We start from the raw sequence: 56,732 nt of genomic DNA, 5'->3' as shown, positions 1-56,732 counted from the left end.
GGCTGTTCTCGATGACGATGCATGGCGTCTCAAGTTCATCAATGCCGCAGCCAAGCTTGCCCTCTGCCTCAATCTCGCTCATCTACGTCAGCTCTCCTTCGGAATCGTTTTGCTTGGATTCATCCAAGTAGCTGTACAATGTATATTTCGATATGCCCAAGTAACTGCATACTTTCTCGCCCGACTTCTTAATGAGAAACGCGCCCTTCTGATCCAACAGTTGAATAAATCTGATCTTGTCCTCCTTGCTCATTACCGCTGCCGGTCTTCCGATCGTTTCTTGGGTCTCCTGAATGAGCGTATCGAGCAGATCGCCGACGTTGCTGACGAACGATTCGCGAACGGGCGCTAGACCGCTGGCGGTAAGCGACTGCAGCGTCTTCTCGGCAATCATGAGATCGGTAATGTCGAAGTTGATGCACAGAGCGCCTATAATCGTTCCTTCATTATTTTTAATATACATCGAGGTGGAGCGGAGCAATCGTCCGTCCTTCGTCTGCGTGACATAGTTGTGGCGGTTATCGCCGGCTGCGGTGCCGCGCATAATCTCAAGTCCAAGATTCGTGCCGGGATCGCCGACCTTGCGGCTCGTAACATGACCGTTCTCGATAACGACAATCGTGCTGTCGACCGGCTTCGACCAATCATGGACAACGACCTCGCAATTGTCTCCGAATTGGGCAGTTATGCCTTGTGCCAATTCCGTTAGAAATAGTAGCTCCTGCGATATGGATTCCATTCGATTCCTGCCTTTCATGCCTTCCTTCGATCATATGGTACTACCGTCGCATTCAGAAATCAAACAAAAAGTTAGAATGGCTAAAAAAAAGTAAGGTCGGATTTCCCCTGAGGATGAACAAACGTAATAATTACGATATAATAGATGACGTAAAAGACAGAATTACCGATTACACAACGGAAACGGGAGTATGCCTATATGGAACAGCATGAACGTCTTATTCCAGTACATTTGCTGTCTGGATTTCTTGGCAGCGGCAAGACCACGCTGCTAACTAGAATGCTTGATTATTATAAAGAGCAGGGCTTGAAGCCTGCCGTTATTATGAATGAGCTTGGCGATACGAATCTCGACGGCCAACTGCTAGGCGAGGAGGTGCCGATGGCGGAGATGCTGAGCGGCTGTATCTGTTGCTCAATCCGCGGTGATCTTGGCGTGGAGATCAGCATGCTCATTGACGAGCATCGGCCTGACGTTATATTCATCGAATCGACGGGAGCGGCGAATCCGATGGAGACGCTTGACGGCGTAACGGAAGCAGCGCTTTACAAGCCGATCGATCTGCGATCGGTCATAACGGTCGTAGACGGACCGGAGCTGCTTGCGCGCTCGCGCAGCGGCAAGGGGCGCACGTTCAAGCTGATGCAGGAGCAGATCCGGTGCGCTACCGTTCTGCTGCTCAACAAGGCGGACAAGCTTGATCCGGAGCAGCTAGTCGAAGCCCAGCAGCTGCTGGGTGACTTGAATCCGCATGTGCCTGCAACGGCGACCGTTCGCTGCGCAATCGACGATTGGAGCTGGCTGGAGCGGGCGATGAGCACGTCCGGAGCAGAAACAATCCGTCCATCCAAGCCGAGTAACGAAGCCAACGAACGCGGACATCTCCACGAACATAACGATGAACACCGCCACGAACATGCCCATCACCATTCGCATGATCATGTCATGGTCGTGACCCATTATTGGCAAAGTCCGATCAGCAGCGAGGCATTCGAAGAACTTCTTCAACAGCTGCCGGACAATATTTACCGGGCAAAAGGTATCGTCACGTTCACAGACGCGCCAAGCCGCTTTTTGTTCCAATACGCATATCGGGAATCGGATTTCATGCGAATCGAGCCGCAGGGCAAGGTGAATGATGTTGCCGTATTCATTGGCGAGCACTTCGAGAAGGACTGGCTGCTGCGCCAGCTGAAGAAGCTGGAGGAACAGGGGCGAGATCAGCAATCGGAGAATTAGCTACGAGCAGATACCCAGCTGATTTTGTCGAATAATGCCATTTTCATGTCTATAGGACGTCGTGCATGGGCAAAATAATCCAATAGAGGACGGCATCCTCTTGAGCATCACGATTCTATAGGATGAAGGAGTGGCATACATGTCAGCAAAATGGTTCATACCGGCGCTAGCTTTATCTGCTCTATTGTTCGCAGCCCCTGTCTGTGTCTGGGCAGCAGAAATTCCGGAGGCTAACATCTCTGAGCAGCAAGCGCAAACGCCGGGAGACGCGAAGCAGGAGCATCATCATGGGCATATGACGCGCAAAGATTTCGAGGCACATCGCCTTGAGCGCCTGAAAGAGATGGCGCAATACTTCGGCATTGACACATCGGGCAAGACGGCGCAGCAGCTTAAGCAGGAGCTTGAGGTTGCGAAGACGTCCAATAAGGACAAATGGGAAGCCTATAAGGCTGAGCATAAAGCGAGAAGACTGGAGCATCTTCGGGATATTGCCGCCAAGCACGGAATTAAGACTTACGGCAAGAGCGAAGAGCAGCTGCGCGAAGAATTGTACAAGCTCCACGGCGGCAGAGGCAGAGGCCATGGCGAGCAGCCTTCCGGCGGCTGGCATATTCATGAGCAAGATGGGGAGCAAGTGCAAGAGCAGGAACAGAAGCAGCAGGTCGAAGAAGCCAAGTAGCAGCCATAATTGCTGAGGCGAGAGGAAATAAGTTCTGTTGCTGGCTAATAATGAAGAACCGTTAGGCAAGCGATTTGCTTGCTTAACGGTTCTTTTTGCGTGTATAGATGCAGAAACATGTGACACGCTAGCGGTGGCGCTTTTTGTCGATTATTTTACATGTAAACTTATACAAATAGCATTGTAATGACTATATTTTGTCAAGTATACTAGACCCATATCATATTTTGACATATTACGTCGATTTATGCTTGTCCAACATGGAGGGGCTGATAGAGTAATGAGGAAGTTTCGCTTAAGCATCGCCCAGAAGCTTGTCATATCCTTAGGGATGCTTATACTCCTATCATTCGGCATATTGGTTTCGGTCCATCTTGGCAAGCTTTACGATACGAATCTTAAAGAGAGCGAGCTGCTCGCACAGACCGAGTCTATGGCTTACTCCCATCAGTTCACGAAGGAAATCGATGAGACGATTGCGATGCTCCAAACATTAAGAACAATGATGACGCAGATGCGACAGGATCAAACGCAAAATCGTGAAAGTGTTGTCCAAGTGCTGCAGAAGGTGCTGGAGGAGCATACGAATGTGCTTGGCGTATATACATTATGGGAAACCGATGCATTCGATGGTCAGGACGGGCTGCATCGAAACCGGCTAAGCTATGACGACGAGACCGGAAGGTTCATCCCTTATGCCGTTCGCATGGGAGATGAAATTGCAGTACTTCCTGTTCATAACTACGAGGACGAGGTCGAAGGCGCATTTTATCAAATTCCGAAACAAACGAAACGGTTTTCAATTATTGAGCCTTTTATGTATGAAGTAGAAGGCAGGCAGCTTCCAATGACTTCACTGGTGTTGCCGATTTTGGACGATCAAGGCGAATTTCTAGGAATGGTTGGCGCCGATTATTCGCTTGAGGAAGTTCAGGCGCAGATCGAGAAGATCCATCCGCTTGGCGGCTATGTGAGTATTATTACATCAGACAATCGATATCTTGCTAACGGACGCAATTCCGAACTTGTGATGAAGCCTTACATAACATGGCCAGGCGAAGACGGGAACGAGCTGCTGAGAAGCGATAAGCCGGAGCTGTATTATACAGATGATTCTGAACAGACAGGGAAAGTATTCAGATTGTTTTATCCCATTCCGATCAAGGATCAGCTGTGGCATTTCGAAACGATTATTCCAAAAAATAATATGCTGGCCGATTTCAAAAAAAGCTTAGCCGATTCCATTCTTATTTCCATTGTTGCTCTTTTCCTGGTGTCTGTGATTATTATTTTTTTGGTCCGTATCATTATATTGGAAAACATCCGCAAGGTCATTCATGTAACGAGCGCTGTTGCGGCGGGCATTATGGACCATAAGCTTGACATCCAATCGAATGACGAGTTCGAATATATGGCGCACCAGTTCAACAAAATGATTGATCACCGCATTGAGGCGGAGCAGTTGATCGAATACCAGGCGACACATGATCTGCTGACCAGCCTGCCGAATCGCAACGCCTATCATCGTTATATTGAAAATCTAATATTATCCGGCATACCTCGCCAAGGACATTTTGTTCTGCTGTTTATCGATTTGGACCGTTTCAAGGTCATTAACGATACACTCGATTATGGAAGCGGCGATAAGCTGTTGAAGCAGATTGCCGATCGGATCGTCCAAGCGGTAGGGACGCAAGGCAAAGTGTTTCGCTTCGGCGGCGACGAGTTCATTGCTCTGCTGGAGGATGTCAGTCATCTGCATCGGACGCTAATGCTGGCTGACGACGTACTGTCGGCAATTGCCGAGCAAATCGTCATTAATGAGCGGATGTTCTACATTACGGCGAGCATTGGGATGAGTATTAAGAGCGAGCTGGGAATAGAGATTGGCGATCAGCTTGTGAAAGAAGCGGATATTGCCATGTACGTGGCGAAGAAGGAACGAAACACTTCGAAAATGTACTCGCCGTCCATGAACGATGTGCCGAAGAAAGAGCTTATGCTCGAGAACAGCCTGTATAAGGCACTCGAGAAAGGAGAGTTCACCCTCTTCTATCAGCCGAAAATTGAGATGACGACGGGCCGGATTTACGGCGCAGAGGCGCTCATCAGGTGGAAGCACCCGGAATTCGGCATGGTGTCGCCGCTGGACTTTATCCCGATTGCGGAGAAAACAGGCTTCATCATTCCGCTTGGGGAATGGGTTCTGCATACAGCTTGCCAGCAAATCCGCGAATGGGAGCGGATGGGGATGACGGACATGTCCGTCAGCGTAAATATGTCGATGCTGCAATTCCAGCAAAAGCATATCGTCCATACGATCGAACGCATTATTTCCAATGCCGGCATCAGGCCGGGGCAGATTGAGTTGGAAATAACCGAATCGATCTTCATGGACAATGCGGAGCATACGCTCAAAGTGCTGCATGAGCTCCAGAACCTTGGAGTGAAGCTGTCGCTGGACGATTTTGGCACCGGTTATTCGTCGCTAAGCTATCTTCAAAATATACCATTGCATACGCTGAAACTCGACAAATCGTTCATTAGCGACATCGTATCGGACTTCAAGAAGCAGATGATATTCAAGTCATTGATCGTCATTGCCCATAACTTGAACCTGAAGGTTGTAACCGAAGGCGTCGAGACGCAAGAGGAACTCAGCATTATTCGCGAGCATAATTGCGATGCCGTACAAGGCTACATTTACAGCCCTCCTGTGCCAGCGGCGCGTTTTGTAGAAATTTATTTGCAGCATAACCAATAGCGAGCAGGAGATACCGTCTACTAGAAGGCGGTATTTCTTTTAGAAATATAAGAAAGCCATAAAATGGAATACTTATACTTTGCTTATATTTCTCCGGAATGAAACGCGCCTCGCCGCCAAAGGATGGCGTTAGCCGTTTCACCTTGTCCAAAGTAAAGCTATGATAATTAAATTATAAAAAACATACAAAGGTGGAAGGCCGGAATGACTTTGTTCGAACAGCAGCTTTTTGCAAATCCTTATCCCGGAAGAACGCTAGCAATTGGCATGACACCTTCGGAAGAGTATTACGCGCAAATCTATTGGATCATGGGAAGAAGCGACAATAGCCGCAACCGTGTGTTTGAGCTTCATGGACAGAATGTGAGGAACGCGGCTTATGATCCGGCGAAGCTCGAGGACCCCTCGTTGATCATCTATTACCCGATTCGGGTTTGCGGCGAGCAGCATATCGTATCGAATGGTGATCAGACGGACACGTTATATGACGGATTTACGCAAGGGATATCTTTTGAGGATGCGTTAAAAGAGAGACAGTACGAGCCCGACCCGCCGCATTACACGCCTCGCATTTCAGGTGTAATCGACACTCATGAGCGCCGTTACAGCTTATCGATCTTAAAGTCGAATAACAATGATCCGTCCGTCTGTATCCGCAATTTCTATCACTATAGTTCCTTTACGCCTGGAATAGGGCATTGCATACATACCTATAGAGCGGAGGAGCAAGGCGTATTGCGGCCTTTCCTTGGCGAACCTATGGAGGTGCCGATTTTTGATTCAATCGAAGAAACGGCTGAATTTTATTGGCGCAACCTTAACGAAGACAACAAAATTTCGTTGCTAGTCAAGTTTATTAGCGTGCAGGATCATTCCGTACAGTATGTCGTACTGAACAAAAATCGATAAGAGGCGGAGGCCGCTAAAGGTGACGAAGAAAAAGCTGCTCTCGGCGATCGCGGGCTTGCTCGTAACGACGGGTATTGTCGTTGGCGTGTTTCTGGTATTTCGGTTCGTGTTGCAGTCTGCACCGCTTGAGACCGTGATGTCGGAACAATACGGCAACCGTATGATCGACTTTGAATTGGCGGATATGAATGGCAATACAACACGAGTATCCGCATCGTCAGGAAAGCCGAAACTGATTAACTTCTGGGCTTCATGGTGTCCGGGCTGCCATGACGAGGCAGAGTCACTAAACCGCGTCTATGCGAAGTATAAGGATGAGGTCGAGATCATATCCGTGAACGTCACGACGGAAGATACGGTAGAGGAGGCACAAGCGTTTTTGGATGCGTACGACATTCAAATGCCTGCTTTGCTTGATGAGGATGGCACGGTGTCCGCACAGTACATGATAACGGCTATCCCGACTAATTTTTTCGTCAAGAGGGATGGCACGATCGATAAAATCACATACGAGATTACAGAGGCCGGCGCTGAGGCGTTCATTAAAGAGCTGTTAGACGATAACGAGGACGATGAAAGCTAGACTCTATTATGGAGCAGCTATTCTCTTTCTAATTGCTGCGGGTCTTTGTGTAAGACGTTATTCGGCTGCGTTTCCTCCATTTGTATCGGACCATTTTGGAGACGGGCTGTGGGCGTGCATGATCTATTGCGGCGTTCGATGCTTGTGGGTGAACAAGAGGGTAGGATGGGCGGTCGTCATAAGCGCAGCCATTTGTTTCGGCATCGAGTTCAGCCAGCTCTATCAAGCGGATTGGATCAATGAGATCAGAGATACGACCATTGGCACTTTGGTCCTTGGCCACGGATTTCTGTTTGTTGATTTAGTCAGATATAGCATTGGCATTATGCTGGCGGTGATCATAGATGGAATGATGAAACGCCTAAGTCCGCGGACTTAGGCGTTTAGTTTAAGTTTTTTGGCAAAATAGCTATACGACTTGTCCGTCGTACATAACTCGCGAAGACTTGCTTGAATCCGCTCTTTGGCCTGCTCGATTGATGGATCCGCTAGCGGAAGCTTGTCCTGAAGCTGCTCGAGCCAATAGTCTGACGTTTCGTAGCACATGCTGCTCCAGCCTCCGTCATGATCGCTTTCTTTCGCTCCGGTAATGACAATGTCTCCGAAGTTCTGGAGTTGAACGAGCGCGGACTCGTAATCCTTCTTCTGCTCCTTCGCATCAAGCCTGGCTGCTTTCCGTAATTGCCTTGTATCTATGTTGCCTGCCTCACGGATAAGCTCGTACAGCCTATAGGCATGTGTCGATAATAGCCCGTCCCGATACCTCTCTTCTACCGAAATTCCACCCGATAGTAACAACCGAACGAGCGGAAAGGCATCGACATGAATGAAGGAGGCCTTCGTACCGAAAAACTTCCCGTACGCCGCATAACCATCCTTCACAATGCGTATGCGCCATAGCCAGGGGTCGAGCTCTGTGCCTGTATGCCATTCATTATCGGCTGTTGCAGCGGTAAGTGAAGGATATCCAGCTACGAGATCGGAGAATGGAAATATGCGATAGCGGATAACTTGCTCGACAAACTGATCATAGGTTGTCTTACTCATTTTTTTATCAAAAGCCCCCCCACAATGGATATGCTGAAACCTACTGTTAATTATATCCATTGTGAGTTTGGTTTGCTATAGACGATTAGGCCATCACCCATTGCCGGCAAGATGCGTATGCTGATTGTATTGAGGATTGAGCCTAGGGAGGAATCGGGATGGGATATTTTGTGGAAGTGGAGACGGATGTGAAGATCTATGTGGAGGACGTGAATCCGTCCAGCAGCAAAGTGATCTTCTTCATTCATGGCTGGCCGGCTAGCCATAGGCTGTTCGAGTATCAGTTCAATGTGCTGCCGGCAATGGGCTATCGTTGTATCGGTATCGACCTTCGCGGCTTCGGTCAATCCGACAAGCCGTGGGACGGGTATGGCTACGATCGGCTGGCGGACGATATTCGCTGTGTCGTCGAAGCGCTTGGGCTGCGGAGCTTCGTGATGGTCGCACATTCGGTTGGCGGAGCGATTGCGATCCGTTATATGGCGCGTTACCAAGGGTACGGCGTGAAGAAGCTCGTACTGCTCGCCGCCGCCGCACCTAGCTTCACGCGTCGTCCGAATTTTCCGTATGGGCTGGAGAAGGCTGATGTGAATAAGCTTATCGATGCGACGTATAATAATCGACCGCGTATGCTGCAGGATCTCACTTATATGTTCTTTTACCAGAATGTCGGCGAGCCGCTCGCGGATTGGTTTTTTCAGATGAATCTCCAGGCAGCGGGTTACTCGACAGCAGCGGTGCTGGAGTCGTTAAGGGACGAGGTATTGTTCGGCGATCTGCCTTGGATTAAAGTACCTACTTTGATCCTGCAAGGCATCCATGACGAGATTAGCAAGCCGCCGCTGGCAGAAGCGCTGCATGAGGGGATTGCCAACTCACGCTTAATCTGGCTGTATAACAGCGGTCATGGATTGATGTGGGAGCAGCGGAATGAGGTCAATGACGAGATAAGCAAGTTTATTGATCGATGAAGCAACCTATAGAGATTGCGCCCCGTCTAATATGGAAAATAGAGGGGGATTGCAATGAAGCGATTAATCGGGGGCCGCTATGCTGTTGCCGCCATGTTATTGATCGTGCTTGCCTTGTTTTCGGCAGGCTGCGGAGGAGGACAAGGCGGATATAAGGATAATGTCTTAATTGGCCACTTTTCAAGAGTGGATCACGAACAAGGAAAGGTCATCGTCGACATCTCGGAGTGGGCCCATCGGAATGATAAAGGTCCGGTTCGGAATGATTGGGGAATGGTGTATCACGGCAAGCAGACGAGCAGCACTGTCGTTCGCAACGAATCAGGAGAGAAAGTCGAGCTTGCAACCTTAAAAAGCGGCCAAAAAGTGCGGATCTATCCGCCAGATCCAAGCAATGAAAAGATCGATGAGGTTGTTGTCATGGAGATGACCAATCAAGAGAAGTATAAGCGTATGGGCTTAATTGCTCAAGGCAATAACCAGCTTTATACCGTTCTCGTAAACGGGCAAGCTGCCGGTGATCGATATGATGACAGCAACATGGAGCAAGAACTCCATACCGCCTTACAAGGGGGGCTTTCCTTGATGGAATATGATCCGAAAGCAAATGAACTCGTCGATATAAAGGACGAGTTCGAGCTTAAGTCGTTCCCGGCCTTTCTCGTATTTGATAATGAGAAATTGGTTTACAAGACATATAAGACAGATGAATTGGAGAAATTTCTGCAATCGCAATAAAAGAAGAACGGCTGGCTTAGAGGGGGGGCCCCATTAAGCCAGCCGTTTCTTTCTACCTTAGATCGTCCACTGCGAATGAACGATTGCGCTCACATACCAAGCGCCTTCATATTGCTCGAGCACAAGGATAAGGCTCTCCCAATCCATGCCTTCATACTGGGCATCGAAGCCGCTGAAATGATAATCAACCGTGTAGCTTTCAGGGAATACATCCTTTATATTGACGAGCGTATTGCCTTGGCCGATAATCTCGTCTTCGCCGACGTTCTCTGTCTCGATGAACGGTTTGTCATAGACAAACTTATCGTAATATTGCTCGAAGGTGAGTGCGATCGGTTCGCCGGAGCCGTCATAAGCACCCCAAGTATGAATGGTCGTATCGGTCAGTGCAGGCAGAGCATCTGCCTGAAAGGTGAGCGCGGATGCTTGATCAATATGGGCGTAAGGAGAGAATAGCAGCCCTTTGACCGGATGAACGAGCGAAGCAAGCATCGTTAGATCTTTGTTCTTAAGCACTTGAACAACAGCATCTGCGGCTTCATGGGTTGTTGCATAGGTGGGGTTTGGAGCCTCGGTCTCGCTGACTGCCGGGCTAGTTGGGCTTGTTGTCGGCTCGTTCTCATTGGAATTGATATTGCCGCCATTAGCTGCACACCCTATTAAGAGTGCGGTTAGCGCGAAGGCAAACAACAGTTTCTGTATCATCATAATCACCTCAACTGGTTATTCATGAATGTTATTGTATGATGTCAGACGTAATCGGCATGCGAATGTTGCAGACGGACTTGTCATGAAAGCGCTCATTTGCTAAAATAGGCGTTGTAACGTTTAGTAAATTTATTAACTAAATTAGAAGGTGGAACATGGCAACAATCAAACAGATTGCGACAGAAGCCGGTGTTTCCGCTGCCACCGTATCTCGGGTGCTTAATAACGATATGACTTTATCCGTCAGCGAAGAGACGAGGGCGCGCATCTTTAGCATTGCCGAACAGCTCCAATATAAGCCGTCCCGATTGCGGCGAATGAAGAAAGAGGAGCTGCTGTCGAGGCAGCAAGTAGGTTTGCTTATGTGGTCATCGATTGAGGATGAGCATAACGATCCCTATTTCTCTTCCATACGCAAAGGAATTGAGACGCGATGCGAAGAGCTAGGCCTCTCAATTGTAAAGGTGCTTCGCGGTAATGCTCGCGCTGAATGGCAATCTTTGCACGAGTTGGACGGTCTCATTGTCGTCGGTTCGATTAACGATCAGGATGTCAACTCACTGTATGCGCATCGCGACCGGATCGTGTTTCTGAACCATAGCACGCCTCCTCACGATTGCGATTCGGTCAATCTCCATTTCGAACAAGCGATGAAGGACGTACTTGGCCATTTATTTACTCTTGGCCATACGAGGATCGCTTTAATCGGCGGGGAAGAACGTGTCCATTCGCTAGGGCAGCAAACGCAGCAAGTTCAGGTAATTCTCGATCCCCGCAGCTATCATTTCGAGCTGCTCATGCAGGAGCGAGACTTATATCGTCCTGAATTTGCGATTACTGCAGATTGGTCAACCGGCGGCGGCTATGACGCCATGAATCGGTTGCTGGATCAAGCGGAGCTTCCAACAGCTTGCTTCGTTGCAAGCGATCCGATGGCAGTCGGCGCTTTGCGCGCCCTGCATGAGCGAGGAATATCGGTACCGGAGCAGATGGCGGTCATTGGATTCGATGATATCGAGCTGTCCGCCTATTTGAATCCGCCGCTTACGACCGTTCGCGCCCATACCGAGCAGATGGGCAGAACAGCAGCGCAGTTGCTGCTGGAGCGCATTGAAGGTCGCGAGGCGGCCGTTCATGTAAGGGTCAATACGACATTGATGGTAAGAGAAAGCTGCGGTCACGATTTAACGAAATTACATTAATAGGTTAGGGGATATAACCATGACTATTCATTATGATGAACAGAAAGCATTATTCCATTTGCAATCCAAGGAAACGAGCTATGTCATCCAATTAACGAAGCAAGGGTACCCTGCGCACTTGTACTGGGGCAAGAAGGTCCGCGGCCTGCAACTAGACCGATTGCTTGAGCTTAAAGAACGCGCATCGTTCAGTCCTAGCACGGATTTGAGCCAGCTTTCGTTGTCGCTCGATACGCTGCCGCAGGAATATCCGACTTACGGAAGCTCCGACTTCCGGACACCTGCTATTCAAGTTGCGCTGCCGAACGGTTCAACTGTTACGGAGCTAAGCTACGAATCGCATACGATTCGCAGCGGAAAGCCGGCGCTGGCTGGATTGCCTTCTGTATACACGGAGCAAGACGACGAGGCGCAAACTTTGGAAATAACATTGAAGGACGAGCTGACGGGACTCACTGTCGTTCTTTCCTATACCGTCTTTGAGAACTTCGATGCGATTACACGATCGGCAACCATTACGAACAATGGCAGTTCAACACTGCAGTTGCAACGGGCGCTTAGCATGAGTCTTGACTTTGCGCATGATCGGTTCGAAATGCTTCAATTATCGGGTGCATGGACACGCGAGCGTTATGTGCACAAGCGCAAGCTCGAGCCTGGCATGCAATCTGTAGAGAGCCGCAGAGGCTCAAGCAGCCATGTGCAAAATCCGTTCATCGCGCTGCTAGCTGAAGGCGCCGACGAGGATCATGGCGATGTGTATGGAGCAAGCTTCGTATACAGCGGCAACTTCATTGCCGGCGTTGAAGTCGATCAATTCCATTCGGCTAGGCTGTTCATGGGCATCAATCCATTCGACTTCAACTGGCAGTTGGAAGCGGGTGAGCAGTTCCAGACACCGGAGGTTGTTCTCGTTCACTCCGATCAGGGACTTGGCGGCATGTCGCGCAGCTTCCATGATTTGTATCGCTCTAGGCTGATTCGCGGCCAATTCCGCGATCAGACACGTCCAATTCTCGTCAACAACTGGGAAGCAACGTACTTTAATTTCACCGCAGACAAGATCGAATCGATTGCAAAGGTCGGACAAGAGCTGGGCATCGAATTATTCGTACTCGATGACGGCTGGTTCGGCAAACGTGACAATGACACGACATCGCTGGGCGATTGGTTCGTAGACCGCAACAAGCTTCCTAACGGTCTTGAGGATCTCGTTAGCCGCGTGAAGAAGCTTGATATGCAGTTCGGACTTTGGTTCGAGCCGGAGATGATCTCGCCGGAGAGCGAACTCTATCGCGATCATCCGGACTGGTGTCTGCATATCGATGGGCGCAGACGGACGCAAGCCCGCCAGCAGCTAATTCTTGATCTAAGCCGTGCTGACGTTCGCGAATACATCGTACGCGTCATTTCGGATATTCTCTCCAGCGCGCCGATCACCTACGTGAAGTGGGATATGAACCGCAATATGACCGAGATTGGTTCGGCGCTTCTGCCGGCCGACCGCCAACGCGAGACGGCACACCGTTACATGCTTGGTTTGTACGAAGTGCTTGAGAAGATCACAAGCGCATTCCCGCATATTTTGTTCGAGAGCTGCTCGGGCGGAGGCGGACGTTTCGATCCGGGAATGCTGTATTACATGCCGCAGACATGGACGAGCGACAATACCGATGCGGTATCCCGCTTGAAAATTCAATACGGTACAAGCATAGTGTATCCGGTTAGCGCAATGGGCGCGCATGTGTCGGCTGTACCGAACCATCAGGTTGGCCGGATCACATCGCTTGAGACGCGCGGCAATGTCGCACTGTCGGGCAACTTCGGTTATGAGCTGGATTTGACGAAATTTACGGAACAAGAAAAGGAAACCGTTAAAGACCAAGTAGCGCTGTATAAGGAAGTGCGTCATCTGGTGCAGTTCGGCGACTTCTACCGCTTGCTTAGCCCGTTCGAGGGCAACGAGACGGCATGGATGTTCGTGGCGAAGGATAAGAGCGAGGCATTCGTTGTGTTAGCTGCCGTTCTTCAAGAGCCGTATCCGAAGCTGGACCGCTTCCGTCTGAAGGGCCTTGATCCGAACCGCGATTATGAGCTGGTTGGCGAGGAAGGCGCATACGGCGGCGATGAGCTGATGCATGCCGGCCTTAAGATGCCGCAGTTCCACGGTGATTATGCCAGCCGTGTCTATCGTTTCCGCGCGGTGTAGGCAGCCTGCTGATTACTTGATGGATGTTCGATAGGTTTGGTCAGCCATACAAAATAACCGTTCTTTTGCAAGTGGCGAGGAAACCCGCCATCTGCGCAAGGAACGGTTTTTTTTGTCTTCTTACTTGTCCATGAGGGCATGAAGGCGATCCTTATGCTTCTACACTACGCAAATGTTCGGACAGGCGAGACCAGGTCTGATCCATGCTTTGTATGAGGCCCATTTCCACTGTTCGCTTCAAAGCGCCCGATGAGACGAATTCAACCCGGTTAGTTAGCTTAGTCTTGCCTTGAACGTCTTCGAACGTGACGGTTACGAGCAAGCCGTCGTTAGCTTCGATGACGCCGTTCTCGTCGGATATGTAATCCTCATAGACGAGCTTGTCCGGCATTGCGATTTCGCGATAAATGGCCTTCCCCCATGATTTTGCCTGACCATCCTTGAATTCCAGGCAATATTGCCACGCCCCTCCTGGCCGGAGATCGACATTGCATATCGTTAGATTCCAGTCCCTTGGCCCCCACCAGCGTACGAGCTGGGCCGCATCCGTATACGCTTGAAACACAAGCTCTCTCGGCGCGTTGAAACTCCGTTCGAGCATGAGGATGTTGCCTTTAGCTTTTGATTTTAGTTTCAATGCTTCCTTTTTCTTAAACATGCGGTTCTCCTTTAATAAAACGATTTGCAGCTCTTATCGCAAGTGTAACTTTATTCTATATAGCCTTAATGTCGATTTCAATGCCTTTCATACATAAAAAAAAATAGGAAGGGGCAGAATCATCTGCGTCTTCCTATTTTCGTTATGGAACTAACATTAAAAAGCTCTTTCTTAAGCATGAATGTTAGTATGTAGAGGCTTCTGAAAAAGCAGCAATGAATGCTCCCAAGAATAGGACGAGGAATATGACAGAGATGATGCTCCAAATAAGTGCCCACAACAGATAAGCTTTATAATAGTTTTTCTTGGTTGGGTTGCCTTCTCCGAAAGCCCATACGAACATCATGATAATGTTGACGATAGGAATGATCAGAATAAGCATTTGCAGCAACCAATCCTTTACACTAATGACCGGCGATACTTCCTGATTCGGATTGTACCCTCCGTTGTAAGGATTGACTTGCGGCTGATTGTTGTAATCCAATTGATTCGCTCCCTTAAGTTTAATTAACGTTGTCACACAACGGTCACAGGTTTATTATAACGGGATCGAAGTTTATTACAATCCCTTTTTTGCTAAAATCCCCCTAATTAATCAAAAATACTACTAAACTTGTCCTAAATTTCGATAGATTAATAGTTTAATGGACAATTGTATAACATTTTCGTTTTGAAAAATTTGTCGATTAGTTGGTTGTGAAATAACGATTTTGCTATTGCTCCTGACGTTGCGTCAAGTCTTATACTAGAGACAAGGAGGTGCGGAGATGGAACAAAATATGAAGTCTAATCATAAGTACGGTATAGGCGCTTTTGCCAAGCTGACAGGAGTAACAGAAAGGGCGCTTCGGTATTACGACCGCAAAGGGCTGCTCGCGCCGTCTAGCCGCAACGAGCACGGTCACCGTTTTTATACCGAACATGACCTGCTCCAATTGCAAAAAATACTAACGCTTAAATATTTGGATTTTTCATTAGAGGAGATTCGAAGTTACTTAGAGAAGCCGGAGGTCGATCTACAGCACTCGTTGGCGGCACAATATGAAATGCTGCTGCAGAAGCAGAGACAGCTTGAGCGGGTAATGGAGACGATCTCGCGTATGAAGAAGCTATTGGATGGGGCGGGCAAGGTCGACAGCAACCTGCTGCTCGTTTTCATTCATAGCATTCAGCATGAGGAGTTGCAGCAAGAGTGGCTGTCGCAGCAAATGCCGGCATCCGTCGTCGAAGCTATCTTTATGAAAGGCATGTCCAAGGAAGCCCGTCTGGAGCAGGAGAAGGCGATGATCGCCATATTGCTGCAGTTAAAGGAGTTCTATCAACAAGGCAAGGAGCCGACGGAGCCGGTGGTCATGGAGAAGGGGGCGGAGCTGGTTTCAATGCTGGAAGGGCTGCTGGCTCCAATAATGGGCGAGCTTACGGAGCAAGAACGCGCCCAGCTTGAAGAGTTGGGAGAGAGGGAAGGGATGATGGATCCGTTCTTATTCCCGAACGCTTTTACGCAGGACGAAGAACTTTATTTCGCCAAAGTGTTCGAGCACATTGAGGCGCTTAAGTCGATTACCGGAGGTGAGCGCAGTGAAGGATAAGGGAGTGACGGAATCTGAGACGACACGTGCAACCGGCATGAACGTCGGACAATTTGTCCGACTCATTGCGAAGCATAAGCCGGCAACATGGCTGATTGCAGCCGCTATGCTGCTAGGAATTGGAGAAACGGCTCTATCGCTAACGATTCCGCTGCTTACAATGGATATGGTCGAAGAACTGTCAGCCTCAAGCTTGCGGGCGGTAACGATTGCCGTGCTGGGGACGGTATTTCTGACGCAAACGGCGATGTCCGGCTTCTCGGTCTATACGATGTCATATATTGGCCAATCCATCATAAGCGGCTTGCGGCGGGAGGTTTGGGAAAGGGTATTGAAGCTGCCTGTTCCGTTCTTCGACCGGAATAGCTCGGGAGAGACGATGAGCCGCGTTACGAATGATACAAACGTCATTAAAGACTTTATTATTGGGCATGTTATATCGTTTTTGGGAGGCATTATCTCGGTTATCGGGGGCGTTATTCTGCTGCTGACTATCGATTGGCGTATGACGCTGCTCATGCTTGTAACAGTACCGGCTGCTTTGCTCATTTTATGGCCGCTTGGATCGAAGATGTTCAAGGTTTCCAAGTCGATGCAAGATGAGACGGCGTTGTTCCAAGGCGATCTGGGACGCGTTTTGTCCGATATTCGGCTAGTAAAGGCATCGCTAGCCGAGCCTTTGGAGAAGCGGCAAGGCAGCTTCCGCATCAATAGGCTGCTCCAATTCGGTCTGCAAGAAGCGAAGATCGTAGCGATTGTATCTCCGCTTATGATGTCGGTCATGCTGCTAATTCTTGTAGTGCTGATCGGTTACGGAGGCGTAAGGGTTGCGCAAGGGTCGCTAAGCGGCGGAGAATTGGTAGCTATTATTTTGTACATGTTCCAAATCGTGATGCCCTTTACGCAGATGGCCTCGTTCTTCACGCAGTTTCAGAAAGCGATGGGCGCATCGGAGCGATTGCAAGAGCTGCTGGATGAGCAGCCGGAACAATCGGAAACGGATTCGGAAGGCGTCAACAAGCATGCAGCAGCTGCGACTTCGGCGGCAAATAAGCAGCCAATCGAGTTCGTAGATGTGGGCTTCGGTTATACGTATGACCGCCCCTTGCTTCAATCGCTTACGCTCACAGTGGAGCCCGGAAAGATGACGGCCTTCGTTGGGCCAAGCGGCACGGGAAAAACAACGTTGTTCTCGTTAATCGAGCGGTTCTATGAGCCAAGCTCGGGTTTCATTACGTATGGCGAGCAGCCGATTGCCGACATGCCGCTAGACGAATGGCGCGGACGAATTGCATATGTCTCGCAGGATAGTCCGATGATGGCCGGAACGATTCGGCATAACTTGACCTACGGGCTGGATCTCGAAGCGGAAGACAAGCTGAGGGAGGCGATCGAGCAGGCGAACTTGACCTCGTTCTTAGAATCGCTTCCGGACGGGTTTGATACGGAAGTAGGCGAGCGGGGCATAAAGCTGTCCGGCGGCCAACGCCAGCGCTTAGCCATTGCCAGAGCGATCTTACGCGATCCTGATATCTTGCTGCTTGACGAAGCGACGGCACATTTGGACAGCGAATCGGAGCAACTGGTGCAGGAAGCGCTGCAAGCGCTGATGCAAGGAAGGACGACACTCGTTATCGCTCATCGGCTGTCGACGATACGCGGCGCCGATCGGATTGTTATGCTGGAGAAGGGGGAAGTGACAGGCCAAGGAACGCATACGGAACTCATGGAATCGCATGCGCTATATCATAAGCTTGTGCAGCAGCAAATCGTTGCGGACAGCTAGTCCATCGCAAATAGCCGTCCGCTCCGCGTAAGTCCTGTCGGGCGGTTATTCCGTTACATAAACAGCGTCACCGATAGATAGTGTACCGGTCTGCTCTACATTAGCATAGACGCCAAAGTTCAGACCGAATTTCTCATTCACGGTTCTCAGCAACGAGCTGTCCTTCTCCAGCCGATCAGGATCGATCGTGATCATAGAGCAACGGTCGCATTCGGATTTCACATGAAGTGCTATATCTCCGACACGCAGTTGTTTGCCGATCCATTCGCGTTCATGACCAGCATCATTGTTGACGGCTATCACGATATTCGCTCTAAAGCGTCGGTAGTCCAACGACTTGCCCCAAGCGTCCGCAAGCAAACGCAGCGACCGATCCGTAATAATGAGTATGCCGTCGCTATCTACAGCCAACACGCCATCACGGTCAGGGGCATACTCCAACAGGGTGAGCTTATTTTTCGAATGGGATTCAATCTCAGCTAACAGCTCTTCGTTCCATTCACGAATGCGGCTGTCTGGTCCAGTGATCTGGACCTCAGGGAAAGCATGCGCTGTGCCTTCGCCAACAAGCTTAGCTTTATATTCGAGCATCCCCGCGTAATTGCGGGCGGTGTAATATCGATCCCAGCCTTCCTTCGTCTCATCTATAAAGGCGCGCGCACGGTCGCCATATAGGCCGTGAGTATCGACTTGACTCGAAGACAAGCTCTCGCCTCCGAAAGATTTAACAGGATATCTGTTCAATTGAACGATGGTTCCTACTGGTTGAATCGACATTGTAAGTAAGCACCCTTTCCATACAGTATACTTTGATATAAAAAGGGCAGAGAAGCCGGTTCGTGCAAGCTCCTCTGCCGTATTCAGCATTAGTATAATCGAAAATGCCGCGAATGAAACGCGCTTCACCGCTGCAAGGACGGCGTTAACCGTTCTACCTTGCCGGTATGAATTGTTTCACCCAGTTGCCGAAGCCTGCCGGATTGCGGCTTTGGACAAGGATTACGCCTTCGCCGCGGAATCTGCATACGAGCGCTTCGCCGCTCGTTATGCTGGAGAACCAGCCCTTCGATGCCTTCTCAATGGTGTACTGCATATAGCTCGGCCATGCGACCAAATGCCCGTTATCGACAATGACCTCTTCGCCTGGTGCGAGATTAATCGCGTGTATGGCACCGTACGAGGAGAGGAATACAGTGCCTCTGCCGCTGATCTCGACGATGAAGAAGCCTTCGCCGGAGAACAAGCCTTTCGCTAGATTTTGCATTTTCGTATTAACCTGAATACTGTCCGAGCCGGCCAGGAAGCCGTCCTTCTGCACGTTGAGCGTGTAGCTTCCGTCAAGCTCGATGGATTGAATATCGCCCATTGCGGTAGGGGCGAGCAGCACCTCTCCATTTCCCCTTGCAGCGGTCATTTCTTGGAAGAAAAACTTTTCCCCGCTAAGCATTCTTCCGAAACCTCTCATTAGTCCGCCGTCGACCGTGCCAGTCAGATCGATCGTTGGCGACATCGATACCATTGCGCCGGACTCGGCTTTCACTTTCTCGCCCCGATTAAGTCCTACCCTCAGAAGCGCGAACGCTCCTTGGTACAGCACCTCGTATTTCATATGTATTCCTCCCATCAGTTGAAATGTTATCGTCGTTCACATAGGTTAAGTATAATCCATTTCTACCTTGGAGCGTTAGGTTTAACCGTATACAAGAAGCGTATCGCAATAATCACAATTGCCAGTTTGGTTAGATTGCAACTGCTTCTTCGCTCCGCAGCCCGGGCAATCAATCCATTTAAACGTCGGACTGACGCTTGCGGGAGGCGACACGACCGGATTCGATGGCTCAGGACGATTTGGAAGAGGTGATGCGGCGTTGATGGCATCGTACGCAGCTTGCCGCTGCGCTCGTTTCTTTTTGCCGCTGCGATCAATCAATTTTATTCCTAACACGTTAAGCACAGCTCCTGGAGTAACAAATAGGATTAGAGCAATAGTAATTACAGTTGCAGCATCTTCCCCAGAAGGAAGCCCAATTAAAGCTATCATGAATAAAATGCCGAACAGCAGCACAGGGACTCCAATAATTAGCATAAGTATTCCCCAAAACATAGTCGAAGCCTCCTTATCTTATATCGTGGCCGCTATCGGTAGGAAAGTGTCGAGCCGCAATAATCGCAATTACCGGTTTGGTTCGGCTGCAGCTCTTTCTTTGCTCCGCAGCTTGGACAGTCAATCATTTTCGGAGAACCGGAATTGATGTTGGAACGACTGCTGCCGTTAGCATTCGACGGAGGGGGATACGGAGGAGGAGGCGTGACAATAATCGGATTTTCCCGAGCATGTCGTTCAGCATCTTCTATCGATTGGATGTAGCTCTTATAATTTTTTCTACCAAAAATAATTAGACAAATACCCGGAATGATCATAATAGCAATGTATACGGCAACGCCTGCAAGAATATCATTTAATTCGTTTCCCATAAAAAAGGAGTAATTGACGCTTGCGCCTACCCCTATGAGCAATAAAATAACGCCAATCACTTGCTTCGCTTTTCCCGGTTTCATTTGGTAATCCTCTTCTCGCTTATTTGACTGTCAGCAGTTGTTTGTTCCGCAGCTTAATTTGTTCGCTTATCGTTATGATTTTATCTCGAAGCATATGTAGTGCGGATTCGCGATCCTCATGTCCGTTAACTGCGCCAATCTGGGAAGGCAATTGATTGATATCCGCAATGAGATGCTGCTCCTCGTTTACGAGAGACGAGTGAATGACGGGATCGCTGTATTGAATGAGCTCTTTCAGCGCAAGCAGACGGTTCTCGAATTCTTGTTGCTGCTCTTCCTCCAACTGCTTAACTTCAAGCAGTGCTTCCTGCATAACGACTTGCAGGTAACTCCAAGCTTTAGCGGAGTCTGCAGTTTGCCGCTCTCGCGCGATGAACGATCGGGCATACCGATAGATAAAGGGACTTGCCGGTATGAGAACGAGAATAAGCAAGATAATTCCAATAAGGATGAGCATTCAGCGCACGCTCCTTTAAGTGAGATTATGGCCGCAATCCCTGCAGAAACGTTGATTAGGCTCTACGTTGCTCCCGCAATTCGAGCATTGCAGCAGGTTATTGGTGCCGCAATGCGGACAGAACTTGATGTCCGAGTCGATTTTCTCTCCGCAGCCCTTGCATGGCTTTGGAAAATCAGCTCCGCATTTGTCGCAATGAGTACTTCCTTGTTCACAATCGGCTCCGCACCCCGGACAAGGGTTATACGGATCTCCGCAATTGGAGCAAAATTTCGAATGGCTAGCTATAGGCTCGCCGCATTTGTTGCAGGAGTGAAGCTTAGGAGCGGGACCGCCGCCTGTACCGACAGTGCCCGCGAGAGGTTTGCCGCAGCCGTTGCAGAAGCGAGAGTTGATATCGTTTACGCTATTGCAGGAAGGACAGGTTCTATTCGATACGCTCGAACCCGTATTCAAGATGCCGCCAAGCTGGCCCATCTGATTGCCGAAAGCTCCGCCAAGGTTAGTACCCATGCCGAAGCCAAGGCCGGCGCCAAGCAGAGACGCCTGAGCGCTGCCTTCGTTTTTGGCTGCCCCTTCAAGCGTATCGAACGTTCTCTCTTGCTGATAGTTGTACCCGATAATATCCATTTCGGCTTTGCGTGCAAGCGCGTCGCGGAGCTTGACGATCGACGGATCATCCTCAGGCGAGCTGATGGAGTCAATGTAGAAGTTGTGGAGCAGGATGCCGAACGGCTCAAGCATCGTCTTCACTTTAGCTTCGACATGGGCGGAAATCTCGCTAATATAGGCGTTAATCTCCAATATGCTTATTTTTTTAAGAACGAGATAGGAGGATAATATTTCATTGATATTCATCATAAGCACGCCGCGGATATATTTGGACAGGCTGTTTTGCGTGAACTCGCTGACCGTACCGACGAGCTTGACGAGAAACTTGCGCGAGTCCTCGATCGTAATGCCGAACTGGCCGAACGCTCTCACGGGCACGATGACATTGTATTTCGGATCCTGCAGCTTGACGGGGGAGGCTGTGCCCCATTTCACATCAAGCACGGTTGCACGGTTCACGTACCATACCTCCGCAGTGAACGGCGACTTGCCGCCAAACGGAATATTAATGAGATCTTTCAGGAAAGGAATGTTGTAAGTGCTAAGCGTATGCCGCCCAGGTCCGAATAAATCGAGCGCCCGGCCTCCCTTGAACAGGATAGCCTCCTGCGATTGATTGACGATAAGCTGAGTCCAAGTGCCCATCTCTTCATTCGGATATTTCCACGCGAACACGTCAGGACTTCCATCATATTTGACAACCTCTACTACTGCCAAATGATTCACCTCTTATATGCTGATAAATAAACACCTATACCAATTGTATAATATTGCATATGGTTTGGCACTCCTTATGTACGACTGCAGCACTAATTCGTTTCGTTGGAAGCTAATATCCAATTCATTCCTATTAATCGATCATGACAAGCCCATGAGGAACATATATATCAGACAGGCTATTATAGGGGACTGGTGAATATGTTTTCGTTGAAAAAAATCGGGGCCATCGTAATCGGCAGCATACTCATCGCTATCGGGATTAATTTTTTCGTCGTGCCGCTCGGCATTCTGGATGGCGGCATCATTGGCGTAGCGCTCATCATCAATTACGTTTTCGATATCAAAATTGGGTTGATTATGCTGTTGTGCAGCATACCGATCTTCGTGCTTGCATGGTTCTACAATCGAGAGCTGCTCTATATTAGCGTAAGCGGTTTATTGCTTTCTAGTTATGTGATCGATTTCATGGAGCCGTATCAATATTATTTCAGCTACTATATTGAATGGACGCCGTTCACAAGAGCCGTAGTCGGCGGCTTGGCGATCGGAACGGGCATCGGCGTTATGCTAAGGCAGCATGTATCGACGGGCGGAATGGATTTGATCGCGGAATACTTATCAGAGCATATCAAGATTAATGTAGGCATCATCGTGTTAGTTATCGACTTGCTCATCATCAGCATTGGTGAATGGATACTCCCGGGCGACAGCTTCTTTCTCTCGCTCATGACGATCACCGCGGGGGGACTTGCGACAAGCTTATGTACGTTGAGGCGGTCCGAAAATAGTTAAACCGACGATCCAGAGACCTTCTATTTCGAAGGTTTTTTCTATGCAAATCTTCAATATTCCATATATTAACAAAAGTGAGCTTATGGCTGAATACAAGGGATTAGTGGGAGCTTCCGTTAACGCCGGGCTTATCAAAGGCTATGATAACGGTACGTTCGATCCGCGCAAAACATTAAGCCGTGCCGAGGCAGCGGTCGTGCTTTCCAGAATAGCTATGTAGCAAGAAATCGTACTCAAGCACTATTTTGGGTTTCGTGTTTATTCGCGATATTTCGCGCTTAGCATATGGTACGATACGTGATGAAAATTAGGGTTTTTTATCATGTTTCAGCCATGTGCTGGGAGGTCGGGATGGAATGATAAAGTTCAATTCAATAACGAGGGTGTTGGCTGTTTTATTGGCCTGTTTGATGGTAGTGCCTGCTTTGGGGGCGAACGCTGCCTCGGTCAAGCCGAAGCTGGAGCCATATGCTCTACCGGCTATAGATATTGATATCGATGTGCCGATTATTGAGCTGCCTATTGATTTACCGCCAATTCTAGTAACGAAAGAACCTGCCGTTCTTCCATTGAGGTGGCAACTGGACGGGTTTGAGATGACGGGAGATCCGATCGTTTCGCCTGACGGCACCATCTATATCGAGCAGAGCGATAAGTATACGTTCGAAGACGGATTGGCCGCAATTTCCGAGGCTGGCGAAAGAAAGTGGTTCTGGGATGCAGACGACTCGGCCAATTATAATCCGCTCACGAAAACGGCAGGTATTGGATCAGATGGTACGGTATATGCAGGATACATGGATCTTACGATGGCGTTTCTTCCAAACAAGTCAGTCAAGTGGGCAATTGATGCGCCAATGAGTTCGAAGCCTGCGTTTGCGGCGGACGGCACGATTTATATGGGTGCGGGAGGAGCGCTTCTGGCACTCAATAAGAATAGCGGCGCGATTAAATGGAAGTTCCCTCTACCGGCAGGCGAAGCAGCATCGTTTGCCCCGACTGTTGCATCGGATGGGTCAATCTATTTCGTTTCTTCCTTAGGCAATCTCTATAAGCTATCGTCCAAAGGCGTTTTGCAGTGGAACAAGTCGCTTACGGCCAATGAATCCATTAAAGGTAAATCCAACACGCCCGTTATTAACAAAGACGGATTAATCCTCGTCCCTGCTACAGATGGCAATTTATTTGGCTTCACTGCAGATGGAGTTCTCAAATGGATTCTTACCATTAGCGGTGCGGAGCAAGTATCCGCGGCCGTAGATAAGGATGGATTCATCTATGCGCTATCCAATACAGGCAAGCTGATTGCACTAAAACCGAATGGCTTACAGTTGTGGATGAAGGATTTGAAGCTGAGTTATGTCAATCCGATTCGGATCGGACCGGACGGAAATCTATGGCTGACGACAGGGAATAGGCAAGTAAGAGCTTACGATAAGAGTGGCAACGCGATTTGGAAATACGATATACCAGATGGATATGGGTTCGATTATTCCCCTGTGTTCGGCAAAGATGGAACGGTTTACGTGCTTAGTTCGAATAAGTTGTATGCGTTAGGCAAGGTTGGCGTCGACAATGTCCATTTGAACAAAGCTTCTCTGACGCTTGAAGCGGGCAGCAGCGATGTTTTGCTCGCTACAGTTGCTCCGGACAATGCCGTGAACAAGAACGTTGTTTGGGAGTCGAGCAATCCGTCCATCGCGACTGTTAACGCGAAGGGCAAAGTAACGGGAATAGCGGAAGGAACGGCCATCATCACTGTTCGTACCGTTGAACGCGGGCGCTCGGATACGGCGGCGGTCGTCGTTACGGCTGGAGCAGCGCCTGAAGCCTTCTCGGATACGAGCGGACATTGGGCCGGCACTTATATTGAAGAGGCTGTAACGAGAGGCATTACGAAGGGATACCCGAATGGAACGTTTAGGCCTGACGGCAATATTACGAGGGCTGAATTTGCGGTCATGTTGATGAATGGACTAAAGCCGGATGTCCAAGGGTCTGCACTTGGATTCAAGGATAAGGCCGCCATAGGGACATGGGCAGTCAAGGCGGTATCGCAGGCTGTGCAGCTCGGAATTATAAGCGGCTATACCGACGGCACATTCCAACCGGCCAAAAATATATCGCATACGGAAATGGCGGCGATGATCGTAAGGGCATCCGGCCTTGCAACGCCGGAAGTCGCAACGACAGGTTATACGGATGATGCCGCAATACCTCAGTGGGCCAAAAAGGCGGTTGCTGCCGGCAAAGCGCATGGGATTCTCGTCGTAGGCGGCGAGGATAGCCTAGTATTTATGCCGAAGACGTTGACGACGAGAGCAGAAGCTGTCTCCTCGATCGTGAAGATGCTCCAATTAATCGAATAACTTGAACTAACGTAGCAAAGCAAGCCCCAGAAGCGTTCACGCGACCGGGGCTTGCTTTGTTATAGTGGAGGAGCTAGGCGTTGTATCTCTCGCGAATAATATTCATATGATGCAGCTCATGGCCGGCAATAACATACGCAAGCGCATTGACAGACATCTCATGGTTATTGACGATACCGCGTCTTGCAGGTGCGGTGATCGGCAATGTGCGAAGCAGAGACAAGGATGAACGGCGAATGCTTGTATAACGCTCGAGCAGTTCTTCGTTCGAGAGGGTGTCGAAGGACGCGGGCTCTATATAATCATCTTGCTCGAATCCGGGCAGTGCCGTCCGATCGCCTCTGGCAATGCGAAGCAGTCGATAGCTCATAATGGCTTCCGTATCGGCAATGTGTCCGAGCACTTCCTTCAAGCTCCACTTGCCCGCAGCATAGCGGTATAAGGCTTGCTGCTCGTTCAGTGAAGAGAAATAGTTGACCGTATCGTCCTGTTGACGCTCTAGCAACTCAATAATGTTACCTTCGGGAACAATACTTATGTATTGATTTTGGTAACGGATGTATTCGTCGCTTGCGGGACGCGTGAACATGATGGAACCATCCTTTCGGTAATGGGATTATAAGCTAGTATAATAGATAAACCGCCTTGCTGAAAGCAAGACGGTTTCTTGAAGGTAAAGCCGTATCGGTTATCGAATCGAACTTAGCCGGCTGTCACGGATTTCTTCTCCAGCAGACGCTTCAGTTCTTCATCAACCTTCGCATTGCGCAGCTCGTTCTGTTGCTCAAATGCATGGTTTTGCGTTATTGACGACGATGGATAATTGCTCTTGGACAGCTCTTGCTGAGCTTCCCATTCCATTACCTTTTGCTCGATTCGTTCGAACCCTCTCGAAGCATCGCTGCCTTGGAGCGACTGCGATGACGGCCCGCCGGCAACGTCGCCGCTTTGTCTAACGCGGGCAATCAGCTCAGTACGCTTGCTTTGCAGGCGCGTCTTCTCTTCTTTTAAACTCTCGATGCGCAGCGCAAGCTCGGCAGAGGCATTGGTTGCAATTTGCAGCAAGCGCGTTTTCTCTTCCACTTGCTCCATGTACAGCAGCTTCGCCTCGAGAGCAAGCCTAGCATCCGCTTCACGTTGTTCCGAGGCCGCTTGAATCGCTTTGCCCTCGTAATAAGCAACCTGCTCATTCAGCTCTGTAAGCTTCGCTTGAAGCATGCGGGCTTGTGCTTGCTGCTGCGGCAAAGCTCGCTCTGCCCCAGCAATTTCCTCATCCAAGTCGCGTAAATAATGATTCAGCATCATAACCGGATTTTCCATCTTGTCCAACATCTCATTGGCCGCTGCCTTCGTCATGTTAAGTACACGTTGCAATATTCCCATCTTCATCAGCTCTCCCTTTTATTTAATATAAGAAAGTATAAAATTGCTCTTATACTAGGCTTATATTTCATCCGCGAAACGAGTGCTTACGCCGCCAGAGGATGGCGATAGCCGTTTACGCTTGTCCGTTCATTTTAGTAGTGATCTACGAATCTGAAATCTTGGCTTGCTTTTGGAACAACCAGCGTGGCGATTAAGTAGATGACAGCCACTGCTCCGAAGCTGAAGAACGATGCGATCACGACTAATAGTCGTACAATTGTAGGGTCAATGCCCATCCACTCGCCAATTCCTCCGCAAAGTCCCGATAGCTTGCTGTCCGTTGTTGAACGAAACAGTTTTTTCATGGTTAACCATTCCTTTCTGCCTCTCAGCTATACCTTTATTGTAAAGAGCCGAGGAAGCTTTCGTAACAGTCCGCGGTCGGTTTTGGGAACTAGGCTTAAGACGGGGAGGAGATGCGACGTCTGACGGGGGAAGCTGTTTTATGAGCTTCTCTGCATAAGGACAGAATCCTTAGGCAGGAGCAGCGCTAGCAGCCCTAACAGAGGGAGGAAGGCGCATACTTTGATGATTTGCTCTACGCCGTAGGCGTCGATCATGGAGCCCATAACGACGGAGCCAAGCCCTCCTAGTCCGAACGATACGCCGAAGAATAAGCCAGCGATCGTCCCGACATGCCCAGGCAGCATTTCTTGCGCATACACGATAATGACGGAGAAGCCTGACATGAGAATGAGCCCTATTGCGAGGCACAGCAGGACTGCGCCGGTTGGACTGGCATAGGGCAGCAGAAGGGAGAACGGCGCGGTGCCAAGAATGGAAAACCAAATCACCTTCTGACGTCCGAACCGGTCAGCCAAAGGGCCGCCGAGGAAGGTGCCAGCCATGCCCGCGAATTGAAGGGCGAACAAGCACATTTGGGCGCTTTTTAAGCTTAGGTCGTATTTCTCCATATAATAAAAGGAATAGTATCCGCTCATGCTTGCAAGATAGACGAATTTGGAAAACAACATTAGAACGAGAATCGACATGACATACAGAATAAACGGCTTGCTGAAAGTAGATTTGGCTGCAGCCTTCGCTTTGGCTTTCGGAGCGGAGGAACGGATCTGCAACCGATACCATTTGCTGATTCGCGCTTGCAATACGATTCCGATGACGGCAAGCAAGGTAAACCATAGAAATCCGTATTGCCCTTGAGGGCTAATGATATAAGCTACCATAAGAGGCGCTAGCGCTTGTCCTGTATTTCCTCCCACCTGGAAGATCGATTGTGCAATTCCTTTGCCTTTGCCCGCAGCAAGATGAGCAACACGCGACGACTCGGGATGGAGAACAGAGGAGCCGATGCCGATAAAAACAGATGCAAGCAGCAGGTAAGCGAGAGAAGGGGCGAGCGCGAATCCGATCATGCCCAGCAGCGTAAATACCATGCCCAGCGGCAATAGACTTGGCATGGGTCTCCGATCGGTGTAATATCCGATTAGAGGCTGCAGCACCGAGGCCGAAATATTCAGCGCGAACGCGACCCAGCCAATCTCGGCGAAGCTGAGATGAAGCTTTTGCTGAAACAATGGGAATACGGCAGGTACAACAGATTGCATCACATCGTTTAGCAGATGCGCAGCGCTTACGCCGAGTAAAATCGTGAATGCTGTGTTTGTGCTTGCGGCGACAGCAACTCTTTGCGACATTTAAGAACATCCTCTCTAAATAAATGATTCTCTAATACTACAGCCAAGCTTGCTTTCGAGTCGTTGCGATAGTTGCTGGACTTTGAGCACGATTTGCTATAACGATAGAAATAGGTGATAGACGATGCAGATCCAATTAACGCTGCCGCAGGTTGAGATCGTTCAAATCGTGAACCGGTTCGAAAATATTCTTCATTCTCATGAAGGACATTTTCAAATGACGATTCCGACGCACGGAACCTGCTATTTTACGCATGAGAACAAGCAGATAGCGCTAACGCCAGGGGAAGCGTTGCTGCTTCATCCTAGTGACCGCCACTGCTTCCATATGGGAGATGACGCGGGTGTCATTATCGCAATTGCGCGAGGCGATCGATTTCATGTCGCTCCCCCTGGTGAGCGGGACGAGGTCGCACTGCGCAAGTGGATCGAACCCGGTATCGTCAAAGCTTATTTTCGAAGATGGATGGATTTGGCCTTTGAGCATCCAAGCGTAGAGTTGTTAGCCGCGCAAGAATCGGAAACGCGAATTTTGGACGATTTGCAGCAGCTTATGTGGGGGGGCGAAGGAAGGCGGCAGCTGGATACGGAGCAGAAACGCCGGTTCAGCCCCTCAGACAGACACTTGATGGAGGCAATGGAGTATCTTCGCGCTCATTATACGGAGTCTATTAAGATCGACGACGCGGCAGCCGTAGCACTTCAGAGCAGGTTTCATTTTATCCGATCATTTAAAGCGGCTACCGGCTATTCGCCCTATCAATACGTGCTCCATCTTCGTGTAGAGGAAGCGAAGCGGCTCCTTCGGCGAACGTCGCATACGGTTACGGAAATAAGCTTCATGCTGGGCTTCTCAACGCCAAGCCAGTTCTACCGCGTATTTGAAAAGTCTGTTCTTACATCGCCGGAGCAATATCGCAACGGAAAATAAGAGAAAGGCGCCGAATCGGTTTCGGCGTCTTTCTCTTATTTGCATGTGATTAATTTCTATGGGTCAAGCACATGCCAGTCCGCATAATTGGTCAAGTCCCCTCATATGATTGGTATCAGTTATAAAACATTGTGCAGAGGGGATGATTTCATGCGTCGCATTGCATGGACCGCGGCAATCTTGTTATGTTTCTCATTAATAGCAGCCGCTTGCGGTACGAAGGACGCCGAGTCCGTGATTAAGGATCTCGACAAAGTAGTCAACAGTATGGAGAGCTATCAAGGAAGCGGGACGATGACGCTGAATACGAGTCAACAGCCGCTCACGTACAAGGTGGAGGTATCTTATCAGAAGCCAAGCTATTACCGGATTAAGCTGACGAATGAGGAAAAGGATATTACCCAAATTGTGCTTCGCAACGATGACGGTGTATTCGTATTAACGCCTAAGCTCAATAAAGTATTCCGCTTCCAAAGCGATTGGCCGCAAAATCAAGGCCAAGTGTACTTATATCAAACGCTCGTTCAAAGCATTCTCGTGGACGGCCAGCGTGAATTCGCGGTCGAAGAGAATGATTATGTGTTCGATGTGATGGCCAACTACAATAACGGCTCGCTTGCCCGCCAAAAAATTTGGCTGAACAAATCGAACTATCGTCCGTCGAAGGTAGAAGTCAGCGACACGAATGCAGCTGTCATGGTCGAAGTGAAGTTCGATTCCTTCGAGTTCGGACAGAAGTTCGATAAGAGCGTGTTCGAGACGGAAGCCAACATGAATGCAGCTCCATCGAGCCAAAGCAGCGATGAACCGACTGTCGCGATCCCTGAGCAGGATGATGATAACGCATCGGCCGAGAATAGCGGCAACGACGCGGCGGTTCAAGAGGATGATGCATCCGCTGAAGGCGATCAAGCAACGGAAGGCGACAAGTCGCCGGACAATAGCGCCGTTGGCGGCGAGCAAGAAGGATCGGGCAATAGCAGCGATCCGGATGCGGTGAATAAGGACGATGAAGAAACATCGGCTGGAACGGAAAATGATGCGGACGCGCCATTCGTTGCAATGGGACCGTCTTACACGCCTGAAGGCGCGACATGGCAAGACATGATTGATATCGTGTTCGGAGGCAACCCTGGCGTCATGAACCGTTACTCTGGCGAATACAGCTACACGCTAATTCAGACGCAGCCTAAGGATATGGCAACCTCGCTAGTAGCCGGCGATATGGTTGATCTGGGCTTCACGATCGGCGAATTGACAAACGCCGCGGATAACGATCAGAAGACACTTACATGGACGTACGAGGGCAGTCAATTCCGTCTTACAAGCGCGAATCTGCCGCAATCCGAGATGATTAAGATCGCCCAATCCGTGCAAGGCGAGATCGATAAGTAATAGAAGCAGCCTACCTTAATTTCCAAGACGTTCTAGTGGAATCTGGATGCCATTTCATTGACAGTCTTAGCAGCAACGTTTAACATTATTTCTATTGATGTTTGCTGCTCGGACTGTTGTGGCTGTCAGATGAGGAGAAGGTGAACGACTTGGAATCGTTTTATCGCCCGACGAGGGTAGAAATAAATTTAGATGCGTTGAATCGTAATTTGCAGGCGTTCAGGCAAGCGATGCCGGCGGATTGCCGGCTTATGGCATCGGTGAAAGCCAATGCATATGGACATGGAGCTGTCGAGATTGCAAGGGAAGCGGAGCGCGCCGGAGTTGATTACTTGGGTGTCGCCTTCCTTGACGAAGCGCTTCAATTGCGTAATGCCGGTATTCGAACGCCAATTCTGGTGCTCGGCTTTGTTCCTGCGGATGGGCTGCAGGCAGCAAGAGATAATGATGTGACGATTAGCTTGTTCAGAGACGATATCATTGAAGCGGCAGCCAAGCTTCCAGGAGATCGCGAAGGCCGCAAGCTGAAGGTTCATATTAAAATCGACACAGGCATGGGAAGACTCGGTATCGTGGGCGCTCAGGCTGCGCAAGCTTTTATCAGGAAGGCGCTCAACGTGGAGCAGCTAGAGGTGGAAGGGATGTTCACTCACTTTGCCCGCGCTGACGAAGCTGACAAAAGCTACACGAAGCTGCAGCATGATCGTTTCAGTGAGGTTGCGGAGTTCGTCCGCCGCGAGGAGCTGCCTATCCCTATTATTCATGCAGCGAATAGCGCTGCTGGGATCGACACGCCTGAATGGGCGGGCGGGATGCTAAGGCTCGGCATTAGCATGTATGGCTTGTATCCTTCTGCAGAGGTGAATAACCAGCGAATTGCACTTGAGCCAGTCCTGTCGCTGAAGACCGAAGTTGCGATGGTGAAGAAGGCGCCTGAAGGCTGGGGCATTAGCTATGGCACTCGATATTTTACTGCAGGCGAGGAGCTTATCGGCACGCTGCCGATCGGTTATGCCGACGGCTTCAGCCGTATGCTGACAGGCAAGGCACACGGTCTCGTACGCGGGGTGCGGCTGCCGATTCGGGGCACGATCTGCATGGATCAATGCATGATAGCGCTTGACGGGGCACAGACGGAAGCTCAACCTGCGCCCGTTCAAGCTGGCGAAGAGGTTGTACTGATCGGTCGTCAAGGCGCGTCGGTTATTACGGTCGGGGAAGTTGCGGACCAGTTAGGGACCATTAATTACGAGCTGATCTGCATGATTGCGGCACGAGTTCCACGGATTTATGTTAAGGACGGACAGGTCACGGCTATTACGAACGCACTCGCTTGAATCATTTTCCAAAAATTACATGTGGTTATTTGTGGTTATGCAAAAGGATTTTCGCACTTTAAAGCGAATGTAGTATGACAGTTGATCTACCGGGATGATGCATGAAGACATACAGCATATTTGATATACGGCTGACATAGATATGTTTGAGTATAGTGTCGGCAATATATTGCAATAATGAGTATTAAGGTTTTGGAAAAGTTTTGGGGGTGCGAGTTCGGTGGCCAATGTGCAAAATACGAAAAGAATCATGATTAGCCTGCCCGATCATTTGCTGGAGGAGGTTGACGGAATTGTCGCCAAAGAAAATTCAAACCGCAGCGAATTTATTCGGCAGGCCATGAAGCTGTATCTCGTGGAGCGCAAAAAACGTCAAATCCGTGAGTCGATGCAGCGCGGATACATGGAGATGGCGAAAATTAACCTGAACATGGCCTCGGAAGCTTTTCAAGCGGAGGAAGAAGCCGATCATACGCTTGGCCGTCTCGTAAGCGGGGTGTAGAGCTTGATCGTAAAACGCGGAGATGTGTTTTTTGCGGATTTATCACCCGTAGTCGGATCGGAGCAAGGCGGTGTACGACCGGTGCTCGTTATTCAGAATGACATCGGCAACCGATTCAGCCCGACCGTTATCGTCGCGGCTATTACGGCTCAAATCCAAAAGGCGAAGCTGCCCACCCACGTCGAGATGGAGGCGGCAACGCATGGCTTTGATCGTGATTCCGTTGTTCTGCTTGAGCAGATTCGCACGATCGATAAGCAGCGTCTGACCGACAAAATAACGCATTTGGACGACGAAACGATGCGTAAAGTTGACGATGCACTGTTGATTAGTGTAGGCTTAATCGATTTTTAAATGACGTCTGGGCGTTTGGAGCAAGCCATTGACATGGTATGGAATGACGACATTCCCATGTTATATGGCTTGTTTTTGCTATGTCGCAAGCCTTTATAGAAACAATTGGAAAAATAATGATAGACAAAATATTCAGTCATTTGCTATTATGAGCGTAGTTGGTTGTTGAATTCATATATGAGAGCAAGTTTTGCGAAGAACGCATGTGGTATAGCCGAAGGGCTGCCGCTGCGTTCTTTTTTTATGCGCTCGGGGAGGAGAGGCGATGAACAGACGAAGGAATATATGGATTAGCTTGATTGCAGCGCTTTTATCGGCATCGCTCGTAGCGGGGCTGTATCAACTGCAGCGAATCCAAATGGAGAGGGAAGGAACGATTGCGGTCGTTGTGCCAAGTCGCTTCATAAGCGCAGGCGAGAGACTGACGACAAATATGCTGACCTATAAGCATATTCCGGAATCAGCATGGGAGCCGAATATGATGGTTGACGCTGATGCTGCGCAAGGCAAGGAGACGGTCATACCGCTAGGGGCGGGAGAGCCGATTCTCGATTGGAAGGTCGGCAGCTATTACTTGCAGCCGAAGCCAAAGGAATCCACCTTCCAAATTCCGAAGGAGTATGTCCGTTCGATTTCGAACGGCATACGAGCGGGAGATAAAGTGCTGCTCTACGCATCCGGCGAAGGAACACCATCACGAAGGCTGTTCGGCGAGAGCATAGTCGTGGCCTCCGTGAAGTCGTCTGGCAATGTCGAAATCGACAATATGGACAATCCGAACCTAATGTCGATGGCGGATGGCGATAAGGAGAAGATGTACGCTTCCAGGCGGGAAGCGAACGGGATGATCGAGTATTTGAATCTCAACATGACAGAAGAACAGTGGCTGGAGCTCGATGGGCTGTGCAAGGACGGGAAGCTGAAGGTTGTTGTTGCCTATAGCCCGGAGTCGTTGAATGTCGATGCGGTCGGCGGCGAGGGGGCTGGGTCGTGAGCCGGCAAGATGCCTCGCTGGCCGCTTTCGTCGGGACAACGCCGAATATCGGTACGACTGCAGCCTCCTTTGCGACCGCCTATCGTATGGCGGGGGCAAGCAGTGATCCGATTGCCTATTTCTGCTTGAACCTGAAGAGCGCAAAGGTTCATCGTTTCCTGGGGGAGGATGAACCCGAGGTGTCGCTCGACAAGCTCAGGCCGGAGCTCATCGCGCGAACGCTGACTCCGGACAAGCTGCGAAGAGCGGCCAGTCCGATTACGAAGCTGCCCAATCTACATGTCTTATTCGGCAATCTGGTTAGGGATCAAGCGGAGTTTTTCTCACCGGAGGAAGTGAATCACTTATTGGACGTTGCGCGAGAGACATTCGCGTACGTAATTATGGATGTCAGCGCTTATTGGGACAATGCTGCTACGGTTTGCGCGCTGCGGATGGCAGATGTGCGGATCCTTGTTACGACGCCCGCGCTTTCGCATTTTCAAGAGGACGGCAAGCGCTGGATTAATCAAGTATCGCCGTTGTTCGGCGTTACACCCGATCAATATGAAACAGTTATTATACACAATTCGCATGGAAGCGGAGGTTATCGAATGAAAGAAATATGCAAGGAGCTCGGTACAACATCGTTCGGTCAGTTCAAGCTTGGCGAGTCATTGTTCAGTCAACTCGATAGCGGGCGCTATGAGGAATGGCTGCGCAGTGACGCACAAGGCAAGCAAGCGATGGACGAGCCTGCCAAACAATTGATGCAGCGGCATGGAATACACCCCATTTTCAAGCCAGGCAGGACGCAGCCATGGCATCGCAAGCTAATGACGCACCGCAGAGGAAGCAGTTCATGACGGCCGGGCAAGGGAAGTTCTCGCCAACCGAATTCGCCGCGCAGGTCAGACCCGCCCGTATGGCGGCAGACAAGCAGGAAGGGATTAGTCATCATGCGGACAATGAGCCGACCGAGTTTCAGCGGCTGGCGGAAGATATACGGTCGTACTTGAGCGCCCCTCAAGGATTGACCGAGTTCGAGCGCAAGCAATACACGGAGACGCTTAATCGAGCGGTGCTTGGCTTCGTTCAAGAGCGGGAGCAGGTGCTCGCGGTTATAACGGATCGTCTCATTCGGCTTCGCATTCATACGCTCGAAGATGTGCAGCAGCCGTTTCAGACATTAGCAGAAGCGCTGTTCGCTGAAGTAATCGGACTTAATGTGCTTGAGCTGGTGCTTGCCGATAAGGAGGGGCTGGAAGAAATTCAAGTCGTGGGCAAGCGGATTTTCGAGGTGAGGGGCGGCCAGACAACGGCTTCCGATTACTCCTTCGAGAGCGTAAGAGACGTCGAGCGAATTCAGCAAAACTTAGTGCTGTATAACAACGACCGAATTAATCCGCGCAAGCGATGGGCGGAGGTCATGCTGCGAGACGGTTCTAGGGTGACGATGACCGGCTTCGGCTTCACCTCATCGCCAACGCTGACGATTCGTTTCTACACGGTGCGAAGCTTTAGTCTGGAAGCGCTATGCGCTCCCGCACTGCGAACGATCAACGGGAGAATACGGAGCATGCTGCTCTCTGTGTTGTCTGCGAGCTTCAATGTCGTCATTATCGGTGCTACGAATTCAGGAAAGACGAATTTGATGAAGGCACTCATTGCCGAGCTTCCGGCCGATGAACGGATTATTACAATCGAGGGCAGGCATGAAATGATGCTTGGCCGAGATTTCCCGGACAAAAACATCGTCGAGTACGAGACGGAGGAGGACGACCCGCAGCATCGGTCGGATCAAGCGTTCAAGCTTGCGCTTAGGCAGTCGCCAAGGCGGATCATCCATGCGGAAATTCGTGATTTGGATGCGAACATTTATGTGCGCGCATGTACGAGGGGACACTCCGGCAGTATGACGACGGTCCACGCAGGTTGTCTTGAGGATGTCCCGGAGGCGATTACAGATATGTGCATGCTTGATGGACGCGGAATGAATCCCGATCGGCTTACGAAGCGGATCACGGAATATGTGACGGAGATAGGTATTGAGATGAGGCTGTGGCGAGGGCGGCGGATTGTAAGCCGAATTGGAGAGCTGTACTGGGAGGACGGAAGGACGATCGTAAGGGAGTGGGCTCTGTTCGACGAGGAAGCAGATGACTGGCGATTCCCTAGTCCCCCATCGTTAAGAGCTGCAGCGAGGCTTGCGAGATCAGGTGCTGCTTATGGCTAGTTGGTCTTCTCTAGCGATGCTTCTGCTGCTGGGAGCTATCCTATTCGTAGCTCTGTACAGCCTGCTTCAGTTATGGATGGACAATCGTCATTTGCAAAATCGGCTCCGTTATAAGAATCACTCGGGCATTCGCTATCGACTAACCGAAGCTTTCAAGGGCAATGAACGGTTGTACCGTCATCTCTCCGAATTGCTTGAAGCACTTCAACTGGGTATGAAGCCGGTAGCGCTCGCCTTTAGCTCGGTATTGATGCTGTTAGTCGGATTAGCCGTAGGCGGCCTGTTTTTTCAAAGCGCGAAGGGAACGGTTCTGTTCGGTCTGCTCCTTGGCTTGTTGCCATATACGGTGCTGCGAGCGATGCTCGCAAATCTGAGAATGAAGACGCAGATCGATTTCTTGCCAGCGGTTGAGCTGTTCTATCAATGTTATCTCGTCACGGGCGAGCGGCAAGTCAGAATCGCCTTGCAGCGGGCTATTGAAGAGCGGCGGTTGCTCGGTCCGATGCAAGCGGTATTCGAGCAATTGTATCGCAACCTGTCGGTACGAGGCGACGATGAAGCGAGCTTGCGATTATTATCGGCGTCGCTAGGCCACATATGGGCTGATTATTTCGCGAATATCCTGCGAGTTGCGATAACGGAGGGTGTCACGATTACGGAAAGCTTGAAGGAGCTCATTACCGATATGCGCAAAGCAAGGAGAGCGAACGAGCAGGAGCGGAATCGTCTGCTGGAAATTCGGATTGCGAACTTCTCGCCGCTGCTCTTCCTTGCCCTCTTCATCGGCATCAATATCCGGTATAACCGGGATAATTCTTACTATTATTACATGATCGATCCCGGCGGAAGAGACATGCTGCTGAACGCAATGGTGCTTATCTTTGCATCGTTCCTAATGGGGCTTTGGTTATCGCGCAAGAAGATGTGAAGGAGGAGGGGAATGTTCTATGCACCACTTTACGGCATCGTTCATTGCGATTGCTGCAACGGTCGGACAGTTTCTATTCGCAGCAGTGGCTCTAGGAGTATTGCTGCAGCTGCTGCCGAGACGACAGATGCGTTGGAAGCATCTGTCGCTGCTGAGCTGGCGGACGAAGGAGGCACCGGCAAGCTGGCTGCGGTTGTTCGGAGTAGTTAGGAAGAGCGCGGCATTCACTGAACGCGAGCTGCTGCTTGGCGGCTGCGGGTATACGCTCGATGCCGCTTGGTACGTATTAGCTCGTCGAATCGGGATTGCTGCAACGGTAATTGCTGCGGCTATCATCCTCCTGACCGCCGCCGTTCTGCATATAGCGACTGCCTCGACCAGTTATTTCGTCGGTGCTCTGTTAGTTTCAGGAATGCTGCTTATGGTTGACAAGACATGGCTCTCCTCGATACGGAAGGTGCGGGTGCTTCGAATGACCAAGGAGATCTATGCAGTGAGCAATCAGCTTTTGTATTTGTCAGACTCGGCGCTTCATATCCACGCCAAGCTGCTGCGATGCATTCCTTTTACGAGAGCTTTGCGTCCAGAACTGGAGCGGTTGCTCGCTGAATGGTATCACGATGCGGGCGAGGCGCTTCAGCGATTTAAGCGGCGGCTAGGCACGGATGAAGGGTTAAGCTTTGTCGAGACAATCGACGCGCTGCGCCAGCATGAAAGCAGCCAGTATTACGATATTTTGCGAGCGAGGATTGAGGATTATAAAGAGAAGCTGGAGCTTGCCAAGGAGAGTAAGAAGGAATCGACGTCGTATGTACTGTTCATCATAGCGGGTATTCCCATCTTATATACGTTCCAGGTATTTATTTATCCGTGGGTGCGTGAAGGTCAGAAACTATTTCAATCACTGAGCTAATGATGAAACAAATTACATCGCGAGTCCATAGAAGGGAGGTGTATGCGCATGCGAAATATTCTAATGACTGTCATGCTTCTTGTCGTTGTTATCGTATTGTTTAACACGATCATCGCTAAGGATACAACAGGAACGAGCAGCCAGATCGAATCCCAAGGAAATGCCGCAAACACGAAGATTGGCGCGCTTGTTCCTTAATGAATGTTGTCGTCGTTCAGGAGTTGGAACATGTCGGAGGCGATGGAGTATGAGGGCTATACTAATAACGACTTTGCTGCTCATTACGGTTGTGCTCTTATACACGGCAATTGCCGAAGGAGACAGCGGAATGAAGAGCCAAGTAAACGGGGCTGGAGAAGCGATTAGCGATCATATAAGGCAGATGAGCCCATGAAGCAAATTTTATTGTTCGTTCTGTTCGCGGGGCTTATATGTTGGATGATGTTCTCTCCAATCTACAAGCATGTGCTTATCGTAAGGCAAGCCGTGCTGCAGCAGGAAGTCGACTATTTGCTGGAGGTAGGAGCGAGCGGAAGCTATGGCTATATTAGCGCTGCGATGCTTGAACAGGCGAAGTCCCGGATGGAAGCATTCGGCCTGAAGCGGGAGTCGATCCTATTCGAAGTGAAGTCGGAGAGCGGGGTTAATGCAACGAATCCCAGCGCTCCCTTGCCGAGAGGAACGGGGCTGTCGCTGATTGCCAGCTATCCGTATGAAAATTTATTTCAAATCGACAGACTGATCGGCATATCGCCGCCGCCCGCGAACGGGAGAATGAAGGCGTTCGGCATGAAGATGAGCGAATATGTGCCTTAAGCAGGGAGAATCCAAAGATAGATCGAGGGAAGGAACAATATCGTGTACAAGTTGCTGCTAATAGTCATGATGATGTCTGTATGGGGAGCGATTCATATGATGCAAGTGGAGGAGGAGATGGCGATGCAGACACTGTTCCTCGGCAAACATGCGATCAATCGGGCTGCCCATGCAGCCGCGCAGCAGATTGATGTGACGGCGCTTGGCAACGGCGAGCTGCGTATCGCTCCGACGCAAGCGGCACGAGCGGCTGCTGCTTACCTGCAGCATAATCTGCGATTGAACGAAGCGGGAGTTCCGTTGCCGGATTCGTTTCTTCGCGAGCCGCTGGAGCTTGCCGTATTCGAGATTGTCAACTCGGAAGAAACCTTTCCTTACATCTATCGTAACGATAGCTATGACTATGAGGTAACGCTTTATAGGCCAAGCGTCGTTATCATTGCGAAAGTGGAGTACCCGCGGGCTTTTCGTATCCTTGAACCGATCGAATGGTATATAAAGGGGGCCGCAGAGCTAGTAGCAGGTTGACGCAAAATTGGAAAATTGGTCTAATAAGGGGAGGGAATTCGAGTTAGGAGCTGAACACGTAACATATGAACAACTTACATATAGCAATGGATATTCCAGCAGAGCTGGTGTGGGAGCGAATTAGGAAGCTGCAATCAGCCATGCAAGCAGGGCATATAGATGCGTATTTGGTTACGCAAAACGTTGATATTTATTATTTGAGCGGCTCGATGCAGAACGGATATTTATTGGTTCCGTGCAGCGGCGAGCCGTCCTTCTATGTGAAGCGCAGCCTATGGCGTGCTGGGCAGGAGACGCCTCTGCGCGTGCAGGAGCTGGGCAGCTTCAAGCAGCTCAGGGCTACTCTCGAGAAGGATTATCCAGAACTCTTAGGCGCCGGCCAACTGCCCAAGATTGCTTGTGATCTTGACGTGCTGCCGGCTCAAACTTATTTAAAGCTAGCCGAGCTGCTAGGAGTCCCGGATCATTGCCGTCTTGTCGATGGATCGGGGATCATTCGTACGCTTCGAATGATCAAGTCGCCTTGGGAGATTAGCCGCATTGAGCGGGCAGCTTTAGCCGTATCCGAATCGCTGGAGGAAGCGCTCGGCGAGCTGAGGGAAGGCGTAACGGAGCTGGAATGGATGGCTTCGCTTGAATATAAGCTAAGGAAGCGCGGTCATATCGGGCTGATGAGAATGCGCGGCTACAATCAAGAGATTACGACCGGCATGGTTATTTCGGGCGCGGCAGCAGCTGTACCTTCTTATTTCGATGGTCCTGCCGGAGGCTTGGGACTTGGTGCTGCCTCTCCGCAAAGCGTGAGCCGGATGGCGGTTAAGCGCAATGAGCCGATACTTATCGATATTGGCTGCTGCATCGATGGTTATGTCATTGATCAGACAAGGACGGCAGTCATTGGGCAATTGAGCGAGCCGTTATTGAAGGCCTATGAATTGTCAGAGCAATTGCTGCTGGAAGCGGAGAAGAATATGATTCCGGGAGCTATATGCTCGCAGTTATATGCTAATGCGCTTGCTGGAGCCGAGACAGCGGGATTGGCTGATCATTTCATGGGTTATGGCGCTGATCGAGCTAAGTTTCTAGGTCATGGCATCGGTCTTGAGATCGACGAGTGGCCTGTACTAGCCAAAGGGTTTGAGATACCGCTGCAAGAAGGCATGGTTATCGCCGTCGAGCCGAAGTTTACGTTGCCGGGGCTTGGCGTCGTCGGTGTAGAGAACAGCTATCTTGTAGAGTCGGAAGGAGCGAGGGCCTTGACGCGAACGCAGCTGGGGCTCATCGTACTTCCTTAAGAAGAAGGAGTCTTGCAATGAACAATGAACTGACAAAGCGGCTGCATCCCGACTACATCAAGGTGTACAGGATTAGCGAAATGATAACGAATGGCGTATTTTTGCTCGTCATTATTACTTATTCGTTATTAGCGTTATGGAAAGACTGGACGTTTATTCCGGTATGGATATGCTTAGGGCTCTTGCTCTTATCGCTTGTTTTCTTTACATGGATTATACCGAAAGCGAAGTATGCGAGGTTTCAGTATGAGTTGTTCGAGGATGAGCTGGAAATACGATCTGGGCTTATCTTCATAAGCAATGTGCTCGTTCCGATGGTGAGGGTACAGCATGTGGAGCTGGAGAGCGGACCGCTTATGCGCAAGTTTGATCTCGCTGCCGTCTCGGTTGTAACGGCTGCGACAACGCATAAAATAAGCGGGCTGAAGCTGGAAGAAGCGCAGCAGCTTAAGCAGCGAATCGGCAAGCTGGCGAAGGTGGACGATCAGGATGAGTGAAATACAACGCCGCAAGCTGCATCCCGTATATGTGTTTTTTGCGCTTGTGAATACGATCCAAGGCTTTATTCCGTTACTCCTGATCGCTTTGGTCAAGGGAACGGCATGGTCGGAGCTGGACTGGTATTGGTATGCGGGAGGCGGCGCTTTGGCCGCGTTATTGCTCGTGCTTGGATATTTGGAATGGCGCAAATTCGGATTTTGGCTCGAAGCGGATCGCATCATCATTCGCAAAGGAGTTTTCTTCCGTGATGAGAAGACGATCTATTTCACCCGCATTCATTCTGTTAACGTGGAGCAGCAGCTTGTGCATCGCTTGCTTCGCGTGGCACAGGTGAAGATCGAGACGCCTGGCGGCAATAAGAAGGCGGATGGGATATTGCCTGCCCTATCGATTAGCGAAGCCAATCATATTCGGCTTGTGCTTCGCGGCCAGATACCTGCTGCTGACACTGTTCCGCAAGGAGAGGAAGTTGTTCAGGCTTTATCTAACAAGCCTGCTGCCCAGAATCGGAGCAGTACTCAGGTGGATCTAGAGGCAGATCGCGACGATGCAGCGTTTCGTCTTGATGCAGTCAAGCTGCTGAAGGCGGCAGCGACCTCGATGAACTTTGGTCTTGTTGCGGCATTTGCAGCGGGTCTGTATTCATTCGCCGATGATTTCGTTCAGGCGCTGCTGCCTGATCACTTTTTCGAAAATGTCGTCGAAGATTCGACGAGTCTGATGCCAGGTTATTTCTTAATCGGAGTTATCGTCCTACTGGGCATTGCTGCGGCATGGGTGCTTTCCATACTGCTATATATATTGAAGTACAGCGGCTATACGGCTAGAAGAGTAGGGAAGGAAATATCGGTGTCCTACGGCTTGCTGGAGAAAAAGACTTTTTTATTCGATCCGAAGAAGGTGCAGGCGGTTATCGTGAAAGAAGGACTGCTTCGCCAAGCGTTAGGCCATGCCGAGGTGAAACTTCAAATCGTATCCTCGGACAAAAACGAGCAATTGATGCTGCACCCTTACTTGTCACGGGCAGAAATTCCGATGCTGCTCGAAGCGTTCGTGCCGCAGATGAAGGACACTTCTAATGCGGCATATGCCTCTGCTCCTAAGCGCGCGCTTCTTTATTATGTAAGAAGCACATTGCTTATAACAATTGTACTCTGTGCGGCAGCCATCGTGTTGTTTAAGGCGGCTGCGCTTTGGTCGCTTATATTGCTTCCTCTCGTACTTGGCTGGCGATATGCATGCTACAAGTCGGCAGGTCTTCTCCTGGAGAATGGGCAGCTCACGTTAAGACGAAGGTTCATCGGTCGGTCAACTTATTTGATCCGCCGTCCGCAGATCGTTGTGATGCGCGTAAAGCGCTCGCGCAGTCAGATGCGCAAACAATTGCTTTCGTTGTCCGTGCAGGCGATGGGAAGTCCATTCGATTACCAGGTAGCATGTTTGGAGCAGACTAAGGTGGAAGAAGCATGGCGTTGGTATAGTAGAAGGACATACAAATAACAATATACGTATAACGAATAACTGCGAGGAAAAATAATCCTTCGCAGTTTTTTTCATGACGAATGAACGAAATGGGCTGCTTAAGCGTCAAAGCTATAGATAGAGAGAAGGAGGAAGCGTTGTAGTGGTTGATGAGCATGGTCTAATACGCAAAGCAGCTCGCGGCGATTCCCATGCGCTTTCGGAGTTGCTGCAGCAGCATTATTCTTTCTTATATCAATATGTGCTTAAGCTGACGATGAACAAAAGTTATGCCGAGGACGTCACGCAAGAGACGATGCTAAGAGCGATTGAGAAGATCAGTGGTTTTCAAGGAAAAGCAAAGTTCTCGACTTGGCTCATTACGATTGCATCCCGTATCTATGTCGATCGGCTTCGCAGCAAGGAGCGTGAGCGCAGATGGGTGCAAGAGGAGCAGACGCTCCGAGCGATTCGTTACGAGACGCAGACGGTGCTCGGGGATTGGCCGGAAGCGCTTGACGCTATCGGGCGAATGGCCGGAGATATACGGATAGCCGTTTTGCTTAAATATTATTACGGTTATGCCCAGGAGGAAATTGCAAGCATGCTCGATCTGCCGGTCGGCACAGTGAAATCAAGGCTGCATAACGGTTTGAAGCAGTTACGGAAGGAGTTGGGCGATAATGGACAATGACAATCCTTACAAAGGGTCTGACGATGAGCGTTGGTTCGATAGTCGCGTTGGAGATTCCCTTAAGCAGTTCGATGATGCGCATAAACCCTATACGCCTGATCGGTTTGAATTCGAGGCGCTAGTAGGCGCTCATAAGCAAGCATTACGCCGGAAGCAATGGAAGGAATTATTGTTGCTTTGGCTGATCGGCTGCTTCCTATTTGGAGGCATGATGTGGGTGCTGGAGCGGGATATCGTATGGTTCGCGATTTTGCAGGCCGTTATTGCATGCGCCGCAGTAGGTTATGTAGCTGTCATGTTCGGCAAAAAGAAGGTGAGTCATCGATGGAACAGATGATGCTGGAGTCGGTATGGTTCTGGTTGCTCCTGCTGCTCATCCTAGGTACGCAATCAACGTGGCTGTTTCTTGATGCTCGCAAACGGGAGCGCCTTCCATGGTTTTGGGCGTTATGGGGGCTGATACAGTTTCCGCTGCCGCTCATTTTCTATTGGATCTTTATTCGCAGCGGTTGGCTTAACCGCAGTAAAGGTAACGAAGATTAAATCAATTTAGGGGGATTTTGCATGAACACTGTAAATGAAACGATAGATTTGTCTACTCTTCTGCCCATTATTGCGCCGATTCTCGTCATACAGATCGTCTTAATGGTAATCGCGCTTGTGCTGTGTATTAAGGCGGAGCAAACGAGAGGGCCGAAGCTTATGTGGATTCTCATAATCGTGTTCGTTAGCTTATTCGGACCAATCGCATTCTTCCTCTTCGGAAGGAGAGACGGACGATGACCGTATTGCTGAAGGCGGAGGGGCTGACCAAGACGTTCGGCAGCTTCGCGGCAGTGACAAATATGAGCTTCGCTATTCAAGAAAGCCATTGCGTAGCATTACTTGGTCCGAACGGGGCCGGAAAAACGACTACTATTCGAATGATTGCCGGGCTGCTTGCTCCGACGAGTGGACGAATTAGCATTCAAGGCATACGAGAAGGCGGCAGTAGGCGAGAGTTGATCGGTTATTTGCCGCAGGCGCCATCCTTCTACAATTGGATGACGGGATATGAATATGCCGTGTATGCCGGGAGACTGTGCGGGCTAACTTCATCGGAGGCGAAGTCGTCTGCCAAGAATCTGCTGGAACGAGTAGGGTTATCTAAGGCTGCCGGCAAAAAAATCGGCTCGTACTCCGGCGGAATGAAGCAAAGGCTTGGCCTTGCCCAAGCGCTTATTCATCGTCCGAAGCTGCTCATCATGGATGAGCCGGTATCGGCGCTTGATCCAGTCGGCAGGCGTGAAGTGCTGAGCTTGCTTCGCGAACTGAAGCAAGAGACAACAGTATTGTTCTCTACGCATGTACTGCACGATGCCGAGGCATTATGTGATGATGTCATCATTATTCGCGAGGGACGTATCGCCCTGCAAGGAGCGATTGCCGCCATTCAGAACGAGAACCGCAGGCCGATTATCGAGCTTACGGTAGATAATGATGCCCACTCGCAGTCATGGCTTACAGGAATGAAGCAGCGGATGAAGCGCGAAGGATCAATGTCAACGTCCTCGAGAGAAAATTTAGCCGATTTGATCGATGACATAGAAGTAACTGCTAATCAAGGGCGGATTCAAGTGACTGAGGTACAAGCGGCAAGGCAATTGCTGCTTGAAGAGCTTGCGAGGGAGAACATTAAACTGTTGGATTTGAAGGTAGGCCATTCCACCCTGGAAGATCTCTTCATGAAGGCGGTGTCCCAATAATGCGCTTACTCGTAATGATTCAGAAGGAGCTGCTGGAGCTTGTCCGCAGCCTCAAGCTTATTTGGGTACCGCTTGTATTCCTATTGCTCGGCATTATGCAGCCGGTATCGAATTATTACATGCCGGTCATTTTGGAGCAAGCAGGCAATCTTCCCGAAGGTGCGGTTATCGACATACCATTGCCTAGCGCGCCGAGTGTAATGGCGGGGACGCTGTCGCAATTCGGGACGATGGGTTTGCTTGTTCTTGTACTCGTATTTATGGGAACGGTATCGACCGAGAGGAATAGCGGGGCAGCATCGCTTATTCTTGTGAAGCCGGTAACGATTACTTCGTTTATATTGTCGAAGTGGTTAGCTATGCTAATTCTTGCTTGGGGCTCATTGGCCCTTGGATATGCGGGGGCTTGGTATTATACGGAGTTGTTAATCGGTTCAGTGCCGCCTATGCAGATTATAACAAGCGTCCTCGTATACGGCTTATGGATTACGGTCGTGATGTCCTTTACGTTATTGTTCAGCACGCTGCTACGCAGTCCGGCGGGAGCCGCTTTCTCTTCGCTTGGCCTTGCGGCGTTCATTTCCTTGCTTGCGTCACTGCTTCCGAAGCAGGCAGGCTGGAGTCCAGGTGCGCTTGGAGGCTTCGCCTCGAAGCTGGCGGCGAATATCGAATACGGTACAGCCGCTTTTGGTTGGTCGCTCGTAAGCAGCACTATTGTAATAGCAGCAGCGCTTACGGCTGCGATCGGTGTACTGCGGGCATCGCCTGCAATAGATTGATAAGGCGTTAACCATGCTCCATTAGCAAAAATCATAATTTCCAGCAGCTTCTCTATCTCGCGATTGGACACCGCTATTATTTTTTAGTAGGATAATAGTGATAGAATCAGCGGCGATGAAACAGGAGTTGAGGACGATGCTACAATTAGGCACAAAGGTCGTCATAGTGGCTGACCATTTCGAACAAAATTTACCCGTCGGGGATTATGGCTATATTATTGCTTACGATCGTAACGCAGACAACGTATTCGACTACGTGCTGCGAGTACCGAAGGCGAATCGTAATTTTCTAGTTCCGGACGAGGACGTTGAGCTTGAAGAGGTGCTTATCCAAGATGAGATCGATCGTATTGAACGAGAGGCTCTCATTGACTATGCGCTGGCTACGCACAACGAGCAGTTGTTTAATCGGATTATGAAGGGCGAAGCGGAAGAAGAGGAAGCCGAGACGGCAAGCACCGAACCGACTAGCCCTGCGGACTTCATACGCCAGATTAATTTGAAAGCCTGGATTTAGAAAGCACAGAAGACCGCTTCGTCCGTTATTTGATTAACGGGCTGAGCGGTCTTTCTACTCATCACGCCATAACGTTGATGTTATTCGCGGTCTTAAGCTATAATAGGAAGAATGATTGCAGGATAAGCAACATCTAAACCTTTGAGAGAGGATCATGCACCTATGAGCATAACGATACAAGATGTCGAGCATGTGGCTAGGCTTGCGCGGCTTGAGCTGACCGACGGGGAGAAATCGCAATTCACCGAGCAGCTTAACGCGATACTGAAATATGCGGAGAAGCTGAACAGTTTGGATACCGACAATGTCGAACCGACCAGCCATGTGCTGCCGATTACGAACGTAATGCGCGACGACGTGCAGCGTGAATCGCTGCCGATTGAGAAAGTACTTCTGAACGCGCCAGACGAGGAAGACGGACAAATTAAAGTGCCTGCGGTGCTTGAATAATAAGACTGGTTTATTTTGAAGGGAGGAACTACTGTTGGCATTGTTTGATTTGCGCCTTCAGGTCGTACATAACAAGCTGAACAACAAGGAGCTATCGGTCACTGAGCTGGTCGATGCTTCATACAAGAGAATTGCGGAGACGGACTCGGCAATCAAAGCGTTCATTACATTAAATGAAGAAAATGCGAAGCAGCAAGCGGCAGAGTTGGACAAGCAGCTGCAAGAAGGCGGAGAGCGCGGCCTATTGTTCGGCTTGCCTGCGGGCATTAAGGATAATATCGTAACGGATAGCTTGCTTACGACTTGCGCGAGCCAATTCCTAAGCAACTACAATCCGATCTACGATGCAACATCGGTTCGCAAGCTGAAAGCCGCGCAATCCGTGACGATCGGCAAGCTTAACATGGATGAGTTCGCAATGGGCGGCTCGAACGAGAACTCGAGCTATTTCCCGACCCGCAATCCGTGGAACACGGACTATGTGCCGGGCGGCTCGAGCGGCGGTTCTGCTGCATCGGTTGCGGCAGGGCAAGTATACTTTTCGCTAGGCTCCGACACAGGCGGCTCGATTCGCCAGCCTGCAGCTTATTGCGGTATCGTCGGTCTTAAGCCGACATACGGCTTAGTATCGCGCTTTGGTCTTGTCGCGTTCGCTTCGTCGCTTGACCAGATCGGTCCATTGACCAAAAACGTTGAAGACTCGGCTTACGTACTGCAAGCCATCGCAGGATATGATTCCAGCGATTCAACATCCGCTAACGTTGATATTCCAGATTACACATCGGCATTGACCGGTGATGTGAAGGGACTCCGTATCGGCGTGCCGAAGGAGTATCTAGGAGCGGGCATCGATCCAAGAGTGAAGGAAGCGGTCATGAAGGCGCTCCAAGTATACGAATCGATGGGAGCGACTTGGGAAGAAGTATCGTTGCCGCATACGGATTATGCGATTGCGACTTACTACTTGCTCGCATCGTCGGAGGCTTCCTCGAACTTGGCACGCTTCGACGGCGTGCGTTACGGCGTTCGTGCAGATGACGCGGCCAACCTAATCGATATGTACCGCAAGTCGCGCAGCCAAGGTTTCGGTCCTGAAGTGAAGCGCCGTATTATGTTGGGTACTTACGCGCTTAGCTCCGGTTATTATGACGCTTATTATTTGAAGGCGCAGAAGGTTAGAACGCTCATCAAGCAGGACTTCGACCAAGTGTTCGAGAAGTTCGACCTTATTATCGGTCCAACTGCTCCGACACCTGCTTTCCGTATCGGCGAGCAAGTCGGCGATCCGCTTACGATGTACTTGAACGATATTTGTACGATTCCAGTCAGTCTTGCCGGCATTCCTGCGATCAGCGTACCTTGCGGCATAGCTGACGGATTGCCGATCGGGCTTCAAATTATCGGCAAGGCGTTCGACGAATCGACAGTGCTGCGCGCCGCGCATGCATTCGAGCAGCAAACCGAGCATCACCAAATGCGTCCGCAGCTATAAAGCGAGCGATAAGCGGTTATATACGTATACGTTTACGAAGGGATCGATACGAATGTCTGAAGCAACCAAATACGAGACGGTGATCGGGCTGGAAGTCCATGTGGAGCTCCATACGAATAGCAAAATCTTCTGCGGCTGCTCCACAGCTTTCGGCGCACCGCCGAATACACATACTTGCCCTGTATGCTTGGGGCATCCCGGCGTACTGCCGGTTCTGAACCGCCAAGCGGTTGAATACGCGATGAAAGCCGCTTTGGCAATTAATTGCGATATTGCTGACGTCAGCAAGTTCGACCGCAAAAACTACTTCTATCCGGATTCACCAAAAGCGTACCAAATCTCGCAATACGATCAGCCGATCGGTCAGAACGGCTGGATCGATATCGAGGTGAACGGCGAGACGAAGCGAATCGGCATTACGCGCCTTCACTTGGAGGAGGATGCCGGCAAGCTGACTCACGTTGACGGCGGTTATGCGTCGCTTGTCGACTTCAATCGTGTCGGTACGCCGCTCGTTGAGATCGTGTCCGAGCCTGATATCCGCACGCCTGAGGAAGCCAAAGCTTATCTCGAGAAGCTGAAGGCCATCATGCAATATTGCGATGTATCGGACGTGAAGATGGAAGAAGGCAGCTTGCGCTGTGATGCCAACATCAGCTTGCGTCCTTATGGGCAAGAGAAGTTCGGCACACGCGCCGAGCTCAAAAATATGAACTCGTTCCGCGGTGTTCAACGCGGTCTTGAATATGAGCAAATCCGTCAAGCTGAGATCCTAGACAGCGGCGGCGAAGTTATTCAAGAGACGCGCCGCTTCGACGATGCGCAAGGCAAGTCGTTCTCGATGCGCGGCAAGGAAGAAGCGCATGACTATCGTTACTTCCCGGACCCGGATCTTGTCCGCCTGCATATTAGCGAGGAATGGAAGCAATCGGTACGCAGCACCATTCCTGAGCTTCCGGATGCGCGTAAGGCGCGTTATAAAACAGACTACAGCTTGCCATCATACGATGCGGAAGTAATCACCTCATCGAAGAAACTTGCTGATCTGTTCGAGGAAAGCCTAAGCTACACGAAGGACTCGAAGGCGGTATCGAACTGGATTATGGGCGATCTGCTTGGTTACTTGAACGCGAACAGCCTTGAGCTGGATGCTGTTAAGCTTACCGGCCAAGGGCTTGGCGAGATGATCGGTCTGCTTGAGAAAGGTACGATCAACGGCAAGATCGCCAAGACTGTGTTCAAGTCGATGCTGGAGTCGGGCAAGCTGCCGCAACAGATCGTTGAGGAGCAAGGCCTCGTTCAGATTAGCGACGAAGGCGCGCTCGTTGGCATCGTGAACCAAATTGTCGAAGCGAATCCGCAATCGGTTGAAGATTATAGAGCAGGTAAGGATAAGGCTATTGGCTTCCTAGTTGGCCAGATTATGAAGGAAACGAAGGGCAAGGCGAATCCTGCGCTTGTTAATAAGCTGCTGATTGAACGTCTGAAATAAGCCGGCGAATTATATTTGCGGCAAGTGTAGTGATTAGCAAGAAGGCAGGTTGTGGAGCTCTAAGGAGCACCCGGCCTGCCTTTTTCTATGATTGTATTAGCCTGTATGGACGATGATTGGCATACAATTATGTTACAATAACGTGTAGAAAGGTCGGGATGAATCGAACATGAATCCAATTGAAAACCCATGGTACATTAGCGAACTTCATATTTTTTTACGGCTTATGCTTGCCTTGCTGCTTGGCGGACTAATTGGCTTTGAGCGTGAGCAGGCGAAACATGCCGCCGGCTTGCGCACGAATATACTCGTCTGTCTTGGATCATGCTTGCTTATGATGCTGTCCATATACGGTTTCTCGGCGTTCGTCGACGAACCGAATGTCCGTGTTGACCCTGCAAGGCTAGCCGCGGCTGTTATTACAGGCGTTGGCTTTCTCGGAGCGGGTACGATTCTGTTCACCGGAAAGTCGATTACCGGTCTGACGACAGCGGCGTCACTATGGGTTGTATCGGCAATAGGTCTTGCTGTCGGCGCAGGCTTCTACTTCGCTTCCTCGGTAACGACGGTGATGGTCCTGCTTACGTTATGGGCATTCAATAAGCTGGAGAAAAGATATATACGAGCGAAGAAGGAGCAATTGCTAAAGATAGAGGCAACGGATCAGGCTGAAATTCTTCGTTCCATTAACACACTGCTCAGCGACAAGCAGATCGTGATTCGTAAAATGCTGCTGCAAGAAAGCGAAGGAGACGGCAACGGGCGAATAGCGCTGCATTTTCATGTTTTGATGCCTAAGTCAGAACCGTTGTTTGACTTGCTGGAGCATATAAAGCATCTGGAGGGCGTGCATTGGGTAAGCTCGGAGTAAAGCGCAAAAAAAGAAGATGGATGGCAGTTCTTCTTGCTTTCCTATTGCCTGGTACGGGCCATCTCTATGCAGGTCAATATCCGAGAGGACTGCTGCTGCTGGTTGGATATTTGATTGATGTGACAGCCATTATCCGGTTGGCGGATTCGGATGGAGGCAGGCATTTGCTGCTTATCGTTTATTTGGGATTGATGCTGCCCGTCTTTTATTTCATGAGCGTATACGATTCGTTGCAGAGCTTGGAGCGGGAAGAAGAAGCTCCTATCCATGTTGGTTTGTCGCGTGGGATAGCACTTACTGCTGCTGGAGGACTGCTCTTCTTATTGGTCAAGCCGCCTGATTTTATATTGCCATGGATGAATGAACTGGCTGAGCTAAGCGTAGGTCCGGCTATTATAGGAATTGCTGTTGTATTATTGGCGTATAGGCGGAAGAGGTTGGTGACGATGTTCAAATTAGGCCGATATACGGCAGCCGTATTAATTGTAGCAGTAGGCGCTTTACTCCTATGGGATCAGATCCAGGGACGCAATGATATTGCGCTGCTTGGCCAGTGGTGGCCGGTTATCTTTATTATGCTTGGCATTGAAATGATTATATACAGTCTTCGTTCGCGCAAAATCGTACAGAAGCTAAGACTCGACGTTGCTGGTATTTCGGTTGCGCTTGTTATTTCGTTAATGGCTTATGTAGTTACCCAGTATGCCGACTTTCCTTTTAGATGGCTCGATCAATGGAATGTGGACATAAGCGGCATTTCAGAATATGGCGAAGAAAAAGGCTTCCGCTATGATAAGACGGTTGTTAAAGTACCGCTTGATGAGCAAATCTCGTCTATTGGAATCGTGAATCCGAATGGACAAGTTACCGTTCGTTCCGGTGACGTCGAGGAAATGGAGCTGCTTGCAACGGTATGGGTCGATGTGGAGGACCAAGCCGAGGCAGATTCCATCGCGGAACAATCGACGGTTAAAGTAACCCCGGGCAGCGAGGTTGCCTTCGAAACGAAAGGCCAAGCCTATGGGGCTAACGGCAGCCACAAGCCTAGAATGAATCTGACGTTGACGGTACCTATGGCGCTATCCGATCAAGTGTATGTCGAGGAGCCAATTGCTACCGAACCGCCGCCGATAACGACAGATCAGCCTGACGTTACGGACGAAGGAACAGCAGTTACGCCTGATATTACAGATACGGCCGCGAATGTTACGGCTACGCCGCTAGCCCCTTCATCTACGAGCGTTCCAGATGAGCAACAAGAGATGAAGAGTGCCGTCAAGCTCAAGATCGAATCGGAGCTAGGCGCGGTCGACGTGTCAGGCTTGCTGCTTCCCGGCGGTCTAGATATTCGAATCAGCAGCGGCAATGTGAAGGTCGATCATATCGTAGGCGAAGTTCAGGTTAAAGGGATCAACGGTAATGTTCAGTTGCAAGAGGTGAACGGCGACAGCTCGATCGAGACGAAGAACGGTACGATCGCAGCAACTGGAATCAAAGGTCAGCTGTACGCGAATACATTGAACGGAAGCTTGGAACTGCAGGATGTTGGCGGAGATCTTGAAGCAGAGACGAAGAACGGTAAAATAAAAGTAACCGGAGCGGCCGCATCCATCAAAGCGGATACGTTAAATGGATCGATTGAGGTGAGCAGCGATCAAGTGGGCGGCGACTGGGATTTGGACAGCTCGGTAGGCGAAATACGGCTTGTATTGCCCGAAGTCGGCGACTTTGCCCTCTATGGTTCAGTAACTTTTGGCAATATTGCAAGCGATTTTCCGTTCGATATAAGCAAGAAAACGATTCGAGGCTCAGTAGGGGCGGGAACGCACCGTATACAAGTCAATGCGAACAACAGTATTTCGTTGAAAAAAGCTGGGCAATGATATAGATGCGCTTTCATTGACAAATTCCGAAAGAAGAACGTACAATAGTAATAAGAATAATTACTAAGAAAGGCGTGAGGGGAATGGGAGCCAGCGTAACACAAGCACTTGAACAGTTGAAAATGAATGGCGTCCGTATGACCCCGCAGCGTCACGCCATATTAAGCTACTTGATGGATTCCATGTCGCATCCGACAGCAGATGAGATTTATAAAGCGCTCTCGCCTAATTATCCAAGCATGAGCGTAGCTACGATATATAACAATCTGCGTTTATTTGTTGAAGCAGGCTTATTGCGTGAATTGACATATGGCGATGATTCTAGCCGGTTCGATTCCGATCTATCCGACCATTATCATGCGATATGCAAGAAATGCGGGTCAATCGTTGATTTTCATTACCCGCCATTACTCGATGCAGAACGCGCAGCATCAAGTGAAACGGGATTTATGGTTGAAGGACATCGAATGGAGATTTACGGTGTTTGTCCTCCATGCGCAAGCCAAGTTAATTAACCAGCAGAGCTATGAACCAACACAGAAACGTGCAGCATGCGGCATTCCGCTGATCTGCACGTTTTTTTGATGCTGAAATTTTCCTTCGGAAAGTTTTAGTATGCCCATAGCTGTAACTATTTTGATACAATATTCGTATATAACTCAGTTTATACTGCATCTACTGACATAGAGGAGAGTGATGGTTTGGAGACGGCTCAAAGCCGAACGCCGCGCCGCAAGCGGAGGAGCGGAATCGGAATTATATTTTTGTTATTTGTTATCGCAGCGGCAGCCGTTCTTGGCTGGTACGGATATATGAATTTCATACCGAACAGGGAGCAGACGGAACCTGAGTACGCTTCGGAGCACCCGATCATTGTGGACGGAGCGGAAGCTGATAAAGGCGCTATTATCGAAAATAATGAAATTAAGCTGCCGCTTCCGGTTCTTGAACATCTGTTAGGGCCGGACAAGCCCGTCCGGTATGAAGCGGATTCGGGATCCATTATTTTCACAACGGCTAACAAGGTGCTGCATCTGAAAACCGATTCCTTGACGGCGACTGTTAATAGCAAGCCTTTTGACTTGACAATTGCTGCCGAGAAGACGGAGGCCGGCGATGTCTATATACCGGTAGCGCCGATTCAGGAGCTATACGGTCTGCAAGTTGAATATGTGGAAGAGACGGGGATCGTAACCGTGCTCGTCGCTGGAAATGCGGTGCAGCGTGCAGAAGCTACTGATGCCGATGGCGCAGCAATTCGAACGGAACCGACCATTCGAGCACCGTACACTCAGAAGCTGGAATTGAACGAATCGCTTCGGATATGGGGCGAGGAGGATGGCTGGTTCATTGTGCAGAGCGGAGACGGAAATATCGGCTATATGAATAAAGGCGATGTGAAGCTGACTGAGATTGAACGAGTAGCTGAACCGGACCGAGAGCCTGCTTTTGTCGCCTGGAAAGTGCTTGGCAGCAAAATCAATATGACTTGGGAAGCGGTTTATTCCAAAAATCCGAATCCTTCAGCAATCGGGCCTATGCCAGGCGTCAACGTAGTGAGCCCGACTTGGTTCGAATTGGCGGACGGCAAAGGTACGATTAATGGAAAGGCCGATCCGGCTTACGTCAAATGGGCTCATGGGAAAGGCATGCAAGTGTGGGCATTGTTCAGCAATGGCTTCGAGCCGGAACAGACGACAGCTGCGCTCGCCACGGTAGAGACGCGTTTTCTCATGATCCAACAGCTGTTGTCCTTCGCAGAGCTGTATAATTTGCAAGGGATTAACATTGATTTTGAGAATGTGAAAACGAGCGATAAAGAAAACTTGGTCCAATTTGTTAGAGAGCTGACGCCTCTGTTACACGAACAAGGGCTGGCCGTGTCGATTGATGTTACTCCAAAGTCGACTAGTGAGATGTGGTCACTATTTTTGGATCGTCCCGCACTGGCCAAAGTTGTTGATTATATGATGGTAATGGCCTATGACGAGCATTGGGCTTCAAGTCCTAAATCCGGCTCGGTCGCGTCGTTGCCATGGGTCGAAGAGTCGCTCCGGCGTATCCTGGAGGAGGATGCCGTCCCTGCAAGCAAGCTAGTGCTCAGCATGCCTCTATACACGAGAATCTGGACCGAAGCTAAAGGTGATGATGGTACTGTGAAGGTGTCGTCCAAATCGGTCGGCATGGACAAAGTGAAGCAAATCATTGCGGACAAGAAACTGAAGCCCGTATTGGATGAAGCGGCGGGGCAAAATTACGTCGAGTATACGGAGGATGGCGCGCTCATGCGGATCTGGATAGAGGATGACTTGTCGATGAAGGCTCGCGTTGCGTTAGCCCGCAAGTATGATCTCGCAGGAGTCGCAACATGGCAGCGAACATTCCAGACGGAAGCCATATGGACAACCATAGACGAAGCGCTCAACAAGCGTCCGTAATCATACCATAAGAACAAGAAAACGCCCTTCCGGCGAAGGGTGTTTTCTTGTTCTACGTAGATATGGTGTGCAACGCCGTTAGGAATGTTGCTCAGAAGGCTCTGCAGTCGCTTGCGCGGGGTCAAGCGTAAGTATCGTTTTGCAATACATGCAGCGGTCAGTCTTACCAAGCATCTTGGTGGGACGTCCGCATTCGGGACATTGAAGCATCGTCGCGCTTGTTGACATCATGCCCGCCCAGAAGTAGACAGCGACGCTGATTAGCAAGGAGATCATGCCAATAACCATGAAGATTGCGGCGATGATCTTGCCAGCTTGTCCCCAGAAGACAATGCCGGCTGTGCCGAGAATCATTACACCCATTCCGACGAGCGTAAAGACTAAGCCCCATAGGCGAAATTCGTTTATTTTAGCTGATTTGAAAAAGATCTTGTTCATTGTTCCAATCCTTCCTAAGTCTTTATGCTTATGAAATTGAGACCTGTTTTCTTTTCGGACGAAGCAGGAAAAAAGAGCAGACTTGTCGAAAAAGAATTAAATCCGTAGATTAATATTATAGCTTACTGGAATCTGATTAGCTATATGGAGGAAACAGTGGAACATATAAAAAGTCATTTCAACAGCCAGTACTGCAACGATTCCGATTTAATCAGTCTTGCAGCGATCGAAAATCCGTATCCATACAATCCTTTGATCGATGGACTGGACCTGTTAGTGCTCGCCGTATTGGACAAAGATACTATAGAGAACAGCAGTGAGCATGCGCAATTCGAAGGCGAACGCGTATTGGTCAGAACGATTGATAAGAAGAGCTTGGAGGCTTGGATTTCGAGCGGTGAAAACCGAAATATCATTGAATGGATCGTTCGGGGGGAGATTCTGTTGGATCGGGAAGGCTATTTGGGCAGTGTGCGTGAGAGCTTGCTTCAATTTCCTCACTCCTTGCGCGAACAGAAGCAGCTTGTCGAGTTCTCAGGATTTTTAAGAACATACTTGCAAGCCAAGCAGGATTTGCTTGACGGCAACGTGCTGGATGCCTACAGTCATGTATTGACCTCATTGCATCATTGGGCGCATATCGTACTAATAGAAGAAGGACGTCATCCAGAGCTTACCGTATGGAAGCAGATGCGGCTTGTACATCCGGGGATATATAAGTTATATGAAGAATTGTCTGCAAGCCCGGAGACGCTGGAGCAACGCGTGCAGCTCGTTATGCTTGCCTGTGAGTTCTCGGTTATGAATAAGATGAAGTCGAGCTGCTCTCTGCTGCTTAAGATTTTAGCGGATAGATCAGAGCCTTGGAGCATTGCGGAGCTTCAGAATCATCCAGACATTCAAGTGCTTCATGTAGATCTATCCCTTTTATTGCAGAAGCTTGTTATGCGCTCCTATATTAGCGAGGTTGCTGTAATGAAGGGAAGCGATGACTTGGGTATTATTGAGCTTCGTTATAGACTAGCCAATCATAGTGCTTAATCTTGAACTGTACTCGTGGCCGTTGCCCCTTTCAATTGAATGGGGAAGCGGCTTTTTCTTTGCTCAAAAAAGATTCGGCAAGTGGCTTGACTTGTTAGAAGTCTATGTGTTAAATTAGTAATCGCCGCTTTTGAAGAGGAAATAATGAAACAAACGACAGACTAAAAAAAATGTCGAAAGTTGAAAAAAAGTACTTGCCAAGAGATAGGCGAACGTGATATATTATAAAAGTCGCCGCTGAGACAAAGCGCCGACACGCAAGAAAAGAAAGACAAGTGATTGTTCTTTGAAAACTGAACAACGAGCGAA

64 protein-coding genes (1 of these 64 running past the window's edge) are annotated in these 56,732 nt (G+C 49.8%); 47 read left to right on the top strand and 17 right to left on the bottom strand.

What is annotated here, in order from left to right; translation table 11 throughout:
- Together V8F51_RS14115 and V8F51_RS14110 are read right to left on the bottom strand one after the other, a co-directional pair.
- Positions 1 to 82, bottom strand: partial view of an alanine racemase gene (locus V8F51_RS14115; RefSeq protein ID WP_337100919.1) — the 5' portion only. 1,058 nt of this gene lie to the left of the window's left edge; only the first 82 of its 1,140 coding nucleotides appear in the window; its start codon is at positions 80 to 82; its stop codon lies beyond the left edge, outside the window.
- Positions 83 to 739 (bottom strand): helix-turn-helix transcriptional regulator, encoded by a 657-nt coding sequence (locus V8F51_RS14110; RefSeq protein WP_337100918.1) that lies wholly within the window; start codon positions 737 to 739, stop codon positions 83 to 85.
- A gap of 198 nt (positions 740 to 937) precedes the next feature.
- Between V8F51_RS14110 and V8F51_RS14105 the strand changes: the two genes are divergently transcribed.
- The 6 genes from V8F51_RS14105 (at position 938) to V8F51_RS14080 (ending at position 7,295) form a co-directional block, all read left to right on the top strand.
- Positions 938 to 1,978, top strand: coding sequence for a CobW family GTP-binding protein (locus V8F51_RS14105; protein ID WP_337100917.1), 1,041 nt, complete (start codon positions 938 to 940; stop codon positions 1,976 to 1,978).
- A gap of 139 nt (positions 1,979 to 2,117) precedes the next feature.
- Entirely contained in the window at positions 2,118 to 2,660 is a 543-nt protein-coding gene (locus V8F51_RS14100) for a hypothetical protein (protein ID WP_337100916.1), read from the top strand.
- Positions 2,661 to 2,940: 280 nt separating this feature from the next.
- Positions 2,941 to 5,424, top strand: coding sequence for an EAL domain-containing protein (locus V8F51_RS14095; RefSeq protein WP_337100915.1), 2,484 nt, complete (start codon positions 2,941 to 2,943; stop codon positions 5,422 to 5,424).
- A gap of 204 nt (positions 5,425 to 5,628) precedes the next feature.
- A complete protein-coding gene (locus tag V8F51_RS14090) occupies positions 5,629 to 6,333 on the top strand; it encodes an IMP cyclohydrolase (protein WP_337100914.1) in 705 nt (234 codons plus the stop codon).
- Between the two features lie 19 nt (positions 6,334 to 6,352).
- Positions 6,353 to 6,916 carry a TlpA family protein disulfide reductase gene (locus tag V8F51_RS14085; protein ID WP_337100913.1) on the top strand — a complete coding sequence of 188 codons (564 nt, stop codon included), beginning with the start codon at positions 6,353 to 6,355 and terminating at the stop codon, positions 6,914 to 6,916.
- Positions 6,906 to 7,295 (top strand): ribosomal maturation YjgA family protein, encoded by a 390-nt coding sequence (locus V8F51_RS14080; RefSeq protein WP_337100912.1) that lies wholly within the window; start codon positions 6,906 to 6,908, stop codon positions 7,293 to 7,295. Before V8F51_RS14085 ends, V8F51_RS14080 begins: the two co-directional genes overlap by 11 nt.
- On the opposite strand, the gene V8F51_RS14075 is transcribed toward V8F51_RS14080, so the two are convergent.
- Positions 7,292 to 7,963 carry an AlkZ-related protein gene (locus V8F51_RS14075; protein ID WP_337100911.1) on the bottom strand — a complete coding sequence of 224 codons (672 nt, stop codon included), beginning with the start codon at positions 7,961 to 7,963 and terminating at the stop codon, positions 7,292 to 7,294. The genes V8F51_RS14080 and V8F51_RS14075 overlap by 4 nt on opposite strands.
- 158 nt (positions 7,964 to 8,121) lie before the next feature.
- On the opposite strand from V8F51_RS14075, the gene V8F51_RS14070 reads away from it, so the two are divergent.
- Both V8F51_RS14070 and V8F51_RS14065 read left to right on the top strand, forming a co-directional pair.
- Positions 8,122 to 8,934: an alpha/beta fold hydrolase gene (locus tag V8F51_RS14070; RefSeq protein ID WP_337100910.1), complete on the top strand. Its 813-nt coding sequence runs from the start codon at positions 8,122 to 8,124 to the stop codon at positions 8,932 to 8,934.
- 54 nt (positions 8,935 to 8,988) lie between these two features.
- Positions 8,989 to 9,672 (top strand): hypothetical protein, encoded by a 684-nt coding sequence (locus V8F51_RS14065; RefSeq protein WP_337100909.1) that lies wholly within the window; start codon positions 8,989 to 8,991, stop codon positions 9,670 to 9,672.
- A 57-nt stretch (positions 9,673 to 9,729) separates the two neighbouring features.
- Here V8F51_RS14065 and V8F51_RS14060 read toward each other — a convergent pair whose 3' ends face one another.
- Positions 9,730 to 10,377 carry a hypothetical protein gene (locus V8F51_RS14060; protein WP_337100908.1) on the bottom strand — a complete coding sequence of 216 codons (648 nt, stop codon included), beginning with the start codon at positions 10,375 to 10,377 and terminating at the stop codon, positions 9,730 to 9,732.
- Between the two features lie 158 nt (positions 10,378 to 10,535).
- Here V8F51_RS14060 and V8F51_RS14055 point away from each other — a divergent pair, with 158 nt between their 5' ends.
- Both V8F51_RS14055 and V8F51_RS14050 read left to right on the top strand, forming a co-directional pair.
- Positions 10,536 to 11,582 carry a LacI family DNA-binding transcriptional regulator gene (locus V8F51_RS14055; protein WP_337100907.1) on the top strand — a complete coding sequence of 349 codons (1,047 nt, stop codon included), beginning with the start codon at positions 10,536 to 10,538 and terminating at the stop codon, positions 11,580 to 11,582.
- 19 nt (positions 11,583 to 11,601) lie between these two features.
- Complete coding sequence (locus V8F51_RS14050) at positions 11,602 to 13,791, top strand: alpha-galactosidase (protein WP_337100906.1); 2,190 nt, start codon at positions 11,602 to 11,604, stop codon at positions 13,789 to 13,791.
- Between the two features lie 151 nt (positions 13,792 to 13,942).
- On the opposite strand, the gene V8F51_RS14045 is transcribed toward V8F51_RS14050, so the two are convergent.
- Positions 13,943 to 14,449 (bottom strand): SRPBCC domain-containing protein, encoded by a 507-nt coding sequence (locus V8F51_RS14045; RefSeq protein WP_337100905.1) that lies wholly within the window; start codon positions 14,447 to 14,449, stop codon positions 13,943 to 13,945.
- 184 nt (positions 14,450 to 14,633) lie between these two features.
- Positions 14,634 to 14,933, bottom strand: a complete 300-nt coding sequence (locus V8F51_RS14040) for a hypothetical protein (RefSeq protein WP_337100904.1) — start codon at positions 14,931 to 14,933, stop codon at positions 14,634 to 14,636.
- 283 nt (positions 14,934 to 15,216) lie between these two features.
- On the opposite strand from V8F51_RS14040, the gene V8F51_RS14035 reads away from it, so the two are divergent.
- Both V8F51_RS14035 and V8F51_RS14030 read left to right on the top strand, forming a co-directional pair.
- Positions 15,217 to 16,038 carry a MerR family transcriptional regulator gene (locus tag V8F51_RS14035; protein ID WP_337100903.1) on the top strand — a complete coding sequence of 274 codons (822 nt, stop codon included), beginning with the start codon at positions 15,217 to 15,219 and terminating at the stop codon, positions 16,036 to 16,038.
- 37 nt (positions 16,039 to 16,075) lie between these two features.
- Positions 16,076 to 17,824, top strand: coding sequence for an ABC transporter ATP-binding protein (locus tag V8F51_RS14030; RefSeq protein WP_442956432.1), 1,749 nt, complete (start codon positions 16,076 to 16,078; stop codon positions 17,822 to 17,824).
- Between the two features lie 45 nt (positions 17,825 to 17,869).
- Here V8F51_RS14030 and V8F51_RS14025 read toward each other — a convergent pair whose 3' ends face one another.
- The 6 genes from V8F51_RS14025 to V8F51_RS14000 all read right to left on the bottom strand — a co-directional run bounded on the left by V8F51_RS14025 (position 17,870) and on the right by V8F51_RS14000 (position 22,178).
- A complete protein-coding gene (locus tag V8F51_RS14025; RefSeq protein ID WP_337100901.1) occupies positions 17,870 to 18,601 on the bottom strand; it encodes an MOSC domain-containing protein in 732 nt (243 codons plus the stop codon).
- Between the two features lie 154 nt (positions 18,602 to 18,755).
- On the bottom strand, positions 18,756 to 19,433 hold the full coding sequence (locus V8F51_RS14020; RefSeq protein WP_337100900.1) for a TIGR00266 family protein: 678 nt from the start codon (positions 19,431 to 19,433) through the stop codon (positions 18,756 to 18,758).
- An 81-nt stretch (positions 19,434 to 19,514) separates the two neighbouring features.
- Positions 19,515 to 19,928 (bottom strand): hypothetical protein, encoded by a 414-nt coding sequence (locus V8F51_RS14015; RefSeq protein ID WP_337100899.1) that lies wholly within the window; start codon positions 19,926 to 19,928, stop codon positions 19,515 to 19,517.
- Positions 19,929 to 19,960: 32 nt separating this feature from the next.
- Positions 19,961 to 20,383 carry a hypothetical protein gene (locus tag V8F51_RS14010; RefSeq protein WP_337100898.1) on the bottom strand — a complete coding sequence of 141 codons (423 nt, stop codon included), beginning with the start codon at positions 20,381 to 20,383 and terminating at the stop codon, positions 19,961 to 19,963.
- A gap of 19 nt (positions 20,384 to 20,402) precedes the next feature.
- Entirely contained in the window at positions 20,403 to 20,840 is a 438-nt protein-coding gene (locus V8F51_RS14005) for a hypothetical protein (RefSeq protein ID WP_337100897.1), read from the bottom strand.
- A gap of 15 nt (positions 20,841 to 20,855) precedes the next feature.
- The gene (locus tag V8F51_RS14000; RefSeq protein WP_337100896.1) at positions 20,856 to 22,178 is read right to left on the bottom strand and encodes an SPFH domain-containing protein; all 1,323 of its coding nucleotides are present in this window, start codon (positions 22,176 to 22,178) and stop codon (positions 20,856 to 20,858) included.
- Between the two features lie 192 nt (positions 22,179 to 22,370).
- Here V8F51_RS14000 and V8F51_RS13995 point away from each other — a divergent pair, with 192 nt between their 5' ends.
- The 3 genes from V8F51_RS13995 (at position 22,371) to V8F51_RS13985 (ending at position 25,333) form a co-directional block, all read left to right on the top strand.
- Entirely contained in the window at positions 22,371 to 22,964 is a 594-nt protein-coding gene (locus tag V8F51_RS13995) for a YitT family protein (RefSeq protein ID WP_337100895.1), read from the top strand.
- 40 nt (positions 22,965 to 23,004) lie between these two features.
- Positions 23,005 to 23,184, top strand: coding sequence for an S-layer homology domain-containing protein (locus V8F51_RS13990; protein WP_337100894.1), 180 nt, complete (start codon positions 23,005 to 23,007; stop codon positions 23,182 to 23,184).
- A gap of 136 nt (positions 23,185 to 23,320) precedes the next feature.
- Entirely contained in the window at positions 23,321 to 25,333 is a 2,013-nt protein-coding gene (locus V8F51_RS13985) for an S-layer homology domain-containing protein (protein WP_337100893.1), read from the top strand.
- 73 nt (positions 25,334 to 25,406) lie between these two features.
- On the opposite strand, the gene V8F51_RS13980 is transcribed toward V8F51_RS13985, so the two are convergent.
- The 4 genes from V8F51_RS13980 to V8F51_RS13965 all read right to left on the bottom strand — a co-directional run bounded on the left by V8F51_RS13980 (position 25,407) and on the right by V8F51_RS13965 (position 28,413).
- The gene (locus V8F51_RS13980) at positions 25,407 to 25,922 is read right to left on the bottom strand and encodes a DinB family protein (protein WP_337100892.1); all 516 of its coding nucleotides are present in this window, start codon (positions 25,920 to 25,922) and stop codon (positions 25,407 to 25,409) included.
- A gap of 113 nt (positions 25,923 to 26,035) precedes the next feature.
- Entirely contained in the window at positions 26,036 to 26,716 is a 681-nt protein-coding gene (locus V8F51_RS13975) for a PspA/IM30 family protein (protein ID WP_337100891.1), read from the bottom strand.
- 134 nt (positions 26,717 to 26,850) lie between these two features.
- The gene (locus V8F51_RS13970) at positions 26,851 to 27,063 is read right to left on the bottom strand and encodes a PspC domain-containing protein (protein ID WP_337100890.1); all 213 of its coding nucleotides are present in this window, start codon (positions 27,061 to 27,063) and stop codon (positions 26,851 to 26,853) included.
- A 138-nt stretch (positions 27,064 to 27,201) separates the two neighbouring features.
- A complete protein-coding gene (locus V8F51_RS13965) occupies positions 27,202 to 28,413 on the bottom strand; it encodes an MFS transporter (protein WP_337100889.1) in 1,212 nt (403 codons plus the stop codon).
- A 124-nt stretch (positions 28,414 to 28,537) separates the two neighbouring features.
- Between V8F51_RS13965 and V8F51_RS13960 the strand changes: the two genes are divergently transcribed.
- From V8F51_RS13960 to V8F51_RS13810, 31 genes are all read left to right on the top strand, one after another.
- Positions 28,538 to 29,344: an AraC family transcriptional regulator gene (locus tag V8F51_RS13960; protein WP_337100888.1), complete on the top strand. Its 807-nt coding sequence runs from the start codon at positions 28,538 to 28,540 to the stop codon at positions 29,342 to 29,344.
- Positions 29,345 to 29,494: 150 nt separating this feature from the next.
- The gene (locus tag V8F51_RS13955) at positions 29,495 to 30,739 is read left to right on the top strand and encodes a DUF4367 domain-containing protein (protein WP_337100887.1); all 1,245 of its coding nucleotides are present in this window, start codon (positions 29,495 to 29,497) and stop codon (positions 30,737 to 30,739) included.
- A 149-nt stretch (positions 30,740 to 30,888) separates the two neighbouring features.
- Positions 30,889 to 32,076, top strand: coding sequence for an alanine racemase (alr, locus tag V8F51_RS13950; RefSeq protein WP_337101074.1), 1,188 nt, complete (start codon positions 30,889 to 30,891; stop codon positions 32,074 to 32,076).
- Positions 32,077 to 32,296: 220 nt separating this feature from the next.
- Positions 32,297 to 32,578 carry a CopG family ribbon-helix-helix protein gene (locus tag V8F51_RS13945; protein ID WP_028609437.1) on the top strand — a complete coding sequence of 94 codons (282 nt, stop codon included), beginning with the start codon at positions 32,297 to 32,299 and terminating at the stop codon, positions 32,576 to 32,578.
- A 3-nt stretch (positions 32,579 to 32,581) separates the two neighbouring features.
- Complete coding sequence (locus V8F51_RS13940; RefSeq protein WP_337100886.1) at positions 32,582 to 32,932, top strand: type II toxin-antitoxin system PemK/MazF family toxin; 351 nt, start codon at positions 32,582 to 32,584, stop codon at positions 32,930 to 32,932.
- Between the two features lie 265 nt (positions 32,933 to 33,197).
- A complete protein-coding gene (locus V8F51_RS13935; protein ID WP_337100885.1) occupies positions 33,198 to 33,926 on the top strand; it encodes an SAF domain-containing protein in 729 nt (242 codons plus the stop codon).
- Positions 33,923 to 34,771, top strand: coding sequence for a hypothetical protein (locus tag V8F51_RS13930; protein WP_337100884.1), 849 nt, complete (start codon positions 33,923 to 33,925; stop codon positions 34,769 to 34,771). Before V8F51_RS13935 ends, V8F51_RS13930 begins: the two co-directional genes overlap by 4 nt.
- Positions 34,726 to 36,141, top strand: a complete 1,416-nt coding sequence (locus V8F51_RS13925; protein WP_337100883.1) for an ATPase, T2SS/T4P/T4SS family — start codon at positions 34,726 to 34,728, stop codon at positions 36,139 to 36,141. The genes V8F51_RS13930 and V8F51_RS13925 overlap by 46 nt, the downstream gene beginning before the upstream one ends.
- A 16-nt stretch (positions 36,142 to 36,157) precedes the next feature.
- Positions 36,158 to 37,069, top strand: coding sequence for a hypothetical protein (locus V8F51_RS13920; RefSeq protein ID WP_337100882.1), 912 nt, complete (start codon positions 36,158 to 36,160; stop codon positions 37,067 to 37,069).
- A 19-nt stretch (positions 37,070 to 37,088) separates the two neighbouring features.
- A complete protein-coding gene (locus V8F51_RS13915) occupies positions 37,089 to 37,982 on the top strand; it encodes a hypothetical protein (RefSeq protein ID WP_337100881.1) in 894 nt (297 codons plus the stop codon).
- Between the two features lie 48 nt (positions 37,983 to 38,030).
- The gene (locus V8F51_RS13910; RefSeq protein ID WP_307207455.1) at positions 38,031 to 38,180 is read left to right on the top strand and encodes a hypothetical protein; all 150 of its coding nucleotides are present in this window, start codon (positions 38,031 to 38,033) and stop codon (positions 38,178 to 38,180) included.
- Positions 38,181 to 38,229: 49 nt separating this feature from the next.
- The gene (locus V8F51_RS13905) at positions 38,230 to 38,376 is read left to right on the top strand and encodes a hypothetical protein (RefSeq protein WP_337100880.1); all 147 of its coding nucleotides are present in this window, start codon (positions 38,230 to 38,232) and stop codon (positions 38,374 to 38,376) included.
- Entirely contained in the window at positions 38,373 to 38,798 is a 426-nt protein-coding gene (locus V8F51_RS13900; RefSeq protein ID WP_337100879.1) for a hypothetical protein, read from the top strand. Before V8F51_RS13905 ends, V8F51_RS13900 begins: the two co-directional genes overlap by 4 nt.
- A 42-nt stretch (positions 38,799 to 38,840) precedes the next feature.
- Positions 38,841 to 39,326 (top strand): hypothetical protein, encoded by a 486-nt coding sequence (locus V8F51_RS13895; protein ID WP_337100878.1) that lies wholly within the window; start codon positions 38,841 to 38,843, stop codon positions 39,324 to 39,326.
- 65 nt (positions 39,327 to 39,391) lie between these two features.
- Entirely contained in the window at positions 39,392 to 40,621 is a 1,230-nt protein-coding gene (locus V8F51_RS13890) for a M24 family metallopeptidase (protein WP_337100877.1), read from the top strand.
- Between the two features lie 17 nt (positions 40,622 to 40,638).
- Positions 40,639 to 41,118 carry a PH domain-containing protein gene (locus tag V8F51_RS13885; protein WP_337100876.1) on the top strand — a complete coding sequence of 160 codons (480 nt, stop codon included), beginning with the start codon at positions 40,639 to 40,641 and terminating at the stop codon, positions 41,116 to 41,118.
- Positions 41,111 to 42,622, top strand: a complete 1,512-nt coding sequence (locus V8F51_RS13880) for a PH domain-containing protein (protein WP_337100875.1) — start codon at positions 41,111 to 41,113, stop codon at positions 42,620 to 42,622. The genes V8F51_RS13885 and V8F51_RS13880 overlap by 8 nt, the downstream gene beginning before the upstream one ends.
- A 124-nt stretch (positions 42,623 to 42,746) precedes the next feature.
- Complete coding sequence (gene sigY / locus V8F51_RS13875) at positions 42,747 to 43,277, top strand: RNA polymerase sigma factor SigY (RefSeq protein ID WP_337100874.1); 531 nt, start codon at positions 42,747 to 42,749, stop codon at positions 43,275 to 43,277.
- Positions 43,267 to 43,614, top strand: coding sequence for a YxlC family protein (locus tag V8F51_RS13870; RefSeq protein WP_337100873.1), 348 nt, complete (start codon positions 43,267 to 43,269; stop codon positions 43,612 to 43,614). Before sigY ends, V8F51_RS13870 begins: the two co-directional genes overlap by 11 nt.
- The gene (locus V8F51_RS13865) at positions 43,602 to 43,820 is read left to right on the top strand and encodes a sigmaY antisigma factor component (protein WP_337100871.1); all 219 of its coding nucleotides are present in this window, start codon (positions 43,602 to 43,604) and stop codon (positions 43,818 to 43,820) included. Before V8F51_RS13870 ends, V8F51_RS13865 begins: the two co-directional genes overlap by 13 nt.
- A 21-nt stretch (positions 43,821 to 43,841) precedes the next feature.
- Entirely contained in the window at positions 43,842 to 44,060 is a 219-nt protein-coding gene (locus tag V8F51_RS13860) for a PLD nuclease N-terminal domain-containing protein (RefSeq protein ID WP_337100870.1), read from the top strand.
- A complete protein-coding gene (locus V8F51_RS13855) occupies positions 44,057 to 45,022 on the top strand; it encodes an ABC transporter ATP-binding protein (protein WP_337100869.1) in 966 nt (321 codons plus the stop codon). Before V8F51_RS13860 ends, V8F51_RS13855 begins: the two co-directional genes overlap by 4 nt.
- The gene (locus V8F51_RS13850) at positions 45,022 to 45,801 is read left to right on the top strand and encodes an ABC transporter permease (protein ID WP_337100868.1); all 780 of its coding nucleotides are present in this window, start codon (positions 45,022 to 45,024) and stop codon (positions 45,799 to 45,801) included. Before V8F51_RS13855 ends, V8F51_RS13850 begins: the two co-directional genes overlap by 1 nt.
- A gap of 136 nt (positions 45,802 to 45,937) precedes the next feature.
- Positions 45,938 to 46,318 (top strand): ATPase, encoded by a 381-nt coding sequence (locus tag V8F51_RS13845; protein WP_337100867.1) that lies wholly within the window; start codon positions 45,938 to 45,940, stop codon positions 46,316 to 46,318.
- A gap of 162 nt (positions 46,319 to 46,480) precedes the next feature.
- Positions 46,481 to 46,768 carry an Asp-tRNA(Asn)/Glu-tRNA(Gln) amidotransferase subunit GatC gene (gatC, locus tag V8F51_RS13840; RefSeq protein WP_337100866.1) on the top strand — a complete coding sequence of 96 codons (288 nt, stop codon included), beginning with the start codon at positions 46,481 to 46,483 and terminating at the stop codon, positions 46,766 to 46,768.
- A 34-nt stretch (positions 46,769 to 46,802) separates the two neighbouring features.
- The gene (gatA, locus tag V8F51_RS13835) at positions 46,803 to 48,260 is read left to right on the top strand and encodes an Asp-tRNA(Asn)/Glu-tRNA(Gln) amidotransferase subunit GatA (protein WP_337100865.1); all 1,458 of its coding nucleotides are present in this window, start codon (positions 46,803 to 46,805) and stop codon (positions 48,258 to 48,260) included.
- A gap of 52 nt (positions 48,261 to 48,312) precedes the next feature.
- A complete protein-coding gene (gene gatB / locus V8F51_RS13830) occupies positions 48,313 to 49,752 on the top strand; it encodes an Asp-tRNA(Asn)/Glu-tRNA(Gln) amidotransferase subunit GatB (protein ID WP_337101073.1) in 1,440 nt (479 codons plus the stop codon).
- A 178-nt stretch (positions 49,753 to 49,930) separates the two neighbouring features.
- Complete coding sequence (locus tag V8F51_RS13825) at positions 49,931 to 50,623, top strand: MgtC/SapB family protein (RefSeq protein ID WP_442956431.1); 693 nt, start codon at positions 49,931 to 49,933, stop codon at positions 50,621 to 50,623.
- Entirely contained in the window at positions 50,605 to 52,506 is a 1,902-nt protein-coding gene (locus tag V8F51_RS13820; protein WP_337100863.1) for a DUF4097 family beta strand repeat-containing protein, read from the top strand. The genes V8F51_RS13825 and V8F51_RS13820 overlap by 19 nt, the downstream gene beginning before the upstream one ends.
- A gap of 83 nt (positions 52,507 to 52,589) precedes the next feature.
- Positions 52,590 to 53,021: a peroxide-responsive transcriptional repressor PerR gene (gene perR, locus V8F51_RS13815; RefSeq protein WP_337100862.1), complete on the top strand. Its 432-nt coding sequence runs from the start codon at positions 52,590 to 52,592 to the stop codon at positions 53,019 to 53,021.
- Positions 53,022 to 53,207: 186 nt separating this feature from the next.
- A complete protein-coding gene (locus V8F51_RS13810; RefSeq protein ID WP_337100861.1) occupies positions 53,208 to 54,944 on the top strand; it encodes a glycosyl hydrolase family 18 protein in 1,737 nt (578 codons plus the stop codon).
- A gap of 78 nt (positions 54,945 to 55,022) precedes the next feature.
- Here the strand turns inward: V8F51_RS13810 and V8F51_RS13805 are convergent, their stop codons facing one another.
- On the bottom strand, positions 55,023 to 55,382 hold the full coding sequence (locus tag V8F51_RS13805; protein ID WP_337100860.1) for a YgzB family protein: 360 nt from the start codon (positions 55,380 to 55,382) through the stop codon (positions 55,023 to 55,025).
- A gap of 156 nt (positions 55,383 to 55,538) precedes the next feature.
- On the opposite strand from V8F51_RS13805, the gene V8F51_RS13800 reads away from it, so the two are divergent.
- On the top strand, positions 55,539 to 56,423 hold the full coding sequence (locus V8F51_RS13800) for a nucleotidyltransferase-like protein (protein WP_337100859.1): 885 nt from the start codon (positions 55,539 to 55,541) through the stop codon (positions 56,421 to 56,423).
- The last annotated feature ends 309 nt before the right edge of the window (positions 56,424 to 56,732 follow it).

Source organism: Paenibacillus sp. YIM B09110 (assembly GCF_037167145.1).
In the GTDB taxonomy this organism is placed as follows: Bacteria; Bacillota; Bacilli; order Paenibacillales; family Paenibacillaceae; genus Pristimantibacillus.
The sequence above is the reverse complement of the archived record's forward strand: the minus strand, read 5'-3'. Positions and strand labels throughout refer to the sequence as shown.

Coding starts and splice junctions, on each gene's coding strand:
- V8F51_RS14110 (WP_337100918.1), bottom strand. CDS start 739: ATGGAATCCATATCGCAGGAGCTACTATTTCTAACGGAATTGGCACAA.
- V8F51_RS14105 (WP_337100917.1), top strand. CDS start 938: ATGGAACAGCATGAACGTCTTATTCCAGTACATTTGCTGTCTGGATTT.
- V8F51_RS14100 (WP_337100916.1), top strand. CDS start 2,118: ATGTCAGCAAAATGGTTCATACCGGCGCTAGCTTTATCTGCTCTATTG.
- V8F51_RS14095 (WP_337100915.1), top strand. CDS start 2,941: ATGAGGAAGTTTCGCTTAAGCATCGCCCAGAAGCTTGTCATATCCTTA.
- V8F51_RS14090 (WP_337100914.1), top strand. CDS start 5,629: ATGACTTTGTTCGAACAGCAGCTTTTTGCAAATCCTTATCCCGGAAGA.
- V8F51_RS14080 (WP_337100912.1), top strand. CDS start 6,906: ATGAAAGCTAGACTCTATTATGGAGCAGCTATTCTCTTTCTAATTGCT.
- V8F51_RS14075 (WP_337100911.1), bottom strand. CDS start 7,963: ATGAGTAAGACAACCTATGATCAGTTTGTCGAGCAAGTTATCCGCTAT.
- V8F51_RS14070 (WP_337100910.1), top strand. CDS start 8,122: ATGGGATATTTTGTGGAAGTGGAGACGGATGTGAAGATCTATGTGGAG.
- V8F51_RS14065 (WP_337100909.1), top strand. CDS start 8,989: ATGAAGCGATTAATCGGGGGCCGCTATGCTGTTGCCGCCATGTTATTG.
- V8F51_RS14060 (WP_337100908.1), bottom strand. CDS start 10,377: ATGATACAGAAACTGTTGTTTGCCTTCGCGCTAACCGCACTCTTAATA.
- V8F51_RS14055 (WP_337100907.1), top strand. CDS start 10,536: ATGGCAACAATCAAACAGATTGCGACAGAAGCCGGTGTTTCCGCTGCC.
- V8F51_RS14050 (WP_337100906.1), top strand. CDS start 11,602: ATGACTATTCATTATGATGAACAGAAAGCATTATTCCATTTGCAATCC.
- V8F51_RS14045 (WP_337100905.1), bottom strand. CDS start 14,449: ATGTTTAAGAAAAAGGAAGCATTGAAACTAAAATCAAAAGCTAAAGGC.
- V8F51_RS14035 (WP_337100903.1), top strand. CDS start 15,217: ATGGAACAAAATATGAAGTCTAATCATAAGTACGGTATAGGCGCTTTT.
- V8F51_RS14030 (WP_442956432.1), top strand. CDS start 16,076: ATGAACGTCGGACAATTTGTCCGACTCATTGCGAAGCATAAGCCGGCA.
- V8F51_RS14025 (WP_337100901.1), bottom strand. CDS start 18,601: ATGTCGATTCAACCAGTAGGAACCATCGTTCAATTGAACAGATATCCT.
- V8F51_RS14020 (WP_337100900.1), bottom strand. CDS start 19,433: ATGAAATACGAGGTGCTGTACCAAGGAGCGTTCGCGCTTCTGAGGGTA.
- V8F51_RS14015 (WP_337100899.1), bottom strand. CDS start 19,928: ATGTTTTGGGGAATACTTATGCTAATTATTGGAGTCCCTGTGCTGCTG.
- V8F51_RS14010 (WP_337100898.1), bottom strand. CDS start 20,383: ATGAAACCGGGAAAAGCGAAGCAAGTGATTGGCGTTATTTTATTGCTC.
- V8F51_RS14005 (WP_337100897.1), bottom strand. CDS start 20,840: ATGCTCATCCTTATTGGAATTATCTTGCTTATTCTCGTTCTCATACCG.
- V8F51_RS13995 (WP_337100895.1), top strand. CDS start 22,371: ATGTTTTCGTTGAAAAAAATCGGGGCCATCGTAATCGGCAGCATACTC.
- V8F51_RS13990 (WP_337100894.1), top strand. CDS start 23,005: ATGCAAATCTTCAATATTCCATATATTAACAAAAGTGAGCTTATGGCT.
- V8F51_RS13985 (WP_337100893.1), top strand. CDS start 23,321: ATGATAAAGTTCAATTCAATAACGAGGGTGTTGGCTGTTTTATTGGCC.
- V8F51_RS13980 (WP_337100892.1), bottom strand. CDS start 25,922: ATGTTCACGCGTCCCGCAAGCGACGAATACATCCGTTACCAAAATCAA.
- V8F51_RS13975 (WP_337100891.1), bottom strand. CDS start 26,716: ATGGGAATATTGCAACGTGTACTTAACATGACGAAGGCAGCGGCCAAT.
- V8F51_RS13970 (WP_337100890.1), bottom strand. CDS start 27,063: ATGAAAAAACTGTTTCGTTCAACAACGGACAGCAAGCTATCGGGACTT.
- V8F51_RS13965 (WP_337100889.1), bottom strand. CDS start 28,413: ATGTCGCAAAGAGTTGCTGTCGCCGCAAGCACAAACACAGCATTCACG.
- V8F51_RS13960 (WP_337100888.1), top strand. CDS start 28,538: ATGCAGATCCAATTAACGCTGCCGCAGGTTGAGATCGTTCAAATCGTG.
- V8F51_RS13955 (WP_337100887.1), top strand. CDS start 29,495: ATGCGTCGCATTGCATGGACCGCGGCAATCTTGTTATGTTTCTCATTA.
- V8F51_RS13935 (WP_337100885.1), top strand. CDS start 33,198: ATGAACAGACGAAGGAATATATGGATTAGCTTGATTGCAGCGCTTTTA.
- V8F51_RS13925 (WP_337100883.1), top strand. CDS start 34,726: ATGGCATCGCAAGCTAATGACGCACCGCAGAGGAAGCAGTTCATGACG.
- V8F51_RS13920 (WP_337100882.1), top strand. CDS start 36,158: ATGCTTCTGCTGCTGGGAGCTATCCTATTCGTAGCTCTGTACAGCCTG.
- V8F51_RS13915 (WP_337100881.1), top strand. CDS start 37,089: ATGCACCACTTTACGGCATCGTTCATTGCGATTGCTGCAACGGTCGGA.
- V8F51_RS13910 (WP_307207455.1), top strand. CDS start 38,031: ATGCGAAATATTCTAATGACTGTCATGCTTCTTGTCGTTGTTATCGTA.
- V8F51_RS13905 (WP_337100880.1), top strand. CDS start 38,230: ATGAGGGCTATACTAATAACGACTTTGCTGCTCATTACGGTTGTGCTC.
- V8F51_RS13900 (WP_337100879.1), top strand. CDS start 38,373: ATGAAGCAAATTTTATTGTTCGTTCTGTTCGCGGGGCTTATATGTTGG.
- V8F51_RS13890 (WP_337100877.1), top strand. CDS start 39,392: ATGAACAACTTACATATAGCAATGGATATTCCAGCAGAGCTGGTGTGG.
- V8F51_RS13885 (WP_337100876.1), top strand. CDS start 40,639: ATGAACAATGAACTGACAAAGCGGCTGCATCCCGACTACATCAAGGTG.
- V8F51_RS13880 (WP_337100875.1), top strand. CDS start 41,111: ATGAGTGAAATACAACGCCGCAAGCTGCATCCCGTATATGTGTTTTTT.
- V8F51_RS13870 (WP_337100873.1), top strand. CDS start 43,267: ATGGACAATGACAATCCTTACAAAGGGTCTGACGATGAGCGTTGGTTC.
- V8F51_RS13865 (WP_337100871.1), top strand. CDS start 43,602: ATGGAACAGATGATGCTGGAGTCGGTATGGTTCTGGTTGCTCCTGCTG.
- V8F51_RS13860 (WP_337100870.1), top strand. CDS start 43,842: ATGAACACTGTAAATGAAACGATAGATTTGTCTACTCTTCTGCCCATT.
- V8F51_RS13855 (WP_337100869.1), top strand. CDS start 44,057: ATGACCGTATTGCTGAAGGCGGAGGGGCTGACCAAGACGTTCGGCAGC.
- V8F51_RS13850 (WP_337100868.1), top strand. CDS start 45,022: ATGCGCTTACTCGTAATGATTCAGAAGGAGCTGCTGGAGCTTGTCCGC.
- V8F51_RS13845 (WP_337100867.1), top strand. CDS start 45,938: ATGCTACAATTAGGCACAAAGGTCGTCATAGTGGCTGACCATTTCGAA.
- gatC (WP_337100866.1), top strand. CDS start 46,481: ATGAGCATAACGATACAAGATGTCGAGCATGTGGCTAGGCTTGCGCGG.
- gatB (WP_337101073.1), top strand. CDS start 48,313: ATGTCTGAAGCAACCAAATACGAGACGGTGATCGGGCTGGAAGTCCAT.
- perR (WP_337100862.1), top strand. CDS start 52,590: ATGGGAGCCAGCGTAACACAAGCACTTGAACAGTTGAAAATGAATGGC.
- V8F51_RS13805 (WP_337100860.1), bottom strand. CDS start 55,382: ATGAACAAGATCTTTTTCAAATCAGCTAAAATAAACGAATTTCGCCTA.